Origin of the sequence: Pseudomonas sp. zfem002 (genome assembly GCF_032621685.1) — a bacterium.
Lineage (GTDB): Bacteria > Pseudomonadota > Gammaproteobacteria > Pseudomonadales > Pseudomonadaceae > Aquipseudomonas > Aquipseudomonas japonica.
In genome coordinates, this window is record NZ_JAVYJH010000023.1 from 57672 (window position 1) to 112659 (window position 54988).

Below are 54988 nucleotides of genomic sequence, written 5' to 3' on the forward strand. Positions count from 1 at the left end.
CCGCTGCCATCCGCCTGCTCGGCACGCGCCAGGCCATGCTGGTTATCGTGCTGGTCTGCGCCCTGCTCACCTACGGCGGCGTGTCGCTGTTCGTCGTGGTGTTCGCGGTCTATCCGTTCGCCGCCGAGATGTTCCGCCAGAGCAACATCCCCAAGCGCCTGATCCCGGCGACCATCGCCCTGGGCGCGTTTTCCTTCACCATGGACGCCCTGCCCGGCACCCCGCAGATCCAGAACATCATCCCCAGCACCTTCTTCAACACCACGGCCTGGGCGGCGCCGTGGCTGGGCTTGATCGGCACCCTGTTCGTCTTCTGCAGCGGCATGCTCTACCTGCAACGCCAGCGCAACAAGGCCCTGCGCGCGGGTGAAGGCTACGGCAGCGAACTGCGCAACGAGCCGGAAACCGCCGACGACCTGCAGTTGCCCAACCCGCTGCTGGCCCTGTCGCCGCTGCTGCTGGTGGGGATCATGAACCTGCTGTTCACCCGCTGGATCCCCGAGTGGTACGGCAAGAGCCACAGCCTGCAACTGCCGGGCATGAGCGCGCCGGTGCAGAGCGATATCGCCAAGCTGACCGCCATCTGGGCGGTGGAGGCGGCGTTGCTGCTGGGCATCCTGCTGGTACTGGTCAGCGGTTTCAAAGCCATCAGGAGTCGCCTCGCCGACGGCAGCCGGGCGGCAGTCGGCGGTGCCCTGCTGGCGGCGATGAACACCGCCTCGGAATACGGTTTCGGCGCGGTGATCGCCTCGCTGCCAGGCTTCCTGGTGCTGGCCGACGCCCTGCGCGCGATTCCCAATCCGCTGGTCAACGAAGCGATCACCGTGACCCTGCTGGCCGGCATCACCGGCTCCGCTTCCGGCGGCATGAGCATCGCCCTGGCGGCCATGTCCGACAGCTTCATTGCCGCCGCCAACGCGGCCAATATCCCGCTGGAAGTACTGCACCGGGTAGCCGCCATGGCCAGCGGCGGCATGGATACCCTGCCGCACAACGGCGCGGTGATCACCCTGCTGGCGGTCACCGGGCTGACCCACCGCGAGGCCTACAAGGACATTTTCGGCATTACCCTGATCAAGACCCTGGCGGTGTTCGTCGTGATCGCCACCTTCTACGCCACCGGCATCGTTTGAGGATCGACCCATGAAGCTCTCCGGAAAAACCGCACTGGTCACCGGCTCCACCAGCGGTATCGGCCTGGGCATCGCCCGGGTCCTCGCCGAAGCCGGCGCCGACGTCTTGCTCAATGGGTTCGGCGATCCGGCCGCAGCCCTGGCCGAGGTCGGCAGCCATGGCACCAGGGTCGCCCATCATCCCGCCGACCTCGGCGACGTGGCCCAGCTCGAAGCGCTGTTCGCCTATGCGCAGGAGCAGTTCGGCGGCGTCGATATCCTGGTCAACAATGCCGGCATCCAGCATGTCGCGCCGGTGGAGGAATTTCCGCCGCAGCGCTGGGACGCGATCATCGCGGTCAACCTGTCGGCGGTGTTCCACTGCACCCGCCTGGCCCTGCCGGGCATGCGCGCGCGCGGCTGGGGGCGGATCGTCAACGTTGCCTCGGTGCATGGCCAGGTGGGCTCGCTGGGCAAGGCGGCGTATGTCGCGGCCAAGCATGGGGTGATCGGGCTGACCAAGGTGGTCGGGCTGGAGACCGCCACCAGCGCGATCACCTGCAACGCCATCTGCCCGGGCTGGGTGCTGACGCCGCTGGTGCAGAAGCAGATCGACGATCGCGCGGCCAGTGGGGTCGATCCGCAGCAGGCGCAGCACGACCTGCTGGCGGAGAAGCAGCCGTCGCTGGCGTTCGTCACGCCGGAGCATCTGGGGCAGTTGACCCTGTTCCTGTGCAGCGAGGCGGGCAGCCAGGTGCGCGGGGCGGCGTGGAATGTGGATGGTGGTTGGCTGGCCCAGTAGGAGCTGGCTTGCCTGCGAAGGACCGGTTCCCGATTCGAGGTCAGCCCCAGCGGCCGCTGCGCGCCCGTTCGCGGGCAAGCCACGCTCCTACACGGTGATATCGCCCATGGTCCGCGCAAGACCGCGGAGGAGCGGGAGGCTAGACTCACCTCATTGACAGACCAAAAGAGAAAATCGGCATGAACGATGTGCTCTGGCGCCCCGACGCGGCGCGTATTCAGGCCAGCCGGATGGACCGCTTCCGGCGCGAAATCAATCAACGCCACGGCCTCGACCTGGCCGACTACAGCGACCTGCACCGTTGGAGCATCGAGCAGCGCCCGGCCTTCTGGCAGGCTGTGGCCGAGGCCTTCGATGTGCGCTGGCAGCAGCCCGCCCGCGCGGTGCTGGAAGAAGGCCCGCGGATGCCCGACGCCCGCTGGTTTCCCGGCGCCACGCTGAACTTCGCCGAGCACCTGCTGCGCCGGCGCGATGACGCCACCGCCCTGGTGTCCATTCGCGAAGACGGCCAGCGCACCACCCTCACCTTCGCCGAACTCGCCGCCCAGGTCGCCGGCCTGCAACGCGCGTTCACAGCCGCCGGCATCGGCGTCGGTGACCGCGTCGCCGCGTGCATGCCCAATACCTGGCAGACCGTGGTGGCGATGCTCGCCTGCACCAGCCTCGGTGCGATCTGGTCCAGTTCCTCGCCAGAATTCGGCACCCAGGGCATCGTCGAGCGCTTCGGCCAGATCGAACCGAAACTGCTGCTGGTCTGCGCCGGCTACCAGTACGCCGGCAAGTCCCTGTCCCAGGTGGACAAGCTCAACGAAGTACTGGCCGCCCTGCCCGCCCTCGAACAACTGCTGGTGGTGCCCTACAGCCAGGCGGACATCCGCCTGGACGCCTTCCACACCCAGGCGCGTGTCAGCCTCTGGGACGACTTCCACGACAAACAGGGCGAACCGCATTTCGTCGCCCTGCCCTTCGATCACCCGCTGTACATCCTCTATTCCAGCGGCACCACCGGCGTGCCCAAGTGCATCGTCCACAGCGCCGGCGGCGTGCTCCTGCAGCACCTCAAGGAACACGGCCTGCACAACGACCTCAACGACCGCGACTGCCTGTTCTACTACACCACCTGCGGCTGGATGATGTGGAATTGGCTGGTCAGCGGCCTGGCCCTGGGCGCGACCCTGGTGCTGTACGACGGCTCGCCGTTCCATCCCGGCCCCGAGCGCCTGCTGGACCTGATCGACGCCGAGGGCATCAGTGTGTTCGGCACCAGCGCCAAGTATCTCGCGGCGCTGGAACAGGCCGGCCTGCAGCCGCGCCACAGCCATCGCCTGGAGCACCTGCGCCTGCTGCTGTCCACCGGCTCGCCGCTGTCGCCGCACAGCTACGACTATGTCTATCGCGATGTGAAGAGCGATATCGGCCTGGCCTCGATGTCCGGCGGCACCGATATCGTTTCCTGCTTCGTCCTCGGCAGCCCGACCCTGCCGGTGCGCCGCGGCGAGATCCAGTGCAAGGGTCTGGGCATGGCCGTGGAAGTCTGGAACGACCAGGGCCAGGCGGTGCTGGAGGAAAAAGGCGAGCTGGTCTGCGCCCGGCATTTCCCGGCGATCCCCCTGGGCTTCTGGCACGACCCCGACGGCGAGCGCTTCAGGGCCGCCTACTTCAGCCAGTTTCCCGGGGTCTGGTGCCAGGGCGACTACGCCGAGGAATTCCGTGACGGCGGCCTGGCCATCCACGGCCGTTCCGATGCCGTGCTCAACCCCGGCGGCGTGCGCATCGGCACCGCGGAAATCTACCGCCAGGTGGAAAAGATCGAGCAGGTGCTGGACAGCGTTGCCATCGGCCAGCAATGGCAGCACGACGTGCGTGTGGTGCTGTTCGTCCGCCTGGCCGACGGCGTGCAACTGGACGACGCCCTGCAGGCACGGATCCGCAAGGTCATCCGCGACAACACCAGCGCCCGCCATGTACCGGCGGTGATCGTCCAGGTCGCGGACATCCCGCGGACCATCAGCGGCAAGATCGTCGAGCTGGCGGTGCGCAACGTGGTGCATGGCCTGCCGGTGAAAAACACCGATGCCCTGGCCAATCCGCAGGCGCTGGAGCATTTTCGTGACCGCATCGAGCTGCGCGATCAGGCATAATCGCCGGTTTTTACCGGCATCCCCGAGGCACCCGCATCATGAAAGCACAGGCCCGTCACATCCTGGTCAAGACTGCCGAAGAGGCCGAACAGCTCAAGCAGCGCATCGCCAAGGGCGAGGCCTTCGACGTCCTGGCGAAGAAACACTCGATCTGCCCGTCGGGCAAACGCGGTGGCGACCTGGGCGAGATACGGCCGGGGCAGATGGTCGGCGCGATCGACCAGGTGATCTTCAAGAAACCGCTGCGCACGGTACATGGGCCGATCAAGAGCAAGTTCGGCTATCACCTGGTGCAGACGTTCTATCGGGACTGAGGCGTTCCGCTAGCTGGCATCGCGCAGCGGCACCACCATCTGCTTGTCCAGCAGGTCGCAGCGCATGCGGCTCACCAGGCTGGCGATGGCGCGGCTGCTGTCCAGTTGTTCCGGGCGAATGCCGGTGACCTGCAGGTCGTAGTGAGGGGAGCCGCGATTGAACAACTGCACGGTCAGTGAATGATCCGCCGCCAGGGTGCAGCGGCAGCGAACGGGCAAGAAACTCTTCTCGATGATATCGCGCAGTTCCAGCGTGGATAGCATTTCCATGTCTCCCGGCAGTTGAAGGACCGCAGCTCCGTGCTTGCAGTGCGTTGTCAATCGTAGGCTAACGGATTGGATCCGGTCAGATTATTTCCCGATAAGGCGGCGGGATAACTGCATCGATGGTTTATCATCGGGGCCCGAAGACTTTCGGCCTGGGCAGCCTTGGTGGAGCCCTTCAACAACACGATCCAGATGCTCCCCGGATCGCTGGTCAACGGGATGCTGAACAAGAAGAGCGCGATCGTGCCGTTCTCGGATTCGCAGGCTTTGCGGAGTAAGAAAATGGTCTGCGGAGCGCTTCGCCTGGTTGTTGAACCAGGCGAAGCAAGCAGACTCAGGCCCGCCGCGCCGCCAGCATCCCCAGCCCCGCCAGGCTCAACAACCCCGCGCTGACCCGATTGAACAACCGCCGCGGCCCAGGCTGGTCGAACCAGCGCTGCAGATATGCCCCCAGCCACGCATAGATGGCGATGGCAAACCACTCCAGCAGCAGGAACATCACCCCCAGCCAGAGGAACTGCTCGCCGACCGGCACGGCGCTGTTCATCACCACGAACTGCGGCAGGAACGCGGTGAAGATCAGGATGGCCTTGGGATTGCCCGCCGCGACGAAGAACTCCTGCCGCGCCAGGCGCAGCACCCCGCCCTTGCGCTCGCCAACCACCCCGCCCTGCCCGACCGGCGCACGCCACAGTTGCCAGGCGATATAGAACAGGTAGAACGCACCCAGCACCTTGATCGCCAGGAACAGGTATTCGCTGGTATGCAGCACCACGGCCAGGCCAAGGGCGGCGAGGACGATCATCCCGGCGAAGGCGAACAGGCGGCCGATGCCGGCGACGCAGGCGGTGCGCAGGCCATAGCGGCTGGCGTTGTTCAACGACAGCAGATTGTTCGGACCGGGGGCCATGTTGAGGGCGAAACAGGCGGGGATGAACAGCGCGAGGGTGGACAGGTCCATGGCGGGCTCCTTGGATAAGGGCACCAGCTTCGGCGCTGCCGGCCGCTGGCGTCAAGCGCCAGGCTGCAGGGTTCGTGATCGAATGATCAGGGTGACGCTTCAGATTTCAGGTATCACGCTTCAGCCAGGGAGGCAGAGGATCGAAGCGCGCCTCGATCCACTGCTTGAACGCCAATACCGTCGCGGCGGGAAAGCGTGCCGAAGGCCGCACCAGGTACACCCCGCCGGTGGGGTCCAACTGCCATTCCGGCAGCACCCGGACCAGGCGTCCGGCGGCCAGGTCGCGGCTCATCAGCCACTCCCCGGCGCCGAGGATGCCAGCATCGGCGCGGGCGGCAGCGAGCAGCGATTCACTGTCGTTGGCGGTGAGGCTGCCCCGGGGCGTGACGCTGACCTGCTGCTCGCCGGCGTACATGCGCCATTGCGGAAAGGACGCCAGGCCGCTGAAACGCAGGCAGTTGTGCTCGCTCAATTGCTGGGGTGTGCGCGGTACGCCATGACGCTGCAGATAGGCGGGCGAAGCGCAGAGGATGCGCCGGTGATCGCAGAGCTTTTTCGCGATCAGGCGATTGTCGTCCAGTTCGCCGATGCGAATGGCGATATCGAAGCCCTCCTCGATGATGTCCACCAGGCGCTCGCTGTAGTCGGCGACGATGGACACCTGCGGATGGGCTTCGAGAAACGCCGGCAGCAGAGGGCCGATGCACAACCGCCCCATCGCCGCCGGCAGGGCCAGGCGCAACACCCCGCGCACCTCGGCCGCACCGGAAATGGCCTGCTGTTCGGCCTCGGCGATCATCCCCAGGGCCGCGCGCAGGCGCTGCTCCAGCTTCTCGCCCACCGGGGTGACGCGCACCTGGCGGGTCGAGCGTTCGATCAGGCGCACGCCAAGGCGTTTTTCCATCGCCGCGACGCGCTTGGAAATCACCGTGGGGTGCCGCTCCAGCAGGCGCCCGGCGGCGACGAAGGAGCCCTGCGCGGCGACGGCGAGGAACGCGGCGATTTCGTCGCTGTGGGGGTTGTCCAGCACATCGAGGTTCATGGCGTGAGAATGATCGCTCCCGAGGATCGTCCGGATTCCAGGTCGGCATGCGCCTGGGCAGCATCGGCCAGGGCGTAGCGGCCCCAGATGCGCGCGCTGATGATACTCGCGTCGAGCGCCGCCAGCACGTCGGCGGCACGCGCCTGGTATTCCTCGGCGGTGGCGGTGTGCGCGGCCAGCGACGGCCGGGTGACGAACAGCGAACCCTTGCTGTTCAGCGTGGCCATTTCCACCGGCGCCGGCGCGCCGCTGGAGGCGCCGAAGGACACCATCACCCCGCGCGGGCGCAGGCTGTCCAGGGAGGCTCCGAAGGACACCCGGCCGATCGGGTCATACACGACATCCACCTTGCGCCCATCGGTTAGGCGGGAAACCTCCGCCGCCAGGGTCTGCGGGTCGAACACCAGCACCTCGTCGCAACCCAGTGCGCGGGCCTTGTCCACGCTGGCCTGGCGCGACACCACGCCGATCACTCGCGCCCCCAGGTGCCGGGCCCACGGCGCCATGAGCGAACCCAGCCCACCGGCCACGCCGTACAGCAATACCGTCGTCCCCTGGCCCACCGGGTAGGTGGACTTGAGCAGGTACTGCGCGGTAATACCCTTGAACAGCACCGCCGCCGCATCCTGCACCGACACCGAATCCGGCAGCCTGACCAGGCGCTCGGCGGGGAACAACCGGGCGCTGGCATAGCCGCCCAGCGGACCGGTGGCATAGGCCACCCGGTCACCCACCGCGACATTGCCGACGCCAGCGCCAATCCGCACCACCCTCCCCGCGCCTTCCAGCCCCAGGCCACCGGGCAACGGCACCGGTACGGCGCCCTTGCGCTGGGAGACATCGAGGAAATTCACGCCGATGGCCTCCTGCTCCAGCCAGACCTCGCCCGGGCCCGGTTCGAGGGTGTCCACCGCCTGCAGCTGCAGGACCTCGGGAGCACCCGCCTGGCTGAACCGTATCGCACTCGTCATCACTGCTCTCCTCGCCGTTCGGGCGTGTCGTTGGGTAGATGGCGGCGAGTATGTGAATTCGATCTATGAGCAACAAGACGGTGAATGTGCAGTTCATTACTGCAGCTGATGCAGCAATGTAAATGGCACTGTAGTACTTCTTGCCGTTGCACTTGGGAAAAGGTTTTGTTACTTGTCAGGCACTTGATCGCGTATTGGAGATGTTATGTCGTCATCGCCTGTCCACACGGAAGTTGCCTTCGTCGCTACGCCCTGGGGCCGGCTGTTTGCCCGGCGCTGGTTTCCCGAGCGGGCCGACCCGCGCAAGCCGGTGATCGTGCTGCTCCACGATTCCCTCGGCAGCGTCGAATTGTGGCGCGAGTTTCCCGCGCAGCTGTGCCAGCGCAGCGGCCTGGAGGTGGTGGCGTACGACCGGCTCGGCTTCGGCCAGTCGCAGGCCTGTGCGCAGGGGCTGCCGCTGAGCTTCATCAGTGACGAAGCGCAGCAGGTCTTCCCGTTGCTGCGCGAAGCGCTGGGCATCGAGCGCTTCATCGCCTTCGGCCACAGCGTCGGTGGCAGCATGGCCAGCGCCTGCGCGGCCCATCACGCCGAGGACTGCGTCGCCCTGATCACCGAGGCGGCTCAAGCGTTCGTCGAAGCGCGCACCCTGGACGGCATACGCCTGGCCAAAGCGCAGTTCCAGGAACCCGGACAGATGCAGCGTCTGGAGAAGTACCACGGCGACAAGGCGCAGTGGGTGCTGGAGGCCTGGACCGAAACCTGGCTGGCGCCGCGCTTCGCCGACTGGACCCTGGAGCGCTGCGCGGGCCCGGTGCACTGCCCGACCCTGGTCCTGCACGGCGACCTCGACGAGTACGGCTCGCTGGCCCAGCCGGTACGGGTCGTCGCACTGGCGGCGGACAACGGCCGGACGGTGATTCTCGATGGCTGTCATCACGTGCCGCACCGCGAAGATCCGCAACGGGTGCTGGACGAGGTCTGCGGGTTCCTGGCGACGGTGGTCTAGGCGATTTCCAGGGTAGCCAGGTCAAGCAAGGTGAAATGCCCCCTGGACCAGCCACCAGTGTCGATGTGCCAGACATTGCCCAGCACCCGCACCTCGTGCAGCGGGGTATGCCCGACCAGCAGCGCGCGCAGCCCCTCGACCCCGCGGTCGTTCTCTTCCTTCAGACGCAGTCGCGACCACTGGCAGACTTCGCGAATCTTCTCCGGCACCGGTGACGCCTGCAGCAACGGCAACAGGTCGCCCCAGCGCAGCAGCGGACAATCGGCGTGCAGCAGGCCGACCGCGCCCTGCGCCGTCTCCACCTCGAGGGCCAGCGGCATCTGCGCGAAGCCCTCGGCGAAACGGGCCTGGCGCTGCTCGTCCAGATCGAGAAACCAGCCGCCACCGGCGGCGCGGTACATGGCGTAGTCCAGCCATTCGCCACGGACATGGGACACCGCCAGCGCTTCGTGATTGCCCTGCACCGCGTGGAACCAGGGCTGGGCCAGCCAGTCCAGCACCTCCTCGCATTCCGGACCGCGATCGACCAGGTCGCCGACGCTGAACAGACGGTCACGCCCGGGATCGAAACGCACTCGCTGCAAGGCCTCGCGCAGGCGGGAAAAATGCCCATGGACATCGCCGACCGCAAGGTCCCGACCCAGGGTGTTGCGCGTCACGTGGACGACACTGCTCATGACCTTGCTCCTGCTCTGCATCGCCGCTTCACGGGCGTACAATGAACCTGGTTCCCCCTGTATCGGCGGAGGTCCATCATGCGCTCGATCCTGACGCTCGCCACCTTGTGTCTGCTGGCCTCTACCAGCATGGCACAGGCCGCGACCACGAATGTCCAGGTCAACTTCATCCACCCGGAAAAATTCCGCGATGCCAGTCTGCGCGGCGATGGTTACCAACGGGGTGCCGACGAGCAGGTGATGAAGCAACTACGGGTCTACCTGGAAACCCTCGGCAACCGCTACCTGGGTACCGGCCAGAGCCTGCGCGTCGATATTCGCGACATCGACCTGGCCGGGCACTACGAGCCCTGGCAGCGCAACGCCAGCTCGGTGCGTTTCATGCGTGATATCACCTGGCCAAGCATCGATCTGCACTACAGCCTGCAGGAACACGGACAGGTGGTGAAGCAGGCCGACACGCGGGTCGACGACAAGTTCTACCTGCAGCGCCCGGGACGCCTGGGCAACAGCGACTCGCTATGGTCGGAAAAGGCCATGCTCAACGACTGGTTCCGCGACCTGATGAAGCAGTGAACGCCGTCTCGACAGCCCGACGGCTGGCACGCGGCCAGTTCGTCGGGTCGCTGCTACACTGAAATCGCTTACAGGAGGAACGAGTCATGTCCGACAAAGACATCCAAACCCTGCTCACCCTCATCAACCATCGCCAGGAGAACCTGGCCAGCGCCTGCAAGGACATCGCCGACTGGATCGACAGCCAGGGCGACCTGCCCGTGGCCGGCAGGATCCGCGAAAGCCTGCGCGCCGTGGAAGCCGATGAAGTGCTGGTGAAACGCACCCTCACCACGCTGTCGCTGGACCGACCGCTGCCACGCTTCCGACACTGAGCGGGACGACGACTCACCAGTCTTCGTGGTCCTCGTCGTCCAGCACATCCAGGCCGTACTCCTCGTCTTCTTCGTCCTCGACGTCGTCGAACATCGGGTCGGCATGCTGTTCACCTTCCTCGTCGTCGTGAAACTCACGGTCGAGCAGATGATCGTGCTCGGGTTCGTGGAGATCGTCTTCGTCGTGCATGGTTGTTTCCTGCGGGCTGATGCGAAATGACGGCGCCTGTATAGGCCGTTGCGCCTGCGCCGTCAACGCCTACAGCGCCTGGCGCATCTGCACCAGCGCTACCCGCCTGCCGGCGTGGTCCTGGCGTTCGACGATACCGAACGGCAGGAAACCCAGTTGCGGATACAGCAACAGGCCCGCGGTGTTGTGATTGAAGCAGGACACGTTCATTTCCCGCGCCTGATGCCGTTGCCGGGCGACCTCGATCATCTGCTCCACCAGAAAACGTGCCACGCCCCGCCCACGGGCGGCGGGCGATACCAGCACATTGCCCAGCGAGCAGACACCGCCCTGCTCCCATTGGTAGAAATTGGCGAACGCCAGCACTTCGTCACCTTCGACCACCACCGAGGAATCGCTGCGCTGGGCGATGGCCGCGGCCAATTGTTCCGGGGTCACCGGCCAGGTGCCCTTGGGAAAGAAGAAGAACGCCTCGTCGGCAGACTGGGCGAAGCCGCAGATGGCAGGGATATCAGCGGTCTGGACGGGCCGGAAACTCAGGGTCACGGTCATTCACCTCAGGGCTTGTGGCCACTGGCCACGGCCGAACAGTTAACTACACTGGGTCCAGGCTGTAAACGCACCCGGTTTTGCCCTGCAAACGCTCTGGCACAGGCTGCGCCAAGGTAAAGCCAGACTTTGTGCGGATGTCCTTGCCAGCCCATCGATGATAATGTTTCGCATTTGACGGATTCCGCCCCAGGGAAGGGACATGCAGGACAAGTACGAAATCCACTATGTGAAGAATGGCCTGAAGAAAGTCTTCGTCACCGACCGCAACGGCATGAGCTGGCTGGAGGCCTGGAAAGCCGCGCTGCTGATCGACGGCACCTGCGCCGGGACCACGGTGGGCCTGCGCTGCATCGACGAGGCCATGGCCCGCGCCGCCGACAGCGGCATCAGCAAGGTGCGCTGGAACAAGGCCAGCCACACCGCCTCGTGGAGCGAACGGGCGCGCTGGAACGAGAGCCAGCTGCTGGTCAAGCAACTGGATTGAGCAGCAGCCGTTCGCGTTGCGCCATTGCCTTGTGACATCCCCGCCGCCCCCCAGCCGGGACTTCGCTCAGGATCGCTGATCCAGCCCCCGGACGGGGCTGGCGCTCGAGCCGGTACAAAGCCAATAGGTGAGGATCACGGCGCCAACGTCGCCGATCGCCTGCGCACGTAACCACTGGCCGGAACCTCGGTGATCTGCACGGAGAGATCGACTTTCTGCTGCAGCAGGACAGGTTCGAAGATGTCGACCATCACGCCAAGCAAGGCGCTGCTGATGGTGTGGCGCTTCTCGTCGTCGCCCGCCTTGCCCGTCACCGTGGAGACGTTCAGGTGGATGAACTGCTGGTGATCCTCGCAATCGCCAACGAAATAGCCGTCGTAACGAACGAGACGAGTCTTGACCAGATCCAGGCGCAATCCGGACACCTCTACCAGTGCCTGGTGCAGTCGCTGGCAGGCGTCCTTGAAATCGACGGTGTCACCCACCCCTGCGGTGTACTCAAGATAGACATGTGGCATGTTCGACTCCCATGGCGCAATCGAGAGCCGACCGGCAAGCGCCGGCCGGCGGACGGGCCTCGATCAGCGGGTTGAAATGACGGGGAACTTGGGGTGCTCCATGGGCATGTCGAGGGTCAGCCCCAGCGGATCGGTGCGATGGTTCGAGGCCCCGGTGTAGCGCGCGGAAACCGGCAGCCACAGTGTCGAATAGACCCAGCGCGGGGTATTGGAGCTGTTGGCGGGCGCGGCATGGATGACGTTCATGTCATGCACGGTGGCATCGCCGGCCTTGAGGGAAATCGGCGGCGACATCTCGAACTCATCCAGCACCCATGGATGCTCATCGATCAGGGAAACGTTGTCGCGGCGATTGAAGTACCGCCCCAGCATGCCCGCCCGATGGCTGCGGTTGAGAAACTGCATGGTGCCCATTTCCGGGGTCAGGTCGACCAGCGCGATCCAGATATTCAGCGCGCCCTGGCGGTCCAGCGGGTGATGGGGAAAATCCTGGTGCCAGGGGGTGTCACCCCCGGCTTCGGTTTCCGGATTCTTGGCGAACACATGGTCGGAATAGAACCGCACGTCCTCGCCCACCAGTTGCGAAGCGATGCTCGCCAACTGCGGTGAATGACTCAGCGCCTTGATCTGCGGACAGGTGTTTGAAACCTCGTCCCAGCGCGCATACCAGCGATAGGCATTGTCGATCTGCTTGCCGGGGTCGTTGCGGTCCACCGTGCGCGCCACCTCGCCCATCCGGGTCCTGGCCTCGTTGAGCAGCAGCTGCACCGTTTCGGCATTGATCACGTTTTCCAGCTTCATCCAGCCGTTGGCCCGATAATCCCGGATTTGCCGGGCATCCAGCGAGTACGGTGCGTAGGCGGAATTGGCGTCGGTCTTCATGACTGCTTGCATGTTCAATCTCCATTGTTTCCAGGGTTTATTGAGCACTGCTTCAGGTGGCCGATTGCGCGGCCAGGGGTTGCTTGCGCAACAACAGGAGCGTCAACGCCCAGCCCACCGCCAACAGCAGCGAGGACAGGACGATCACTTCGGTGAAACCGTGGCCGAACTGGGCAGCATCGGCCACGTTGATCAACAGGCTGAAGATCGCCACCCCCACCAGCCCGCCGACCTGGCGCGAGGCATTGACGATGGCCGAGGCAACCCCGGACTTGTCGCTGCTGACGTGGTTGACCGCGGTGGTGGTCAAGGTCGGCACGGTCAGGGATATGCCGAAGCCGATCACGAACATCTGCACGGCGATATGGGCGTAGGGGGCGCCGCCGACGAAGGGGATCAAGGCAACGACGCCCAGCAAGGCGATGAGCAACCCCAGCGCCAGCAGGCGCCGCTCACCCAGTGCAGGTAGCCAGCGGGCGGCCAGTTGATTGCCGAAGAACAGCACGCCGGTCATGGGAATGAAGGCCAGCCCCGTGTTGATCACGCTGTAGTGATTGACCTGCTGCAGGAAAATGCTGAACACGAAGATCAGCCCGTAGAACACGAAGTTCACGATCACCCCCAGTATCGAGGCCAGGCTGAATGCGGCATTGCCGAATACCGCCAGCGGCACCATCGGCCGGGCGCTGCGCGACTCGACCCAGAGAAACCCCAGCAGCCCGCCGACAAAGCACGCGGCATGCAGCGCCACACGCAGGTCGACACCGCTGGCGCGGCCCAGCTCGATGACCGCATAGGTCAGGTTGGCCAGGGTGAACAAGGCCAGCAACTGTCCCCACAGATCGAAGCCGCCGTTGCGGTTGGCCGGGATGCGTGGCGCATTGGCCAGGCACAGGACGATCCCGATCAGGCCAATGGGCAGGTTGATGAAGAAGATGCTGCGCCAACCGAAAACCCCGATCAGCAGCCCGCCCACCACCGGGCCGGCCGCCAGGGCAATGCCCGCCACGCCCGCCCACAGGGCAATGGCCTTGCTGCGCTCGGCCGGCACGTCGAAGGTAATGCGCACCAGCGCCAGGGAGGTCGGCACCAGGAGCGCGGCACCGATGCCTTGCAGCGAGCGAAAGCCGATCAGCCAGGGCAGGCTGTCCGCCAGGCCGCAGCCGAGGGAGGCCAGGGTAAATACCGCATAGCCCCAGAGGAAAACCTTCTTGTGGCCGAAGCGATCCCCCAGCGCGCCGCCAGTGAGCAGGAACGAGGCGAACAGCAAGGTGTAGGCGTTGACGATCCACTGCAACTGGAGCACGTCGGTGGCGAACTCGACCTTGAAACTTTCGAGGGCCACGTTGACCACGCTCACATCGAGCAACACCACCACGAAGCCGAGGCAGGTCGCGAGTAGCGTCAGTTTTTTATTGCTGGAAGCATCCATTCTTGAATTCCTCATGGGGTGTTGAGCACAACCGGCAGTGCGTCGAGCGTCGCCTCGATCCGCGCCTTGAACGCGAGCGCCGTCGAGCGCTCGACGTTCAGCGAGCTGAAGGCCAGCGCCGCATGCCAGGTGCCGTTGAGCCGGCCCAGGTGCAGGACGAAGTGGTAGTTGCCGCCGGAGCGATTGACGAGCGTTGAAAAACCCAGGACAGCCGTAGCCGGCCGGGTCAGAAAACGATCCAGCGGCCCCGTGTTGGTAAAGGCCAGGGCGGGTCGCGGGGTGTCGTCGCCAACCGCAGGCTCATGCAGGCTCAAGCGCGCCTTGTCTGCGACCACGACCTGCGCATAGCGCTCGATGCATTCCACAAGGCCGGAGTCCTTGCCACTCAGGGTCGCCTTGCGCACGTCGATCTGGCAGGCCTTGGTCACTGGCTGGCCGTCGCTGTCCGGCTCACGCAGTGAATAGGCGGTGAACAGGTCGAACGCCGGCACGTCCGCATGCCTGAGATAGCTGTGGGCCAGAACCCCGCCCCAGATGGCATTGGTGGTGAACCCCGACGTCGCGCGCAACTGCTCGATGCGTTGCGTCGCCTGGGCGCTGACCTGCAGCCTGACGAAATCGGCGTAACTGGCCCGGCCCGCATCGACCGGGGAGGCCCGCCAGTGCGCCAGGCGGATATGAAACGCACGCGAAGCCCGCCTATCGACAACAGCGGGATTCACCCCGAGATGACCGACCAGGCTGTCGACCAGCCTGGCGGTACTGTAGCCGTCGGAAATGGCGTGATTGCGCGTCAGCAGGATATGCGTCTGCTTGATGGCCGCATCGACAACCAGCAGCGCGCGCCAGCCCTCCTCGTCTCCCAGCAGGCGGTTCAGTTCCAGCTTGAGCAACGCATCGACCTGCAGTGATGCCGGTGTCGCGCAGGCGCTCGCCTGCACATGCTCCTGTACCGGGACGAACCCATACCGGTCGCCGCCGCAAGGCACGATCTTCTGCCGCAGGAACGGGAAGTCGGCGACCAGTCGGGCGAACGCCTTGCGCGCCCGCAAGGCGCTCACGCAACCAGGTACCGTGAGCAGCGTGGTCACCTGCGTATTGCCATTGCGATCGAGAAAGTTGCGGTGGAACCGCTGTTCGGTTTCGTCCAGCAAACGGTGCAATTGCATACCCTGCCTCCCTGCCGTGCCTAGCGATCGATGAACTGCATCATTCGCTGTTCATAACGCTCGCCGGCGACCGCCCACTGCCCCAGCAGCGCCTCGATTGCCTGGAGCTGCTCGCCATCGAGCACACAGGCATCGGCGCCCACGTTTTCTTCCAGGTAGCTGACGCGCTTGGTCCCGGGGATGACCGCCAGGTGCTGGCTGCGGGTCAGCAGCCAGGCCAGAGCCAACTGGGCGGGCGTCATCGACCAGGACGCCGCCAGCGCCAGGATCGATTCGGTCAGCAAGGTATTGGCGGCGAAATTCTCTTCGCGAAAGCGCGGATCCTGCTGGCGGAAATCATTGGCGTCGTAATGGCGGGCACTGGCCGCCTTGCCGGTCAAAAAACCGCGGCCCAAGGGGCAGAACGCGACGTAGCCGATACCCAGGTTGTGCAGCAGCGGCAGGATGTCCTCTTCGACATTGCGCTCCCACAGCGAGTACTCGCCCTGGATCACCGAAAGCGGATGGACTGCATGGGCACGCTCGATGGTGCGCGTACCCACTTCGCAGAGCCCGAGGTATTTCACTTTGCCCTGCTCGACCAGGCGCGCCATGGCGCCCACCACGTCTTCGATGGGAATGTTCGGATCGAGCCGGTGCTGGTACAGCACATCGATGTAGTCCGTCCCCAGCCGCTTGAGGGACGCCTCGACGACTTTCTGCAGGTTGGTTTCAGAGCTGTCGACGCCGACGATCTGGCCATCGACGATGCGGAAACCGAACTTGGTGGCGATCACCACCTCCTCCCGGCGCCCGGCGAAGGCGCGCTGCAACAGCTGCTCGTTGGTGAACGGCCCATACGCCTCGGCGCTGTCGAAGAAATCCACGCCCAACTCCAGTGCGCGATGCAGGGTGCGCACCGACTCGGCGTCATCCGTCGCCCCGTACCACTGACTCATCCCCATGCAGCCCAGTCCGATGCGACCGACACGCAGCCCCTGAGTACCCAACGTGATCCTGGAAACCATGGAATCGCCCTCCTTGTGATACTGATCGTTCTACATCTTTTTCAAATCCTCGCTCATCCGTCAATCACTGTTTCATGAAAATTTTTTATATTTTTCGTCGTGAATGAGATTTTTCCGTCAGAAAAACACAATAAATACCATTTAAAACAATGAATTAACTGATACATACGAAAAACCATTGCTCCGTCAAATCTCAGCAAATAATTGGATCCAATAACCTGAAACACCTTGACACATAAATTCTGGAGGGATAAACACCGTCAACAGAGACATAACAGTCTCTCTTTGACTCCCTGAAGATCGAGGACGAACGCATGGGCAAGATGGACTCTTGGATCGGCCACTGGCAGCGAAGGGTGCCGACCTTCAAAGCGGAATGCGCCCAGGCGCAAGCGAGCTATCTGGAAAGGCTCGACAAACCTCTCCGGACGCAGGAGCACGTCCTGGAGGACATCATTCATGTGTGCCACAAGTCGCTGTTCTGGAAGGAAAATGGCTTCCGGGTCAGCCACTGCAACGGCAGGATCACCCACACCAACATCCCGGTGATGACCTATGAGGACTTCCGCGAAATCCTCGTGCGCGAAGGTCAGCAGAAAGGCGGGATACTCAGTTGCAGCCCGGTCGTGCGCTGGCTCAAGACCAGCGGCACCACCGGGCAATCCAAGCGCATCCCCTACACCCTGCACTGGATCCGCCAGTACCGGGTCCCGGCGATCCAGGCGATGTGGGGGTTCTTCGGCCATGACTACCCCGCCCTGCACGCCAACCCCTGGGCCACGCTGGACACCCAGACCGTGCGCGACCCGAGTACCGAGTACGTCGAAGGGCTGCCCTACCAGGCCATCAGCAACCGGCACCCGCAGGTCGGCACAGGTGACTGGAACCCGCCCTGGTATGAAGCCCCCTGGTTCACCCCGACTGCCGACGCCAGCCATGAACAGAAGATGTATGCGCGACTGCTGTGGACCCTTGGCGAGGATGTGAGGCTGCTGACCTCGATCAACCCCAGCACCCTGCTCTCCCTGCATCACTGCCTGCTGGAAAACCGCGAACGCCTGCTGCGCGATCTGCATGACGGCGCCTTTACCGGCGCCAACCTGCGCGCGGCCGACCCCGTTGCCGCGCGCAGGCTCGAGGCCGTGCTGTCTCGCGACGGCGTTTCGCTGACCGATGTATGGCCGGGCCTGGAGCGCTTCAGCTGCTGGACGGCGGCCTCCGCCAAGCTCTACAAGCCCCAGCTGGAGCGCATCCTGGGGCCGGCCAGGGTGCTGCCCTTCATGTCCTGCGGTACCGAGGGCGTGGTGACCCTTCCGGTGGACGATGACCAGGACAGCCAGCCACTGGCGGTGGACCAGGCCTTCTTCGAATTCATCCCGGTGACGGTGGACATGGATGCGCTGGTACGCGACCGGCTGCAGCCGGAAACCGTTGCCCTGGACCAGCTCAAGGAAGGCGAGGAATACCACCTGGTCATGTGGCAGGGCAACGGCATGATTCGCATGTATACCGGCGATATCTACCGCGTGCACGGCTACTACCGTGGCGTGCCGCGCATCAGCTTCAGCCGGCGCAACGGCGTCATGCATTCATTCACCGGCGAGAAGATCACCGAGACCCAGCTGCACGAAGCCGTGCAGATGTGCGGCATCCCCAATGCCGGGCTGTATCTGTGTGCCCCGGTCTGGCACGAAACGCCCTACTACGCCGTCGCCATCGAAGCGGGCGACACGCCGAGCGGCGAGTCGGAGACCCTCAGCCAGTTGCTCGACGGGCACCTGCAGACAATCAACATCGAGTACGAGTCCAAGCGCAGCAGCAAGCGCCTGGGACAGATCAAGGTCATCACGGTACCGGGCAACGCGATCTCGCAGGCCATCGAGCAGGAGAAAGCGGCCAGGAAAACCCTTCAGATCAAATACAAGCCATTCCAACCGGACCTGTCCCTTCTGGGCATCCAGCAACCTTGATCCTGAGAGGCACTCATGAATATGCATCTGTTTCAGCACAGCATCGCCCGTGAGGTTCATTACCTGGCCGGGGCAGACCGGCGGATCGCGCTGCATTCCTGGCGCCCGCATCGGCCGCAAGGCGCCATCCTGTATTTTCATGGACTGCAGAGCCATGCCGGGTGGTTGTGGTCGGTCGGCAATGCCTTCGCCAACCTGGGTATCGCGTTCTACGCCCTGGACCGTGAGGGATGCGGCATCAGCAGCGGCCAGCGGCACAGGTTCCCGGACGTGCGCACGCTGCACGACGATGCCGCGGCGGCCATCGAGCACATTCGCCACGAAGTGCCCGACGACGTTCAACTCTGCCTGTTCGGCCACTGCCTGGGGGGCTCGGTGCTCGCGGCCATTGCCAGCTGGCCCCAGGGCCAGTTGGCCTACGACAACCTGGTCATCTGTTCGGCCTGGCTGGGCAAGATGCACGACCGCCTCAGCGAACAGGAGCGCGCCAGCATCGCCCTCGACGACAGGCCGCAGCTGTGGGATTCCGGGCTCGATGCCGATGACTTTACCGCCAACCCCCATCTGGCCGAGTTCATCCGCAACGATGCGCTGGCCACCACCCACCTGCAGCACCGCGAGCGCAAGAAGCTGCTGGCGCTGGAACAGGTCTACCTGGCGGGCGATGCCTTGGCCATCGACGCCCCCAGCCTGTTCATCTGCGCCGACAAGGACCCGCTGGTGGAGGTCGGCAGCAGCGTCGGCCACTTCCAGCGGCTGTGTCGCAACAGCTCGACCCTGCTGGTGAACCAGGACAAGCACTACCTGTTCTTCACTCCCGCGATGGGCCAGGTGGTGCAGTTCACCGCCGATTTCGTCAAAGCCAACGGACAGTACACCTATGACGCAGCCTGAGGTGTACCTCGTGCGCCAGCCCATGGCCAACCCGTTCGTTCACGGCGCCCACCGACGACAGACGTCGGACAGCGTGGTGCTCAGCTGGAGCCGCGGCGGCTTTACCGGCATCGGCGAATGCGCCCCACGCCGCTACGTCACCGCGGAAGACTGCGAATCGGTGCTGGCGGAGCTGCGCCGCATCGACTTCGCGCAGCTGGCGCGGGCGTTGGCCAGCGGCGATCCGGTCGACCGCGGTCGCGATCTCTATGAGCAGGGCTTGCCGTCGCTGTCCGGGCAGGCGGTTGGCAACAACACCCGCTGCCTGGTGGAGATGGCGATCCTCGACACCCTGGCCCAGCAGGCCGACCTGCCGCTGGCCGACTTCCTCCTGCGCATTGCCGCGCCAGCCCGGGCGGCACGCCGGACCCTGCCCACCCGGGTCAACATCACCCAGGTGCTTGACCTGTCGCAACCGGTGCAGGCGTTCCTCGAACAGCGCAAGCCACGGGGTTCGCTCAAGCTCAAGCTGGCCGGCGAGGCACAGGCCAGTCGACAGCGCCTGCACAGCATCAGGGCGCTGGCACCGGACCTGGCGCTGTACGTGGACCCGAACATGAGCTGGTCGCCGCAGCAACTGCACGACAGCGCCCGGCCGTTTGCCGAGCTGGGCGTGACCTTGTTCGAGGAACCCTTGCCCAGAGGCAGCCTGGAGGATTACCGCCAGGCGCGTCTCGAGCATGGCGCGAGGATCATGCTGGACGAGTCGGTCAGCTCGCCGGCCAGCCTCGAGCAGGCCTGGCAGCAGCAGGCGCTGGATGCGGTGAACCTGCGCATCGCCAAATGCGGCGGTCTGCTCACTACCGCGAGGATGATCGAGCAGTGCCAGCAATGGGGCCTGCCCGTCTATCTGGGCGTACAGGTTGCCGAAGTCGGTCCGTTGATCGCGGCGCACCGTGCGCTGCTGACGGCCTGTGACGGCTTCATCGGCGTGGAAGCCGGACAGCACGACCGTTTCTTCGACGGCCACCTGCTCGAGCCGATGCCCGCCATCGATCGACTGCACAACGCGATCGAGCTGCCCGTCCCGACGCAAGCGGGCCTTGGCTGCCGGCTGACACCCCGTGTCCTGCCCTACCGCACTGCCATCGATGCCGAGCGATACCCCAACGAATCCCTTCACATGGAGCGTGCGCAGTGAAGTATTTTTCCGATTTGCTTGTCGACCTTCTGATCGCCCACGACATCGAGTATGTCTGCTTCAACCCCGGCGCCTCGTTCCGCGGCATTCACGATTCGCTGGTGCATCACCCCGACCCGGCGGTACCGGCCATCCTCATGTGCTGCCATGAAGAGATCTCCGTGGCCATGGCCCATGGTTACTACAAGGCCAGCGGCAAGCACATGGCCGTGCTGGTGCATGCCAACATCGGCCTGCAGCACGCGAGCATGGCCATCTTCAATGCCTGGTGCGACCGGGTTCCGCTGCTGGTACTGGGCGGCAACGGCCCCATCGACGCGGCGCTGCGCCGCCCCTGGATCGACTGGATCCATACCTCCCAGGGCATCGACAAGTTGCTCTCCGGCTATACCAAATGGACCGACATGCCGGTGTCCCAGGGCGCGACCCTGGAGTCGGTGCAGCGCGCGTTGAAACTCTGCGCCGCCGAGCCCCATGCCCCGTGCTATGTCGCTATCGACAGCGCCGTCCAGGAGGAACCCCTGGCGGACCATCTGGCCCTGCCAAGCGGCCCGATACGCCCGGAACGCCTGTCGGCACTGGACGACCAGCAACTGGCCGAGCTGATGGCCCGGTTGCTGAACGCCGAGCACCCGGTGCTCACCGTCGACTACGCCGCACTGAACGACGAACAGGCCGCGCAGCTGCTGGAAATCGCCACCCTCACGGGGGCCGCGGTGATTTCCCGCAACGGCCGCTACAACGTGCCCAACACCCATCCCCTGGTCTTCCAGGACCACGACGCGCACCTGCTGGGCGACTGCGACTTTCTGCTGGCCCTGGAAGTCCAGGACCTGCATGGCCTGCTCGCCCACTCCGGTCAGCAGCCCCACCCGGGGTTGTATATCGCGACCCTGGGCACCCACTCGCTGCTGATCAGCAGCTGGGTCGCCGACAGCCAGAAACTGGTGTGCGCGGACCTGGTACTGCACGCCAACGTCACCGCCTCCATCGCGCGTATCGCCCAGGCGACCCGGGCCTCCAGCGCGTCGCGCGAGCGCTCGGCACAGGCCCGGATCGACGCACGCCTCGAACGCATCGCCGCACACAAACAGGCCCGTCACCAGGCGCTGCTCGCACAGGTCACGCAACCTGCCGACGGCCTGACCATCGCCCAGGCGCTGATTGCCATTCATGAAGCCATCGGCCACCAACGCTGGGTGCTGACCAACACCGGCAGCGTGACCATCGACACCCTGGTGCGCGAGCTCTGGCCGATCGAGCGCAGCGAGGCCTACATCGGCATGAGCGGTGGCGCCGGGCTCGGTTACGGACTGGGCGCGGCCATCGGCGCGGCGGTTGCCCACCAGGGCGCTGACCGCCTGTGCATCAACCTGCAATCGGATGGCGACCTGCTCTATACCCCGAGCGCCCTGTGGACCCTGTCGGCCTATGACATTCCGTTGCTGGTGCTGGTGATCAACAACCGGCTCTACCTCAACTCCAAGCAGCACGCCGAACGGATCGCCGACCTGCGCCAGCGGCCCATCGACCTGTCCAACCTGGCGACCAGCTTCCATGACAACGAGGTGGATTTCGTCGCCCTGGCCAAGACCTTCAACCTCTACAGCCCGGGCAGCGCCGACAACCCCGCGGCGATCCAGGAAAAGATCAGCGACTGCCTGGCCTACATGCAGACCCACGGCAAACCCGCCCTGCTGGAAATCAAGACGCTTTAGGAGCTGTCCAATGTCGATCATTTTTGAATGCGCGCGCGACGGCCAGCGCTACGTGGCCAGCCCCGGCGGCGCCGGGCAATTCACCCTGTATCCGGTACCCAGCCTGCACGCCTTGCTGCGTGACACCGCCGCGGGCAAGTACCCGGGTGGCCCCCTGGAGTTCCTGCGCGAACATATCCCGGCACCCTTGACCGTCACCGACCTGGCGGGTTTCGAGCTGCTGCCCTGCCTGCTGCCGGCGGACCCGCGCCAGGGCGTGGTCTGCGGCTTCGGCCTGACCCACCAGAGCAAGATCGCGACACCGCCGCAAGACGACGAGCGACCGGCCTTTTTCATCAAGGGTTTTGCCGACACCCTCAAGCGCAGCGGCGAGGTGCTGCGCATGAGTCGCGGTGCCCTGTCGGCGTGCGAGGAAGCGGAGGTGGTGGCGCTGTTTCTGGTGGACGCCAACGGCCAGCCTGGCTACCTGGGCTACACCTTCGGCAACGACCTGACCGATATCGAGCTGGCCCGATCCAAGCGCAATTACCTGGCCTACGCCAAGCTGCAGCCCAGCGCCATTTCCCACCTGTTCTACTGGCAGCCCCTGCCCGAGCTGATCAAGGGCAGGACCTCCATCTACCGCGCTGGCGATCTGCACTGGCAACAGGATTTCAACACCGGCCTGTCCTGCCTCAGCTACGACGCCAACGCTCTGTTCGACACCCTCTGGCAGCACCCCTCGCTGCGCCTGCCCGGCACGCTGATCTACCTCTATATGGGCGCCGATCGCAACAGCGCCGACGCCGGCATTCACCTCAGCCATGGTGACACCGTGGTCTGTGATTTCGACGGCGGTCCACGCCTGAGCAACCTGATCGAATGGGAGAACCGCCATGTATAAACGCATCGTCTTGCTGAAAAGCCCCGACGCCGCCGCCTTGTCGACGCTGCTGCAGGAACTCCACGCTTTTCCGGCACAGGTGCCCGGACTGGTCTCGGTGGAGATCATCGCCGACAGCGGCGACCGTTCGCTGGGCTATGACCAGGGCTTCATCCTGACATTCACCGATGCATCAGTGCTCCCGGACTGGCGCGAACACCCCCTGCACGCCGCATTCCGCCCGCGCCTGCGCGCGCTGTGCGAGATGCTGATCTTCGACTATCCGCACCCCACTCCCCGGCCACAGGAGCAAGACCGTCATGCCAGCGTTTGAACCCACCACCCAGGTTCTGGTCATCGGCGGCTCCGCCGGCATCGGTTTCGCCATTGCCAGGCTGTTTCACCAGCAAGGTGCCAGCGTCACCCTGGCCGGCCGAAGCGCCGAGCGCCTGAGCCTGGCGGCACGGGATATCGACCCGGCCGTTGCCACCGAGCCACTGGACGTCACCCGTCCGGAGCAACTGGAGCGCTTCTTTGCCCGCCCCACGCGCTGGGACCACATCGTCGTCACTGCCGCCTCGCTGACCTTCGGCCCGCTGCACAGCGTTTCCCTGGTGGATGCGCAACGCATCTTCGACAGCAAGTTCTGGGCGGCCTACCACATCGCCCGGCTGGCCTCGTTCAACGAACAGGGCTCATTGACCCTGGTCTCGGGCCGCTTCGCCCAGCGCGCCGGCCCGCAGACCGCCTTGATCAGTGCCGTGAACGCCTGCATCGAGGGCTTTGCCCGGGGCCTGGCCAGTGAACTGTCGCCGGTACGGGTCAATGTGCTGTCTCCCGGGTTTGTCGATACCGGCCTGCACGCCGAAGCACTCGTCGAGAAAATGCGCCAGCGCAGCCAGTTGCTCCCGGTCAAGCGCATTGCCCGACCGGAGGACATCGCCTCGGCCGCCCTGCTGCTGGCCAGCAACCCGATGATCAGCGGCACGGTGCTGGCCGTGGACGGCGGCGATACCGTCACACTCACGTAATTGCGACAAGAACCGGGCGAAACACCGCACAGCGACTGAGATAGACTGGTCTACCTCAAAATGTTACGGTTTTCGCCCATTCACTTCCCGAATCTGGAGTTCCGAGTTGTCGGTATCGAAGAAGCAGCATGTCGTCGACACTGCCACCAGCCTGTTTTCCCAACACGGCTTTCGTCCCGTGGGCGTCGACTGGATCATTGAAGCGTCGGGTGTCGCCAGGATGACCATGTACCGTAATTTCAGCGGCAAGGAAGACCTGGTGAAAACAGTGCTCAGGCAGCGTTCCGACCACTTGATCCAGCAGTTGAAGACGCGCATGGAAGAAAAGCCCAGCCTGGATGAAAAGATCATCTCGCTCTTCGACTGGCGCGGTCAGTGGTTCTGTTCCACCAACTTCGCCGGCTGCCTGTTCGGTCGCGCGGTCGCCGAGTTTCCGGACCATTCGGACATTCGCGAGATTGCCCTCGACTACAAGCGCAAGATGCACGGGCTTATAGAAGAAGTGATTGCCCGTCACCACACCCAGGAAACCGCCAATACCCTCGCGACCTACATCATGATGCTGCTGGACGGAGCCACGGTGAACGCACAGGCGTTTGGCGAGAGTCACTTCGCGGGGGACGCATGCGATGCGGCGTTGATGCTGCTGCGGTTCAATATTGGTAAACAGATTCGTTGAGCGGTTTAAAGCCATTGGGGTTGCCTGGGACCGTTCGATGATGAAGGCGGCCTCGCTACTTACATGCGGGTAAATTCCTTCGTGTGGGTGCCCATGAAGTTGCCACACCTGGCGACTGCGGAGTTCTGCCCCGTCAAATTGAAGCGACAGCTGTTGCGACCAAACATCCCCATCACCCAGGAAAACACCAGCGTATCGCCTTCGAATCGCTCTTCATCCGCCGAGCCCTGAGTATTGGTGCTGACCCTGTCGAACTGATAAATCACCGCCGGACTTGCCTGCGCATTGCTGATGGTCAGGACATACAGGTCAGTACGCCAACTACCGTTGTATCGCTCGCGTCCTTGAGCCGAAGCATCAGGCTTGACGCCGGCGGCTCCCTGCGACCCCGCGCCGGCTTGAGATGCCTGGCCCTGGCACACTTCGCATTTCACACCTGAAAAGCTCTTCATGCTGATCGGCTCAGTGCCAAAGGTACTTTCATCCGTTTTGTTCGTTCCGGCCAATACATTGAAATAGGGAGTGCCATCGATAAAGTAGGAAACCTTCGAGCAACTTGCAGTGCTGGAGGTAATCGTATAGTTGGCCATGAATGACGGTTTTGAACCGGAGACCGACTTCAAGTTTATCGACGCCGTACACTGACCAACGATCTTGCTGCAATCGCATAGAGGCTCTGCTTGCACCGTTGCTGTAGCCAGCCCAATGCATCCACACACAAAGGCGACCCGGATCTGGTTCATTTCATGTGCTCCTGCTTGGCAACCCGCCCATAGGCATTCTAGCTGCGTTCTCACCCCCCTCTTTTCGCACGAGGATTAAATTCCCGTGCCCATGGCCGCATCCACTGGTCGGTTTAGGCGCGTATACCGGGGAAACAGGCGTCTACTGGTGGTTATGCCGTCAGATTCGACGAAGAAGACGCCATCGAGGTGTGCCCCCCATGAGACGCATCCAGAAGATCACGCAGCAGCGTCGGCGGCAGTTGCACGTTCATATTGCGCCAAGCGGATTGCAGGAGATGCCGCATGGCGAGGGATCAACGAGAGCGGGACGCCCGTCGACGGAAAAAAGCAGCGCTGCTCGGGGAGAAGGTTCTTCGCCTAAAAATCACTACCGCCCAAGACAGCCGGCTTTCTGATTTGATGACCTAGACCGAGATTAAAAAAGCGGTGAAACGCTAGCCCTGATGGTTCAGCAAGCACACGTAATAGAAAACTGTACGGTCCCGGTCCGCGCTTTCAATCGATCCGCAGCGACTTACACCGGGTCAAGCTGGCGTAATCGACGATGCTCGACCCGATGGCAGTTGGCGCATAGACACCGGAGGTCATCGAGAGAGGTGGAATGGCCCTTCTCCATCTGTGCGACTTGAGTTTTATAGTGATGGACCTCTATGCATGCCGTGCCGTGTTCCCCATAGGTATGCGCAGGATCGAGCTGACAACTCTCGCAGTACAAGCGTCCGTACTGCCTGATGAATGCAGCCTTTTTTGCCTTTGCTAGACCCGGCGAGCGCTCTTTACGAAGATGTGTGACAAGTCTTGGATTACCCTCGGCCCATTGCAACTCTTCCGCTTCAATTGATAAATCCGGCACTGGCACACATTCGTCTTTTGGAACAATTCGATAGCCGGCCTCCTCAAGCAACTCAAAGCAAACTGTATCGCGACCAGCAGTGAAATGAGCCGGTGTGATATGAAGCCCAAGAGCTGATGTGGCGGCGAGACCGAAGACCTGCTTTGGGGCCAGCCGAACTCCGCCATCAACGATCAAATCGTAATCAGTCGATGGAGCGAATCCTTCTGCAGTTGCTCCTTCCAATAAGGCTTGCACGGCACTCCAAATGTGCTCAGACGTAATCTTGCGAAGCTCGAGAGCAGGAAGGCGGCCGACAGGTGATTCATTGAGGCGCTGAAAGATGGCCACCCCCCGCTCTCTGTCCGCCGATATGCACTTCCAGCCGGCTGCCGCCCACTGATGGGCCCAGGTATGCGAATCCCCAAGACTAGAGTTAGCCCACCAAGCGCCATGATTCCATGCACTGGCAGGTAATCCGTTGACGAGAGCAGCGAGCTCAGCAAATGTTATTTCAATGGCATCCGCTGTCTGGCTGCGTAAAAAATCTGCGAAGGGTGCATATTTGCTCATCTGATATCTGCAGGTTTGGACGTATTGGGAGATAAGAATGGACGCCCTATCATCAATGCCAAGGCAAGGCGCTGAAGGTTGGCTGACTGGATTACCTACCGGCAGCCAGTGCTGCCTATCCGTAAATTGCAGTAGGCGACGTGATCAGTGATGCTGGGTTGGTAACCCTGTTTAGCTCCAGCCATGGCCTGGTCCGCTCGACATCCAAGCGATGGCGATTGATCGCCAGCTCGCCAGTAAGAGTTCCGGATATTCGGTAATGGCCCCCACAGCACAACTCCGTACAGTCACCAAGCGCAGGGAGACATCTCGCGTCACTCCTGCAAATGAAAAACTCCATGAAACACCCCTCCTTGTAGTGGTCGGTTGACTCCAGCCCATCCAGTTATGGGCCCTCATGACAAAAATCGACCTGCTCGCCGGTCTCAGCGATTGGGACACTGGTGATTCAGGCAGGAAAGTTAGTCTTTTTGGAGCTTATCAACAATAGAATCAAACTCGATAATCTGAACGAACGGAGCGAGTTCGCTACTAATGGAACTGGAGTTGCCGACAAGTGTTACATGCACACCTTCATTTTCGACCAAGTGCTGAACAACCTCATGAAAGTCACCATCTCCGGCCACTAGATAGAGTCGATCCCACTTAACTTTGCTGAATGACCTCATCAGGTGAAACGCGAGCCCGACATCAACTGCTTTTTGAGCCTTGGTCACATACTGCTCACCGGTTTCAGGGTGAACAATAGCTCCGCCTCCCATATGGCTAGGCCACTCATGGTGCTTGGTTTGAAGCCAGTAGAGCTTCACGCGCATCCCAGCGCCTCGCGGGGGGGCAGAACGGAGGAAATTGTGAAAGCCGTTCTGTGCAGCGTTTGGTGGGTCGTTATCGCAGTTAAAGTAATAAGCATCCCCAAGTTTCTCACCAGCTTCATCTTCGATGAACGTTCGAAATTTGAGGTAATCCATCTTGGCGCCGCCAGCGACACTGCCCCAAGCCTTGATAGCGTAGCCACCGTCGACAAATAAAGCTGCACCCATGATGAGCACTCCTTATGTGATGAGTCCAAATACGAAAGATATCAAAACGACATCATCACTGTCCATACAGGCGCATTTCAACCTCACGAGGCCCCGAAAACCATACCGGAGCTCCGCAGTGCTCATCGGCAACTACGTCTGGGTATATCCATACTCTTTCTACTATTAACCTCTCTACCCTCTACTTCAAGGCTGCGAAACCAGCCGCAACACCGGGTCCCTCTTCGGTAATTCATCGGCACGACCAACACCCCATGACAGCGCTCTGGTCATGGACTCACCTCGTCGAGAGTCGAATACCTCTTCATGCCCAGTCATCCCCGATGACGAATACACACCGATGAACATCTGCGTGTTGCCTGTTCGCGACAGTCGCACCTGGACATCAACGCAGGGTCCGTTAGCCAGGTTTTCCTCATGAGACCGGTGTTGAAACGCCGGGTCAGCCCAAGTCCAGAAGATATCGCCGCGGATCCTCATATAGTTCTCCTGCTACTTTGGTGGATGTGCAAAATCCGGCAATCGAAGCAGCGTGTTTTGAGAACTGAATCAAACTGCCGGAGTCCAAGTCCTGTAGCACCTACCACCAACGTGCAAGTCAGGTCGCGATACAGAGACTCAACTGTCCGCGGCGTTCATCCAATCGAAGAACAAGCCCTCATGCCAATCTGGCGACCATTGATACGCGCATGACGTCCAGGTGGATCTACGTGGTCAGCCCTTTTGTGCTCAAAGATGGGCTGTGGATCAACGAGCCAGGTGTTACAATCCGCCCCTTCAAACCGGCGCTCTAGGCGCTGAACATCCGTGAACGCCGTCAGTACGACACCCGCCACACCTACGCAAGCATGTGCCTGAGGCCTGGGATGAACCCCGCGTTCATCGCGCACCAGTCTGGCCATCGCGTCGAGATGTTGCTCTCTACCTACGCGAAATGGATCAGCTCCTCCTCGGACTGGAGGGAGCTGGAGAAGCTGCCGCCCCGCGTCGAACTGGCCCGAAATGGGTCCGACGAGAGGGCCTAAATACACCTCTGGAACCCCCGCAGGACAAGCACTTTGATCTCCACCGCTAACATCACCATGCAGTTCGGCGCCAAACCGCTGTTCGAAAACGTCTCGGTCAAGTTCAACAACGGCAACCGCTACGGCCTGATCGGCGCCAACGGCTGCGGCAAGTCCACTTTCATGAAGATCCTCGGCGGCGACCTGGAGCCGAGCGCCGGCCAGGTCATGCTCGAGCCCAATACCCGTCTCGGCAAGCTGCGCCAGGACCAGTTCGCCTACGAGCAATTCACCGTGATCGACACGGTGATCATGGGCCACGAGGAGCTGTGGAAGGTCAAGGCCGAGCGCGATCGCATCTATTCGCTGCCGGAAATGACCGAGGAAGACGGCATGGCCGTCGCCGAGCTGGAAACCGAGTTCGCCGAGATGGACGGCTACACCGCCGAATCCCGCGCCGGCGAGCTGCTGCTCGGCCTGGGTATCCCGCTGGAACAGCACTTCGGCCCGATGAGCGAAGTGGCACCCGGCTGGAAACTCCGCGTGCTGCTGGCCCAGGCGCTGTTCTCCGATCCGGAAGTGCTGCTCCTCGACGAGCCAACCAACCACCTGGACATCAACACCATCCGCTGGCTGGAAAACATTCTCACGGCGCGTAACAGCACCATGATCATCATTTCCCACGACCGGCACTTCCTGAACTCGGTCTGCACCCACATGGCCGACCTGGACTACGGCGAGCTGCGCCTGTTCCCGGGCAACTACGACGAGTACATGACCGCGGCGACCCAGTCCCGCGAGCAACTGCTGGCCGACAACGCCAAGAAGAAGGCACAGATCGCCGAACTGCAGACCTTCGTCAGCCGGTTCTCGGCCAACGCCTCGAAAGCCAAGCAGGCGACCTCCCGTGCCAAGCAGATCGACAAGATCCAGCTGGCCGAGGTCAAGCCGTCGAGCCGGGTCAGCCCGTTCATCCGCTTCGAACAGACCAAGAAGCTGCACCGCCAGGCGGTGACCGTGGAGAAAGTCTCCAAGGGCTTCGAGGACAAGCAACTGTTCAAGAACTTCAGCTTCACCGTCGAAGCCGGCGAGCGTGTCGCGGTGATCGGCCCCAACGGTATCGGCAAGACCACCCTGCTGCGCCTGCTGGTAGGCGAAATGGCGGCGGACGCCGGCAACGTGAAATGGACCGAGAGCGCGGAAGTGGGCTACTACGCCCAGGACCATGCCCACGATTTCGAGGATGACGTCAGCCTGTTCGACTGGATGGGCCAGTGGACCCAGGGCGAGCAGGTGATCCGCGGCACCCTCGGCCGCATGCTGTTCTCCAACGACGAGATCCTCAAGTCGGTCAAGGTGATTTCCGGTGGTGAACAGGGCCGTATGCTGTTCGGCAAGCTGATCCTGCAGAAGCCCAACGTGCTGGTGATGGACGAACCGACCAACCACCTGGACATGGAATCCATCGAGGCCCTCAACCTGGCGCTGGAGAACTACCCGGGCACGCTGGTCTTCGTCAGCCACGACCGCGAGTTCGTCTCGTCCCTGGCTACCCGCATCATCGAGCTGAGCCCGGATGGCGTGGTGGACTTCAGCGGCACCTACGACGACTACCTGCGCAGCCAGGGCGTGGTGGTCTGATCCCCTGCGCACGGACCGTCCCAGAGACTGGGCACGGTCCGTGCGCGGTTCCGAATAATTCGTTAGCCTGCTTTCTTTTCTTCCCGCGCGCCGCCATGATGTGAGCCTTCAACCGCTTGCCTGCGAACGAAACCCCATGTCTGCCGCACCCTCCGCAAACCCTTCGTCGTTCTCCGTCACCCTGCGGATCCTGTCGATCGTTTTCTATACCTTCATCGCCTTCCTCTGCATCGGCCTGCCGATCGCGGTACTGCCCAGCCATGTCCACGATGTGCTCGGCTACAGCGCGGTGGTGGCGGGCCTGGTGATCGGTATCCAGTACCTGTCCACCCTGCTCAGCCGGCCCATGGCCGGGCGCCTGGCGGACAGCCTCGGTACGCGGCGCAGCATCGCCTACGGCCTGTTCGGTATCGCTGTCGCCGGAGTGCTGACCTGGGCCTCGGCGCTGGTCGTCGATGTGTCGCTGTTGAGCCTGCTGCTGTTGCTCGCTGGACGGATCCTGCTGGGCATCGCCCAGGGCCTGATCGGCGTCGGCACCCTGAGCTGGGGCATCGGCCAGGTGGGCGCCGAGCACACCGCGCGGGTGATCAGCTGGAACGGTATCGCGTCCTACGGCGCCATCGCCATCGGCGCGCCACTGGGGGTGATCCTGGCTGGCGAGAGCGGTTTCTGGAGCATCGGCCCGGCCCTGACCGCGCTGGCCGTGCTCGCCCTGCTGGTGATCCGCAGCCAGCCCTCGCTGCCGGTGGTACGCGGCGAACGCCTGCCGTTCTGGGCCGCCTTCGGCCGCGTGGCGCCCTGCGGCCTGGCGCTGACCCTGGGCTCCATCGGCTACGGCACCCTGACCACCTTCGTCACCCTCTTCTATCTGGAACGCGGCTGGAGCGGCGCGGCCTGGTGCCTCAGCGCCTTCGGGGTCTGCTTCATCGTCTCGCGCCTGCTGTTCGTCAACGCGGTCAACCAGTGGGGTGGCTACCGCGTGGCCATCGCCTGCATGGCCGTGGAAACCCTGGGCCTGACCCTGCTCTGGCTGGCGCCCTCGCCGCTACTGGCGCTGGTCGGCGCCGGGCTGACCGGTTTCGGCCTGTCGCTGGTCTATCCGGCGCTGGGGGTGGAGGCGATCAAGCAGGTGCCGCCCACCAGCCGCGGCGCGGGTCTGGGGGCCTATGCGGTGTTCTTCGACCTGGCCCTGGCGATCGCCGGGCCGGTGATGGGTTTCATCGCCGCCCACCTCGGCTATGCCTGGATCTTCTGCGCCGCCGCCCTGCTCTCGTTGCTCGGCGTCGGCCTGGTGCTGACCCTGCTGCGCCGTTCCGCCACTCACTGATCGGCGGTGTGCAAGCCGGCGCGACTGGAAACGCCCAGGGCACGGTTGAAGAAGCGCGTGGCCTCCGACTGCAACGACAGATGAATGCCGAGCCGGTCGACGCCGTCGGGATCGTTGCACAGCGCCGGCATGCGCGCACGCTGGTTGCTGTCGCAGGGCGACATGAAGACGAAATGCCCCGCGCCTTCCAGGCGCCGGTAATTGGGGGTCACCGGCAGCTTGCGCGCCAGGGCCTCGGCATTCTTGTCCACCGCCAGCAACTGGTCGTGGTCGCCGCTGTAGATCAATGACGGCACCCGCACCTGCGCCAGCGCCTGGCGCCCGAAACTCAGGCTCAAGGGCGCCATCAGCAGCATGGCGCGTACTCGCGGATCGGCCTCGGGCAGCAGGTCATCGCGGTCGGCGATCAGCTCGCCATGGCGGGTACAGGCGTCGGCATCCAGGGGGCGTTCCGCGCAGTAACGGCGCAGGCGCTGCAGGTCAGGGCGTGCGCCAGAGAGGATCAACGCGGTTTCCGCCCCCGCCGAGTAGCCGATCATGCCCACCTGGTCACCACTGACGTAGGGCGCCAGCAACGGATCCGCGAGAACAGCACTGATCGCCGCGCTGATCTGCAGGGGACGGCCGTAGAGGTTGCTCAGGGTGCCGAGGCGGCTGTGGTCCTTGTTGTTGTCACCGGGGTGCACTGCGGCGACCACCACGAAACCACGCCGGGCCAGGGCGCTGGCCAGGTCGTGCAGAGCCATTGGCGTGCCAGTGTTACCGTGGGACAGCGCCAGCAGCGGGAAACGCCCCATCACCACCGGCGCTTCGGCGGCGACATACAGGCGATAACCGTCGATTCGCCGGACATGCGGCTGGCCGCTGGAGGGATAGAAGGCCAGCACCTGCATCGGCTGGCCGTCCAGCGGGTCGGGAATGCTCATGCGGTGCAGGCCGACGTTCCAGTGCTGCGCCGGCTCCGCCTGCACCAGCAGGCTGCAGCCCAGCGCACACAGCAGCAGAAACGCGCGTACATGAGACATTTTGTTTCAACCTCACCCAAACGGCGATGACCCGCCCCATGCCAAGCATAGAGCGGGCCAGATCGGCACGTATGAAAGCTGGATGAAACTGCTGACAGCGGGATCAGGCGGCGACGAACAGCTCGTTGGCGATCTGCGCCTGGGCCGCCTGCAGGGCGTTGCTGCGGGGTTCTTCGCCGTAGGCCAGGCCATGGGCGCGAACGAATTCGATGTCGGTGATCCCGATGAAACCGAGGAACACCTTGAGGAAATCTTCATGACCGACGCCGGTCGGCTGACCGACGTGCAGGCCACCGGCAGTGGACACCACGATCACCTTCTTGTCGCCGCACAGGCCTTCAGGGCCGGCTTCGGTGTAGCGGAAGGTCTTGCCGGCCACCGCGATCCGGTCGATCCAGGCCTTGAGCTGGCTGGCGATGCTGAAGTTGTACATCGGTGCACCGATGACCACCGCGTCGGCGTCGAGGAACTCCTCCAGGGTTTGCGCGCTGAGGCTGGCTTCGTGGGCCAGGGCGGCGTCGCGCAGTTCCTGCGGGGTGCCGGCGGCCAGCAGGGTCGCCGAGGAGAAGTGGCTGATGGCATCGGCGGCCAGGTCACGGTAGACCACCTCGACCGACGAATCGGCGGCCTTCCAGGCCTGGACCACGCTCTGGCTCAGCTGGCGCGAAGCCGAGTTGTCGCCGAGGATGCTGGAATCGATGTGCAACAGTTTCATGGGTGCTCTCCTTGAATGAGGACCGCTGGTCGGCGATCGCGATGGGGAGAATCCTAACGGCATTACCAATAGCTGATAAGATCGCAAGATTGCGTTAGTTCGTCCTACCTATGGAACAATCATGCAAGACCTCAATGACCTGTTCTACTTCGCCCGCGTCGTCGAGGCCGGCGGATTCGCCGCCGCCGGACGCCAGTTGGGCATTCCCAAGTCGCGCCTGTCACGGCGCGTCGCCGAGCTGGAAGAACGCCTCGGCACTCGCCTGTTGCAGCGCACCACCCGGCAACTGAAGCTGACGGCCGTGGGTGAGCGCTACCTGCGCCACTGCCAGGCCATGTTGCTGGAGGCGGAGATGGCCGACGAGGCAGTGGCCAGCATGACCAGCGAACCGCGCGGACGCCTGCGCGTCTCCAGCCCGGTGGGGCTGGCCCATGCCTTTCTGCCGCTGGTGATCACGCGCTTTCTGGAGCTTTATCCGCAGGTGCAACTGGAGATGGTCCTGGTCAATCGGCGGGTCGACCTGATCACCGAGGGCATCGACGTCGCCCTGCGCGTGCGCGATCTGGGCGACGAGGACCCGGCCCTGGTCACCCGCCGCCTGAACCCGGCGCAGATGCAACTGGTGGCCTCACCCGACTTCGCTCGCCAGCACCCGCTGCAGCATCCGTCCGAGCTGGCCGGGCTACCGGTGCTGGGCGCGGTGGAAGCGGACCGCCTGGTGCACCTGCGCCTGTCCAATGCCGCGGGCGAACGCGAGGACATCGCCCTGGAGGCGCGCCTGGGCATCGACGATTTCGTCGTGCGCAAGGCCGCCGCCCTCGCCGGCCTGGGCTTCACCGCCCTGCCCCTGCTGCACTGCGGGGAGGAACTGGCCAGTGGCGAACTGGTACGGCTGCTGCCGGAGTGGTCGATGCCCAGCGGTTTTCTGCAAGCGGTCTACCCTCATCGACGCGGCGTACTGCCGGCGGTGCGGGCGTGGATCGATCATCTGGTGGCGTCGTTCGAGGAATGTGGAGAGCGGTATGTCTGAGAAAGGTTTGTCGGAGGACCAGGTCGCGGTGTTCTGCCTGGGCCTGCCGGGCGCGCAGGAAGACTACAAGTGGGGTGGCGTGCGGGTGTTTTCCGTGGCCGGCAACAAGATGTTCGCGGTGATGGACCTGGCCGGGGCGGGCTTGTCGTTCAAGGTCGACAAGGAGCTGTTTCTTGGCTACGTGGACATGCCGGGGGTGCGGCCGGCGCCGTACCTGGCGCGGGCGCACTGGGTCAGCGTGGCGAGGCCGTATGCGCTGGGGCGCGAGGCACTGGAAGAGCTGCTGAAGCGGTCGCATCAGCTGGTGGTGGGGAAACTGCCCAAGCGGGTGCAGGTGGGATTGCTGCTCGACTGAAGGCCTCATCGCGGGCAACGCCCACTCCTACAGGTTTCGCGGTGCACGCGGTCCTTGTGTGTGCGGGCGTTGCCCGCGATGAGGCCCGAAAGAACACGGCAGCATCAGAAGATATGCCGCCATTGCCCCAGGAACAGCCAGTCCAGCCACACCACCTGGTGCACCAGGACGATCAGCCAGAACGGCAGCTGATAGGACAGCTTGCGCGTCTTGTGTCGCCACAGCTGCTGCGCCAGCAGCGCGCCCGGCCAGCCGCCGAGCAGCTCGGCGACATGCAGCAGGCGTTCCGGGATGCGCCGCCCGACCTGCACGGCCTGGCGCTTGTCATGCCGGTAGAGCCCGGCACAGACCAGGCTCATCACCCCGTAGGCCAGCGCCGGCAGCCAGAACTGCGCGGCGAGCCCCACTTGCAGCGCGCCGCCCAGCGGCAGCAGGCAAAGCGCGGCGAACGCCAGCAGCTTGAGGCGCGGATAACGCATCAGCCGTGCGCCACCGACCAGTCGACCACGCCGGACAGCCAGGTAGCGAGGATGATCAGGCCGAAGCCGATGCGGTACCAGGCGAACACCGCGTAGCTGTGGCTGGCGATGAACTTGAGCAGGCCACGCACGGCGATCATGGCGAAGATGAACGACACCACGAAGCCGATGGCGAAGACCATGAAGTCCTCAGGCTGGAACAGGTCGCGGTACTTGTAGCCCGAGTACACCGCGGCACCGACCATGGTCGGCATGGCCAGGAAGAACGAGAACTCGGTGGCCGCCTTGCGCGACAGGCCGAACAGCAGGCCGCCGATGATGGTCGAACCGGAGCGCGAGGTCCCCGGGATCATGGCCAGGCACTGGGCGAGGCCGATCTTCAGGGCATCGCTCCAGCGCATGTCGTCCACTTCCTCGACGCGGATCACGTGTTCGCGGCGCTCGGCCCAGAGCATGACCACGCCGCCCACCACCAGGGCAGCGGCCACGGTGATCGGGTTGAACAGGTATTCATGGATCAGGTCGGCGAAGGCCACGCCCAGCACCACGGCGGGGAAGAAGGCGATCATCAGGTTGACCGTGAAACGCTGTGCCTGGCGCTGGCGTGGCAGCCCCACTACCACATCGAGGATCTTGCGTCGGAATTCCCACACCACCGCCAGGATCGCGCCCAGCTGGATGATGATGTTGAAGGCCATGGCCCGCTCACCGCCGAAGTTGATCAGGTCGGCCACGACGATCTGGTGGCCGGTACTGGAAATCGGCAAAAACTCTGTCAAACCCTCGACGATGCCGAGAATCACTGCCTGCATGGCGGTCCAAAAGTCCATCATTCCCCCGTGAGGCGATGCGCGTGGCATGCCCCGTTGTAGTTTTGATTACGTGATTGCAAAGCCCAGGCAAATTGCGCGCAAACGAGAAAAAAACCGACGCGCCCTTCAGGTTTGGCCCGGGAAGGCCGAAATCCTATCAGACCCGTCAGTAAAAGGCTGCCCGGTCGCGCGCAACGGACTTGCCGAATCAACGACTTAGCCATTGGTCGAGTAGGTTGGTGCGGCGAAGCATGCTTGGATGCTCGTGACAATAACAAGAACTCGAGAAGACCTTCATGAAGACTTTACGCAGTATGTCGATCAGCCGGCGCCTGTGGCTCATCCTGGTGCTGGCGGTAGCGATGCTGGTGACCCTCGGGTTGCTCATGCTCAATCAGATCCACAACGACCTGTACAAGGCCAAGGCGGAGAAAACCCGCCATGTGGTCGAGACCGCCGCTGGCCTGCTGGCCTACTACCAGGGCCTCGAGGCCGCCGGCAGCCTGAGCCGCGAAGCCGCCCAGCAGCAGGCCATCGCCGCGGTGCGCGGTTTGCGCTACGCCAGCAACGATTACTTCTGGATCAACGACCTGGGTCCGAAGATGATCATGCACCCGGTCAACGCCAAGCTCGAAGGCCAGGACCTCTCGGCGATCCGCGATCCCGACGGCTTCGCCCTGTTCAACGAAATGGTCGCGCTGGCCAAGGCCAAGGGCGCCGGCAGCATCGACTACCGCTGGCCCAAGCCCGGCGCCAGCGAGCCGGTGGAAAAGACCTCGTATATCCAGCTGTTCCAGCCCTGGGGCTGGATCATCGGCTCGGGCATCTACATCGACGACATGCAGGCCGAGTTCTACCGCCAGTTGCGCGACGCCTCGCTGATCGGCACGGGCATCGCGGTGATCCTCGCCCTGCTGGTGATCATGATCGCCCGCAGTATCCTCCTGCCGCTGCGCGAAGCCGAGGAGGCCATGGCCACCATCGCCAGCGGCGAGGCCGACCTGACCCGGCGCCTGGACACCCACGGCAACGACGAGATCACCCGCCTCGGCCAGCACTTCAACCGCTTCACCGGGCAACTGCAGGAGGTGGTCGTGCGCCTGCGCGAGGCCGCCCGCGAACTGGACGGTTCCGCCGCCAGCGTCGGCAGCAGCGCCGAGCAGGCACAGCAGCGCAGCGAGCAGCAGTCGCTGCAGATGGAACAGGTGGCCACGGCGATCAACGAAGTGTCCTACGCCGTGCAGGACGTGGCGAAGAACGCCGAACAGGCCTCCAGCGAAATGAGCGAAGCCCAGGGCTGCGCCCGCCAGGGCCAGCAGAGCATCCATGGCAGCCTGCGCAAGATCGGCGAACTGTCGACCACCATCGACGAAGCGGTCCAGGTGATCCAGGCCCTGGCCAGCCAGAGCACACGGATCGGCAGCGTCCTCGAAGTGATCCGCTCGATCGCCGAACAGACCAACCTGCTCGCCCTCAATGCCGCCATCGAGGCAGCCCGGGCCGGGGAACAGGGCCGCGGTTTCGCCGTAGTTGCCGACGAGGTGCGCCTGCTGGCGCAACGTACCCAGCAGTCCACCGCCGAGATCCAGGCGATGATCGAGCACCTGCAGGGCCAGTCGGAAGCCGCGGTCAAGGCCATCGACGCCAGCAGCCAGGCGTCCCGCGAAACCGTCGAACAGGCCAGCGAAGCCGGGGCCAGCCTGGATGCCATCAGCCAGGTCCTGCACAACCTCACCTCGCTGAATGCCTCCATCGCCAGCGCGACGTTGCAGCAGTCCCATGTGGTCGAGGAAATCAACCGCAACGTCACCGACACCGCCGACCTGTCGCGCCAGACCGCTCTCGCCGCCCAGCACTCCAGCGAATCGGGGCGCGCCCTGAATCGCCTGAGCGCGCACCTGGAGCAGGTGCTCAAGCAGTTCCACGCCTGAAAGAAAAACTGCCGATATCCGCAGGGATATCGGCAGTTCAAGGGCCTCAGCCAATCACTTGAAGTTGCACTGCGCCGCCTCGGCCTGGGCGGCGCTGACGCCGTTCGGCCGCTTGGACTCGATGTTCCAGGTGGACTTGTCGCGGTACAGCTTCATCAGGCAGACGGTCTGGCGACGCATCGAGTCGTCCTTGGCGCCCCAGAACTCCGCGCCTTTAGGGTCAGCTGCGAGGGCCTTCTTCTTGATCTCGGCCATCATCTTCTCGGTCTGGTCCGGGCCGATGTTGCGACCACATTCGGTCGGGGTCACTTCGAGCGACATGATGTCCTGGTCGCCGTATTCAGCAAACCTGCGCTTTACCCATTTCACCGAATCGACGTATTGCGTGCATTGCGCGGAGCCATTGGCGCCCCAGCCGCCCACGGTCTGGTCGTCGGTCAGCGGCGTGTTGCACTTGTCCACCAGGGATTGCTCGTGGGTCACGTACTTCCTGATCGGCTCCAGGTTGAACTCTTCCTTGTACTTGACCGGCAGCGGATTGCCGTTGGCGTCCTTCTCCACCAGGACCAGGTGGCAGACGAACTGCCGGCGCAGGGTGTCATCCCTGCTGTTCCATTTGACGACCCCGCCCGGCAAGGCCTTGGCCTTGGCCTGCATCTCGGCGAACGCGGCATCGGTCTGATCCGCGCCGATTTCCCGACCGCACGCCGACGGCCGTACCGAGACCGAATCGACATGACGTTGCAGGTAGGAGTCCCAGCGATTCAGCCAGGTGACCGAGTCGAAGTAGCGCGAGCACTGCTTCGGATCGCTGCCCGTGCCCCACCCACCCGCGGCCAGGTCGGCGGCCGTGGTATCGGGAGCAGGTTCGGGGACAGGCGCCGGGGCCGGTTTCGCCTCGCAGGAGAAGGTCGCGACACCGTCCTTGTCTTTCGGATAGGTGATCTGCACGACCGGCACTTCCTTGCCCGTGTCCTGCAGGTACTCGGCCTGGTTCTTCAGCGCATCCTCCCGACCTTCATCGTCCGTGTGGAAGAACGCCAGGATCGGCGGCTGGTTGTTGGGCGTATTGGTGTAACGCACCTCGGTGTAGGAGTTGAACGCGACGTCCTGGTTCGGCAGGTCCTGGAAAGCCTTGCGGGCATCGAGGAAGTCCTTGAAGGCGGCCGTGCTCTTGCTGGCGTCCATGGTGCGCATGTCATTGGTGCAGGAGTTGCCGCCGATCAGTTCCGTGTCCTTGTACAGGTTCGGTACGGCATATTGATTCGCCCAGTCAGTCCCCTTGATGCCAAGCTCCTGGCAGGACTTCTCGACCCCGGGCGTCTTGCGGTTGTCGCCGCAGCCCTGGTCGTCGCGCTCGTCCGCCCACATGTCCACGGGTGTCGCACAGGCCAGGTAGGCCGCCGGCTCGCCTTCAGGCACAAGATGCGGCGGGGTGACCAGGAAGCCGTTGTTGTAGTTGCGCCAGCCATCCTTGTAGACGATGACGTCCCTGTACTTGATGTCCTTGCGCAGGTAAGTGGCGGCGACCGTCCCTTTCTCCACCGCACTGGGGCTGGCCTTCCAGACCCGATAGTCCCCGGCCTGTCCGCCGGAGTGCTCGGGCCGCTGCGTGCCCCTGGCAATCAGTCCGGAGCAGTCCGAGGCAGGCACGGCCTGGCCCTCCGGTCCCGTGCAGTTGTCCACGGTGTTGTTGTACAACTGCTCGATCACCGGCAACGTTTCCTCGCAGGTCGCTGCACCAGCGAGCGTCGCCTGTGTCACGAACGGCAAGGCCATCAGCAGTGACCATTTATCGATACGTCTGCTCATTGTTTATCTCCCGCAATCGCCGAGATAGTTTCTGGTTCGACGTGACACCGACTGGACAGCCACTACCCGACGTCGCAGCCACAATCTGCGCGTAAACCGTTCGTGACGAAACTGACAAAAATGACAGTTCCGCCTGTCCATCCGACTGGAGGTAGCCTGCGCCGCGCTTTCACCCGGGCAGGCGCAAGCCTGCCAGCAGCGGCGCCGCTGGCAGGCCCTTGCCGTCATTTCCGCGCGGGCGGATTGCACGCGGACGGCAGGCTCAGCGAGGTGTTGTGGTCGACGTACTGGCGTACCGGTTCCAGGTTCCACTCCGGCTTGTCCCTGACCAGGGCCAGGTGGCAGACCAGTTGCCGCCGCATCGAACCGTAGTTCTTCGCGTATTCGGCCCACTGCGGATCCTTGCCATGCTTGTTGAACAGCTCCGCGTACATCTGGTCGGTCTGGTCCGGACCGATCCTGCGCCCGCACTCGGTCGGGACGATCGACAGCGACCAGGTCGGGCCGATGCCAGGCTCGTCACGCTGGATCCACTTGGCACTCTGGATGTACTGCCGGCATTGGCTGGCCGCGGCTTGTGCCGCCTGGGCCGCTGCCGCCGCGACCGCGGCCTGGCCTTGCGCCGCTTGCGCGGCCTGGGCCGCCTGGGCTGCCTGCGCCGCCTGACCGGCCTGGGCTGCCGCCTGCGCTGCCTGGGCCGATTGAGCCGCGGCGGCGGCCGCAGCCTGGGCCGTTTGCGCGGCTTGCGCCGCCTGCGCGGCCTGGGCCGACTGATAAGGCAGGTCGTAGCTGCCGATCGGCGGTTTGCCACCGGCTGCCTGCGCGGCTTGCAAGGCCTGCGCCGCCTGGGCTGCCGCTTGTGCAGCCTGCGCTGCCTGGGTCGCGGCCTGGGCAGTCTGCGCCGCCTGGCTGGCCTGCTGCGCGGGATTGCCCAGCGGCGTCGAGCCGAAGCCCGGGCTGGAGGCCCTGCCAGTGCTGCAGAAGCCCGGCGTCGAGACGCTGGCTGGCGGCCTCATCTGGTTCGGCGAGCAGGAAAATTGCGCCACATCGCCGGGGTACCTGGGCAACACGACGTCGATGATGGGGCGGTACTGCCCGGTCTTGGCCAGGTAGTCCCGCTGGTTGGCCAGGGCTTCGGCCCTGCCGGCGGCATTGACGGAAAAGAACGCCAGGACCGGCATCGCATCCGGCGGATTGGGGTTGGACAGGCGCACTTCGTTGTACATCCCGTGTTCACGGGCCGGAGCCATGCGCCGGGCCTCCAGGAAGGTCTTGAAGGCCGCCGCGCGCCCACCCTTGCCACGGCCCTGGGCCAGATCGAAGGCGCACTGTTTCTGGTAGGGCTCGGCGGTCCAGGCGCCGTTGGCCGGCTGGTTGGCGCTGAACTGGGCATTCCAGGCCGCGCCCGTGGTGATCCCGGCGTCCTGGCAATAGCGCTCCACCTGGGGCGTTTCGGTGTTGTCGCCACAGCCCCGGTCGCCGCGGTACCAGCTCCAGCCATCGCCGACAAAGGCACATTGCAGGTACAAACCGCTCTGGCTCGCACACAGGTGTTCCCTTGGGGTAATGAAGAAGCCGTTGGTGGTTTTCATCGGCGAGTTGTCGAAGCCGATGTCCTTGCGCAGGTAGGACGCGGCGAAAGCCCTCTGCTCTATCGAGCTCGGGCTGGACTTCCAGACATCGAAACTCTCGCCTTTCGCCGGGTCGGCGCGGTTGGTGCCGCGGAAGGTGATGCCCGAGCAGTCCGCGGCCAGTTCGCCATTGGCACAGACATCCACGGTCTTGTTGTACAACTGCTGGACCAGCGCCAGCGTCGCCTCGCAGGTTTCCGCCCGGGCCTGCGACCAGGGCAGCAGCATGGACAGGGTGAGCAGGGTCAGGGTGCTCGAGGTAGTCGTTCGCATGACTGGCGTCTCCGTAACGTATCGAGTTACCGCTCGCGGGCGTAAGGACGACTGCGCTCTGGCCAACGCCGTGAAAGGCAAGCCTGACAGAAAGGAACGAACGAAATAACTGACAGAAATGCCAGGTTCCCGCGATGACGCGAAGCTATCCGGATGAATGCATCGGGACGCGCCGCAGCCCCCCTACCGGGATGCGATCGGGACGTGGCAGAAACGCAGCGGGCAGGTACAATCCGCCACCCCTCGCCCTCTCGCTCAAGGAAAAGCGCCGATGTCCGGCCTCGAATGGCTCGCTGTCCTGCTCAGCGCCCTCTCCGTCTGGCTCACCGTCAAGCAGAAGATCTGGTGCTGGCCGGTCGGCCTGGTCGCCGTGCTCCTGCTCGGCTGGGTATTGCGCGACGCGCACCTGTATTCGCAGATGGCCCTGCAAGGGATCTACGCCGTGCTGCAGGTCTACGGCTGGTGGCAATGGACACGTCCTGACGACACCCGCGAGGCGCGCAAGGTCAGCCTGCTCAATCCGTCCCAGGTCAGCGCGGGCCTGCTGGTCGGCCTGCTGGTCAGTGTCGCCCTCGGCGGCGCCATGAGCACCTGGACCGATGGCGAACAGCCCTGGCTGGATGCGGCGATCACCGGTTTCAGCCTGGTGGCGCAAGGGTGGATGGCGCAGAAGCGCGTGCAGTGCTGGCCGCTGTGGATCGTCATCGACGTGGTCTGCGTTGGTCTGTTTCTCTGGCAGGGCCTGTACCTCACCGCCGGCCTCTATGCCCTCTTCACCCTGCTGGCGATCCAGGGCCTGCGCGAATGGCGGCGCGATCCTGCCTTGAGCAGCCCATGAAGGTCCTGGTGCTGGCAGGTCCCGAGTCCAGTGGCAAGAGCTGGCTCGGCGCGGAAATCCAGGCGCACTTCGGGGGCGAACTGGTGGGCGAATACGTGCGCGACTTCATCGACCAGCAGCAGCGCGACACCTGCTACGCCGATATTCCCTCCATCGCCCGTGGCCAACTGGCCCGCGAAGACGCCGCGCGCCTGCGTCGCCCGGCGCTGCTGATCCTCGACACCCACCTGCTGAGCAACATGCTCTGGAGCCGCACCCTGTTCGGCGCCTGCCCGGACTGGCTGGAACCGGCGCTGCTGGCCCGCCACTACGACCTGCACCTGCTGCTCAGTCCGGAAAACGTGCCCTGGATCGGCGACGGCCAGCGCTGCCAGCCAGAGCTGGCGCAACGCCAGGCCTTCTTCAATGCCAGCCGCGACTGGCTGCAACGGCACCGCCAGCCGATGCGCATCATCGACGGCGACTGGGCCAGCCGCCGGGCCACGGTGCTGACCACGGTACAGCGCCTGCTCGACGGCAAGGCGGCGGACTGCGCCACCGAGTGTTAACCCGCTGATACACCCCGTCCCACGGCAACCCTCGATACAGAGCCTGCGGCACGGCACGCCGCGGGACTGTTACAGCGTTGATACAACGGCGCCAGAAAGCCCATGGGCAGGCCTTTCGCCGCTGTTTCCCACGGTGCCATCACTTCACTGTCTCAACACTTTTACAGTCAGCGCGACGTATTCTCGTCACATTCGCGCAAGCCTCTGATTTTCAATAAAAAACAAAAAGCGGCACAGCTCCTGCTCTTTCTCTCGCAACGCTGAACGGGCCAGCGCTCAGAAGAAGGAACCGCCGCCGTGGGGATTCATAATAAAAACCTGATTCACCTCATGCTTGTCGGATGCACCCTCGGTGCTTCCCTCCTCGCCGCCCAGGCCCAGGCCCAGCCCGAAGGCAATGGCGTGGTGGTCCTGACCCGCGACGTCAAGGTCCGGCCCGCCATCCGCAGCAACCATCCCGACCCCTATCCGCTGACCGTCAACACCAACGCCTCCGCCCGCATCACCGCGCAAACCAGCAATGAGCTGAGCGACGGCGACTTCGCCAGTGTCGCCAGCGGCGCCACGGTGAACCGGGTACTGCTGCCGGATGCCAGCAACGGTGTGCGCGGGGTCAACGCCGTACCGAGCACCCTGCCCGGTATGGGCAACATCGGTGGCGGCGGCACCGGAGGCGGCGCTGGCGCCGGCGCCGGCATCTCCAACCGGGTGGGTTCGGCCATCGGCGCCGGCCTCGCTCCGCTGCAGATCCTCACGGGAAACAAATGAGATGAAAGCCAGCCTGCTGTTCCTCGCCATGTTCTGCAGTGCCACCGCCCTCGCCGCTCCGGTGCAGGACAACGCCAACGTCGACAACAGCGCCCGGCGCTACCAGGGCAACCTGTCGATCAACCAGGCTGCCGGCGACATGCAGCAACAGACCAACAGCCGGGCCATCGCCATTGGCCACGAGGCCAGCGCCACCACCCACATCATCCAGCGCATCGACACCCCGGCCAGCCGCGCCGTGGATGCCAGCGCCAACATCGGCGGCAACGCATTCAGCAACGGCAGCGGTGTACTGGGCATCAACCAGTCCGCCGGGGCCGGGACTCAACAGGCCAACGCGGTGCGCATCAGCATCAGCGCGGTACCGCAAAGCATCGATGACAGCGTCCTGCTCCAGCAGAACGTGGCGCTGTCCAACAGCTCCGATCCAACGGACAACATCCCCGGCAGTCGCCAGGTCAACACCAGTGACCAGGCCTTCACCGGCAGCCGGGGTGTCGTGCAGTTGAATCAGAGCGCCGGGGTGGGCAACCGAATGGCCAACACCCTGAGCGTCCGGGTCGCTGATTGACCCGAAACAGCAACACAACACTTAACCTAAAAAAGATAATGCGGAGAAACACCATGAAACCACAAATGGCACTCAAGCCTCTGGTATTCGCACTCGCAGCGGTCATGGCAGTTGCTGCACAAGCGGGTGGTCGTGACGACAACCGCGGTGGCCATCACGGCGGCGGCCATCACAACGACAACACCAACTACCTCCTGAGCCTGCTGGTCAACGCCGGCGCCGCAGCCACCGTGATCGACGTCCAGACCAACGCCGGCAACTTCGTGAAAAACGAAGCCACCCGCAACGATGCCAAAATGGACAGTTCGGCCAACGGCTCGCAAGGCAACCTGGGCGCCAACACCGCCGCCGGTGACGGCAACCAACAAGACAACGTGGCCGCCATCGCCACCGCCGATGAAAACTTCATCTTCGGTAGCGCCATGGCCGTGTCCAGCGCGACTCAGAACAACATCGCCAACACCGTCAAGAACTACTCCACCAAAAACACCGCTACCCTCAACAACTCGGGCAACGGCAGTGCCGGCAACATCGGCATCAACGTTACCGCCGGCGACTTCAACCAACAGAAAAACAACCTGGCCATCGCCGTATCCGGCGGTCGCGTAGCCGTGGCCTCGGCCGCAGCCAACCAGACCACCACTGGCCTGAAAGTCACCAACGAAGCCGACCGCACCTACGACACCAAAACCCTCCATGCCAGCTTCGCAGCCTACGGCCGCTACGAGGGCAACGGTTGGGGCTACGTGGAAGACGAAAGCAGCAATGGCGGTCATGGTGGTGGTCATCATGACAATGATCGTGGCGGCCGCACCGACAAGGATCCGCTGAAGTTCCACGAAGAAGGCGACTTCGCGCTGTTCGGCGTAGCCTCCTACCAAGTGCTGACCCCAAGCGGCTGGGTCAACCCTGTGACCAACACCGCTTCGCTGACCAACTCGCTGAACGGCGTGTCGGGCAACATCGGTGCCAACGTGTCCGCAGGCAGTGGCAACCAACAAAGCAACTCGCTGTCCATCGCCGCAGGTTGCAAAGCCTGCACCGGCCTGTAACAGCCTTGATCGGGGCCCTTCGGGGCCCCTTTCCTTGAATTCGTAAGGGTGGGGAAGCTCATGCGCGCATTGATGCTGACGCTGGCGGTAGTGCTGGGCATTCAGACCGGCGAAGCCGGTGCCGCGCAGATGGCGATCGCCGCCCTGCCCGGCGGCACAGTGATCTACAAACCGGTACAGAGCCTGCGCGAACGGCGCTTCGCCAACCTGGTACAACAGAAGACCGACTTCAGCTGCGGCGCTGCCGCCCTCGGCACCATCCTCAAGCAGGCCTACTGGCTGGACGTGGACGAAGCCCACATCATCGAGGGCATGCTCGCCCAGTCCGACCAGGACCAGGTCCGCGTCCAGGGTTTCTCCATGCTCGACATGAAACGCTACGTGGAAAGCCTGGGCATGCGTGCCCGCGGCTACCGGATCCCGGCGGAGAGCCTGCAGAGCGTGAGCATCCCGGTGGTGGTCCTGATGGATATCCGCGGCTACAAGCACTTCGTCGTGCTGCAACGCACGGAAAAGGACTGGGTGTACGTCGGCGACCCGGTACTGGGCAACAAACGCTACAAGTTCGACGACTTCGTAAAAGGCTGGAACGGCATCATCTTCGCCGTCATCGGTCCCGGCTACGACAAGGCCAACGCCCTGCTCATGCCGCCGGAGCCACTGACTGCCAAGCACCAGCTCAACGGCTTCAAACCCATCGACGATGCCCAGTTGATGGAGTTCGGTTTCATCCAGAGCGACTTCTTCTAAATCCAAGAACAGGTGAGCAGGAAGCTCCAGGGAGCATGCGATGAAGACTTCAAGCTGGGTAGTTGCCCTCTGCGTGGCTGCCAGCCTTCCAGCCCAGGCACAGTTCAAGCCCATCGAAGTGCACGACCAGGAACTGTCGCAGTTGCGCGGTCGCTACGTGATGCCCGGACGGATCATCAGCTTCGGCGTGGTCATGAGCAGCACCTGGCAGAACGCCAATGGTGACCGCATCGGCGCCACCGCGAGCCTGCAGGTGCAGCAATCCACCTTCAAACCGCAGTTCTACGTCTCCACCACCTCGGAAAACGGCAGCGGCACCTCCACCGCCCAGGGCTACGGCAGCGTGACCGGTGGCGCAGGCCTGGGCAGCGGCCAGGGCGTGACCCAGGTGACCCGAGCCGCCGGCGACTACAACAGCTCCTACAACAACGTGCAGATCAATGTGAAGGAAGCCGGCCAGGCGCCGCAGATGGATGCGCCACAAGGCCAGGCCCTGGCCAGCGGCACCGTCATCAGCGCCAGCAACAACGCCGGGGCCATCAGCATCGCCTCCAGCGCCAACGGCATCCAGATGGGCATCCAGGCCGCCAATGGCCAGGGCGCCAGCCTGCAGCGCCTGGCCGACGGCGGCATATTGCAGTCCACCACCCTCCTTGGCGGCAACAACGCCGTCAACAACCTGACCCAGCTCAATGTCGTGCTGCGCGACAACATGCCAACCGCAGGCGCCCTGAACTGCAATCTGGATCAACTCAAAGGCCTTCGCATTTCCGGATATTGATCTACGCTCTGTTTCAACTTATTGCGCAGTTGGAAGGGACGGCTAACCTATGCACCGCTCGTTGTCATTCAATGCAGTCGTTTGTCTGAGCACTCTAGTACCCTCGTCGCTGCTCTACGCAGCGCAGGACCCACAAGTCGATGCCCTCAAACAGGAGTTGCAGGCCCTCAAGCAACGCTACGAGCAGCAGCAACAGGCCCTGATGGTCCTGGAACAGCGGGTTCGCCAGGTCGAAGAGCAACCCGCGGCACAGCAGCCCAAGCGCCTGGTACGTTCGCCAGCGAGCAAACCCAGCCAGCCCCAGGGCTCGGGACAGACCGTCGCCGCGGCCGGCAGCTCCTACGGCGAGTCGCTCAAGGACGACTCGTCACCCGCCCAGAGCGTTTCCAACCTGTATGACGAGGCCAGCGGCTTCTTCGGCGGCGGCAAGTTCAGTTTCGAGACCGGCCTCACCTACGCCCGCTACGACACCAAGCAATTGCTGCTCAACGGTTTCCTCGCGCTGGACTCGATCTTCCTCGGCAACATCAACCTGGACCGGATCCGCTCCGACACCTGGACCATGGACCTGACCGGGCGCTACAACCTGAACCAGCGCTGGCAGTTCGACATCAACGTTCCCGTGGTCTACCGCGAAACCAAGTTCCAGTCCGGCGGTGCCGGTGGTACCCCGGACGACGCCGGCGGCGCGGGCAACTCGCTATCGGAAGAGAGCGTGACCCGCGATCCGACCATCGGCGACGTCAACGTCGGTATCGCCTACAAGTTCATGGATGAGTCCGAATACGCCCCGGATGCGGTGTTCAGCCTGCGGGTCAAGGCGCCCACCGGCAAGGACCCGTTCGGCATCAAGCTGCGCACCTCGCCGACCAACAGCAGCCTGAGCTACCCGGAAAGCCTGCCCACCGGCAACGGTGTCTGGTCGATCACCCCGGGTATCTCGCTGGTCAAGACCTTCGACCCGGCGGTGCTGTTCGGCAGCCTGTCGTACACCTACAACATGGAAGAATCGTTCAGCGACATCAGTTCCACCCCGAACCAGAAGGTCGGCGGCAAGGTCAAGCTGGGCGACAGCTTCCAGATCGGTGCCGGTATCGCCTTCGCCCTGAACGAGAAGATGAGTATGTCGTTCTCCTTCTCCGACCTGATCCAGCGTCGGTCGAAGATCAAGGAAGATGGCGCCGACTGGACCTCGGTGGTCAACAGCGACGCCAATGCCGCGTACTTCAACGTCGGCATGACCCTCGCGGCGACCGACAACCTGACCATCGTGCCCAACCTTTCCATCGGCCTGACCGACGATGCGCCGGACTTCACCTTCAGCCTGAAATTCCCGTACTACTTCTGATCCAGCACGCAGGGGACCTTGCGAGGTCCCCTTTTCTATCGCTCCCACCCGTCAGCGAATCTGATGCTTGTGCAGCAGCCGGTAGAAGGTCGGCCGCGACACCCCCAGGACCTTCGCCGCGATGCTCAGGTTGTCGCTGTGCCGGTTGAGCACATCGCACAACGCCTGGCGCTCGGCCTGGTGCTTGTAGTCTTCCAGGGTGCCCATGGGCGCCACCGGGTTGTGCTGCTCATGCAGCCCCAGGTCCTGCGCCTCGATCTGCCGGCCTTCGGCCAGCACCAGGCCGCGGCGCACCCGGTTGGCCAGCTCGCGCACATTGCCCGGCCAATCATGCCGGCCCATGGCACTCAGGGCTTCCTCGCTGAAGGTGCGTGGCCGCCGCCCGGTCTCCAGGCTGTAGAAGCGGGAAAAATGACTGGCGAGCATCGACAGGTCGCCATGCCGGTCGCGCAGCGGCGCGGTCACCACCTGCAGGACATTGAGCCGGTAATACAGGTCCTCGCGGAAGCGGCCGGTGAGAATGGCGCTTTCCAGGTCGACGTGGGTGGCCGCCAGGACCCGCACGTCCACCGCGATCGGCTGGCTGCCACCGACCCGTTCAATATGTTTTTCCTGAAGAAAACGCAGGAGATTGGCCTGCAACTCCAGGGGAAGATCGCCGATCTCGTCGAGAAACAGCGTGCCGCCGTTGGCCGCCTCGATGCGCCCCACCTTGCGCTGGTGAGCACCGGTGAACGCCCCCTTCTCATGGCCGAACAGCTCGGACTGGATCAGGTGTTCGGGAATCGCCCCGCAGTTGATCGCCACGAACGGCTTGTCGTGCCGTGATGACTGGCGATGCAGGGTGCGCGCCACCAGTTCCTTGCCGGTCCCGCTCTCGCCACGAATCAGCACCGGCGACTCGGTGGGCGCCAGTTTGCTCAACAGCTTGCGCAACTCGCGGATCGGCCGGCTCTCGCCGAGCAGTTCGTGCTCCGGCTCCTCGGCCTGGGTCGCGCCCTTGCCGCGCAGGCGCGCCATGCCGAAGGCGCGGCCGAGGGTGACCTGCACCCGCGACACGTCGAACGGCAAGGTGTGGAAGTCGAAAAACCACTCGCAGACGAAATCGCCGACCTTCTGCGAGCGCAGTTCCTGCGGGCTGAGCACCGCGATCCACTCGGCGCCGCTGCGGCTGATCAGGTCTTTCACCGCCTCCGGACGCTGCAGGTGCGCCGCCTGCAAACGCAGCAGGCCGACATCGCAGGCATGCTCCAGGGCACCGCCCAGGGTACAGCTGTGCACATCCCAGCCGACGCTGCGCAAACCGGGGAGGAGACGATGACAGTCGTCACAGGGATCGACGACCAGCAAGCGGCGGTTCGGAGCGGGCTCGAGCATGATCTTTCCTTGACGTCAATTAATGGAAAATCGAGTGGAAACAGCATGTTGGCAGACCTTTTCGTAACATTAGCAACGAACGCCAATAGCCCCAGTACCGTCTGTCCGCTGAAAACTTTCATTACATTTGCTTCATGGAATTTTCCTGTTAATTCAACGTCACAAGCGCCAGGAAAAAGAGAATGTTCGACGTCTGCATAAAAAATTTTCCGACCGGTGTGACTTACCCGGTTACTTCGGACATCAGTACAAGTAACCTGCCGCCGCGTTTGACGCCCGGCAACTTTCTTTCGCTGTTTGGGACCACTAGAGAGACCGCCCCCATGAACGCTCCGCTGCGTGTCAACGAAGCCCTGCTGATTGCCGACCACGCCTTCGAACCCTTCCAGTGCGTTGCCTGGGATGCGCCGAACGGCACTGGCGAGCTGAGCCTGGCTGTGATCGACCGGACCAGCACCCGCATTGGCAGCAAGCAAGTATCGAGCAGCACTTATTCCGACCCGGCGCAATGGGCCCACCTGATCGAGGAAGTCCGCGCCGAACTGCGGCAGAAAGGCTATGACCTGCAACCCTGGTCCATGCCTCGATAACTTCCGGCGCCGCGCCCGCAATTGAAAAGTGCACCCTCGGGTGCACTTTTTTATTAGTCGCAATGTTGTATTCAATTGTCGCTGCGACACTTCACCGCCGTTATTCCAGTGGCAATTCGTCGATATGCCGATAATCGGCCCGCAGCGCCTCGGCAAGCTGGCGGGCGCGTCCCAGACGAATCGGCGCACGCTCCATGTCGATCAGCAAGGTGTCACAGGGCAAGGCTTGCAATGCCCCGTCCAGGCGCAGTCGTCCGTCGGTGAACAGCAGGCAGCGCTGGCGCTCACCGGGCATTTGCCGCTGGCGTCGTGACAGCCACTGTCGCGCCTGCTCCACGGCCGCCAGCAACGGCGTGCCGCCCCCTGCCCCCAACTGCGCCAGCCACGGCTGCAAGGCCGCCGAGGCTTTCAGGCCATGGCGCTGCCAGTGCGGCGCCTCGCCGCTGGCGGTGAGCAGGGCCAGGCGAGCGCGGGTGCGATAGGCCTGGTCGAAGAGCGTCGCCAACACCCCCTTGGCCCGGCTCAAGGCCTGATGCCGGCGGGTCGAGGCCGAAGCGTCGACGATCACCAGCCACAGTTCGGGAGACTCGGCGCTGCGCTGCTTCCAGCGCAGATCGCCACGCAGCCGCGGACGCCCGCCAAGCAGGGTCGCCGGCCAATCGACCTTGCCCTGTGCCGCCGCACGCCCACGACCGCGCGGGCCGCGCAGCAGCCCGCCGGCCTTGGGCCTGGCATCCGCGCTGGCGCGGGCGCGGATGCTCAGGGCTTTTTTGGCCAGGCCGGTACCTCGCGCCGGGCCCCTGCCGCCACCGGTTGCGCCGGCATCTCGCCCCATTGCCCGGCTTGCGCCTGCCGGGCTTCGGCCTGCCCGCCAACGGGCGGCGCAACGGGCGCGGGCGGCGTGGCGGCGGGGTCGCGCGCCTGGCGCCGATGACGCAGGGCGAACTCCGCCACCGCCTCGATATCCACGTCCTCGATCGCCACACCGCCGCGCCAGGCCGCATGGGCGCGGGCGCCACGCCACCAGACCAGGTCGGCGCGCAGGCCATCGACCCCGGCGTCGAAGCAACGCGCGGTGATCAGCTCCAGCGAACGGTCGTCCAGCTCGATCGCCGCCAGGCGCTGACGCGCCTCCTGGCAACGCTGGCGCAATTGCCCCTGGGCCGCCGCCCATTCAGCGCAAAACACCGCCGGATCGCTGTCGAAGGCCAGACGGCGGCGCAGGATCTGTCCACGCGCCAGCGGCTCGGGCTGGCCATGCAGGGCGACGTTGAAGCCGAAGCGATCGAGCAGTTGCGGACGCAGTTCGCCCTCCTCCGGGTTCATCGTGCCGATCAGCACGAAACGCGCGCTGTGCCGGTGCGACAGGCCATCGCGCTCGATACGGTTGGTACCGCTGGCGGCGACATCCAGCAGCAGGTCGACCAGGTGGTCCGCCAGCAGGTTGACTTCATCGACGTAGAGCACGCCGCCGTCGGCCTTGGCCAGCACCCCGGGGGAAAACTGCGCGCGGCCCTGGCCCAGCGCGGCATCCAGGTCGAGGGTGCCGACCAGGCGCTCCTCGGTGGCCCCCAGCGGCAGGGTGACGAACGGCCCCTCGCCGAGCAGGTCGGCCAGGCCGCGGGCCAGGGTGCTCTTGGCCATGCCGCGCGGGCCCTCGATCAGCACGCCGCCGATCTTCGGGTCGATGGCGGTCAGGCACAGGGCCAGTTTCAGCTCCTCGGCGCCGACCACCGCGGCCAGGGGAAAATGCACGGGTTCAGTCATTTCAGCTGTCTTCCTCGCCGTCCAGCAACTGTTCTTCGAGGGCCTCGCGGTACTCGCCGGGCTCCTGCCAGAGGCCACGCTGCTGGGCCTCGAGCAGGCGCTCGGTGATATCCCGCAGCGCCTCGGGGTTGTGCTGGCGGATGAATTCGCGGGTCGCGGCGTCGAGCACATAGGCATCGGCCAGCGCCTGGTAGTGATAGTCGTCGATCAGGTGCGTGGTGGCGTCGAAGGCGAACAGGTTGTCCACCGTCGCCGCCAGCTCGAAGGCGCCCTTGTAGCCATGGCGCTTGACCCCGTCGATCCACTTGGGATTGAGCGCGCGGGCGCGGATCACCCGGTTCAGCTCTTCCTTCAGGGTGCGAATGCGCGGGCGCTCCGGCTGGCTGTGGTCACCGTGGTAGCTGGCCACCTTGGCGCCACCGAGGCTTTCCACGGCGGCAAGCATGCCGCCCTGGAACTGGTAGTAGTCGTTGGAGTCGAGCAGGTCGTGCTCGTGGTTGTCCTGGTTCTGCAGAACCGCCTGGACCTGGCTCAGGCGCCGGGCGAAATGACCGCGCGCCTCGGTACCCTCGTCGGCACCGCCGTAGGCGTAGCCACCGTGGTTCAGGTAGACCTCGGCGAGGTCCTCGCGGCTGTGCCAGAGGCGCCCGTCGATGGCGTTCTGCACCCCGGCACCGTAGGCACCGGGCTTGGCACCGAAGACCCGCCAGCCGGCCTGGCGCCGCGCCTGCTCGGCGTCCAGGCCGCTGGCCAGCAGCTCGGCCTGCTCGCTGCGCACCCGCGCGGCCAGCGGGTTGAGTTCGTCCGGCTCGTCCAGCGCCGCCACCGCCTGCACAGCGGCGTCGAACAGCTTGATCAGGTTGCCGAAGGCGTCGCGGAAGAAGCCCGAGACACGCAGGGTCACGTCCACCCGCGGTCGGTCCAGCAGGCTCAGGGGCAGTATCTCGAAATCGTCGACCCGATGGCTGCCCGCCGCCCACACCGGGCGCACGCCCATCAGGGCCATGGCCTGGGCGATGTCGTCGCCACCAGTGCGCATGGTCGCCGTGCCCCAGACCGACAGGCCGAGCTGGCGCAGGTGGTCGCCGTGGTCCTGCAGGTGACGTTCGAGAATCAGGTTGGCCGAGGCGAAACCCAGGCGCCAGGCGGTGGCGGTCGGCAGGTTGCGCACATCGACGGTATAGAAGTTGCGCCCGGTGGGCAGGACGTCCAGGCGCCCGCGACTCGGCGCGCCGCTCGGGCCGGCGGGAACGAAGCGGCCGTCGAGGGCGGCAAGCACGCCGTGCATTTCCGCGGCGCCGCAGCCATCCAGTTGCGGCGCCACCCGCTCGCGCAGGGCATCGAGCACGGCCTGCACCTCAGCCCACTGCCCGTCCCCTGGCAGGTCCAGGCTGCCTGCCAGGGTCTGCTCGATCAGGTGCGCCGCGAGGATTTCCAGGCGTTCGCGGGTATCACCGGCGGTACGCCAGGGGCCGCAGTCGAGGTCGGCCAGGCGCTGGGGACGCGGTCCCGGCCACGGCTCGCCGAGCTCGCAGTCGAGCGGGTCGAAGCCCAGCCCCAGGGCCCGGGCCAGCGCACGCGGCAGGCTGGCGTTGGCGCCCCGGCCATCGCCCCGGGCGACGCGCAGCAAGGCGGCCAGGGTGTCGATGCGCAGGCGTCCGCCCGGCGACTCGCCGAACACATGCAGGCCGTCGCGGATCTGCGATTCCTTGAGGTCGCACAGGTAGGTATCCAGGCGCGGCAGCCAGACCCCGGCGTCATCCAGCGCACCCTCCAGCTGCAGTTCGCGGTCGATATGGTGGTCGCGCACCAGTTGCAGGATCTCCTTCTGCAACTCCACGGCGCGCCGCGGGTCGAGCAGTTGCGCTTCGTAGTACTCGTCGGCCAGGCGCTCCAGGTTGCGCAGCGGGCCATAGGTTTCGGCGCGGGTCAGCGGCGGCATCAGGTGGTCGATGATCACCGCCTGGGTGCGGCGCTTGGCCTGGGCGCCCTCGCCCGGGTCGTTGACGATGAACGGGTAGATGTTCGGCAGCGGCCCGAGCAGCGCATCCGGCCAGCACTGCGCCGACAGGCCGACGCCCTTGCCCGGCAGCCATTCGAGGTTGCCGTGCTTGCCGACATGGATCAGCGCGTCGGCGGCCAGGCCATGGCGCAGCCAGAAATAGAAAGCCAGGTAGCCGTGGGGCGGGACCAGGTCGGGGTCGTGGTACACCGCGCTCTGGTCCAGCTGGTAACCCCGCGCCGGCTGGATGCCGACGAAGGTCAGGCCCAGGCGCAGGCCGGCGACCATCATCCGCCCGCCGCGGAACATCGGGTCCTGCTGCGGCTCGCCCCAGCGCTCGCGCACCGCCCGCTGGTTGGCTTCGGGCAGGCGCGCAAAGGCCGCCAGGTAGTCGTCCAGCGCCATGCTCTGCGCGCAGGGGCGCTGGTCGAGGCTGTCGAGATCGTTGCTGACGCCACCGAGCAGGTCGTGGATCAGTTGTGTGCCGCTGTCCGGCAGCTCGGCCACGGGGTAACCCTGCTCGCGCAAGGCACGCAGGATATTCAGCGCCGCCGCCGGGGTGTCGAGACCGACGCCATTGCCGATGCGGCCATCGCGGGTCGGGTAGTTGGCCAGCACC

At 64.3% G+C, this 54988-nt stretch carries 56 protein-coding genes and 2 pseudogenes (2 of these 58 only partly in view); 32 read left to right on the top strand and 26 right to left on the bottom strand.

All coding sequences use genetic code 11. From position 1 onward, the window contains the following. The 4 genes from RTI28_RS23145 to RTI28_RS23160 form a co-directional block, all read left to right on the top strand. Positions 1-1133, top strand: partial view of a GntP family permease gene (locus RTI28_RS23145; RefSeq protein WP_316922612.1) — the 3' portion only. 259 nt of this gene lie to the left of the window's left edge; only the last 1133 of its 1392 coding nucleotides appear in the window; the start codon falls outside the window, past its left edge; the stop codon is at positions 1131-1133. Between the two features lie 10 nt (positions 1134-1143). Then, positions 1144-1914, top strand: coding sequence for a 3-hydroxybutyrate dehydrogenase (gene hbdH, locus RTI28_RS23150; RefSeq protein WP_316922613.1), 771 nt, complete (start codon positions 1144-1146; stop codon positions 1912-1914). Between the two features lie 179 nt (positions 1915-2093). Beyond that, entirely contained in the window at positions 2094-4055 is a 1962-nt protein-coding gene (locus RTI28_RS23155) for an acetoacetate--CoA ligase (RefSeq protein ID WP_316922614.1), read from the top strand. A 38-nt stretch (positions 4056-4093) separates the two neighbouring features. Beyond that, positions 4094-4369, top strand: coding sequence for a peptidylprolyl isomerase (locus RTI28_RS23160; protein WP_316922615.1), 276 nt, complete (start codon positions 4094-4096; stop codon positions 4367-4369). Between the two features lie 9 nt (positions 4370-4378). On the opposite strand, the gene RTI28_RS23165 is transcribed toward RTI28_RS23160, so the two are convergent. From RTI28_RS23165 to RTI28_RS23180, 4 genes are all read right to left on the bottom strand, one after another. Further along, positions 4379-4633 (bottom strand): DUF1652 domain-containing protein, encoded by a 255-nt coding sequence (locus tag RTI28_RS23165; protein WP_316922616.1) that lies wholly within the window; start codon positions 4631-4633, stop codon positions 4379-4381. Positions 4634-4970: 337 nt separating this feature from the next. Further along, the gene (locus tag RTI28_RS23170) at positions 4971-5597 is read right to left on the bottom strand and encodes a LysE family translocator (RefSeq protein ID WP_316922617.1); all 627 of its coding nucleotides are present in this window, start codon (positions 5595-5597) and stop codon (positions 4971-4973) included. Positions 5598-5703: 106 nt separating this feature from the next. Continuing rightward, entirely contained in the window at positions 5704-6639 is a 936-nt protein-coding gene (locus RTI28_RS23175) for a LysR family transcriptional regulator (RefSeq protein WP_316922618.1), read from the bottom strand. Then, complete coding sequence (locus tag RTI28_RS23180) at positions 6636-7610, bottom strand: quinone oxidoreductase (protein WP_316922619.1); 975 nt, start codon at positions 7608-7610, stop codon at positions 6636-6638. The genes RTI28_RS23175 and RTI28_RS23180 overlap by 4 nt, the downstream gene beginning before the upstream one ends. 205 nt (positions 7611-7815) lie before the next feature. On the opposite strand from RTI28_RS23180, the gene RTI28_RS23185 reads away from it, so the two are divergent. Continuing rightward, positions 7816-8616, top strand: coding sequence for an alpha/beta hydrolase (locus RTI28_RS23185; protein ID WP_316922620.1), 801 nt, complete (start codon positions 7816-7818; stop codon positions 8614-8616). Here the strand turns inward: RTI28_RS23185 and RTI28_RS23190 are convergent. Next, a complete protein-coding gene (locus RTI28_RS23190; protein ID WP_316922621.1) occupies positions 8613-9293 on the bottom strand; it encodes a metallophosphoesterase in 681 nt (226 codons plus the stop codon). The genes RTI28_RS23185 and RTI28_RS23190 overlap by 4 nt on opposite strands. A gap of 78 nt (positions 9294-9371) precedes the next feature. On the opposite strand from RTI28_RS23190, the gene RTI28_RS23195 reads away from it, so the two are divergent. Together RTI28_RS23195 and RTI28_RS23200 are read left to right on the top strand one after the other, a co-directional pair. Further along, the gene (locus RTI28_RS23195) at positions 9372-9869 is read left to right on the top strand and encodes a DUF3016 domain-containing protein (protein WP_316922622.1); all 498 of its coding nucleotides are present in this window, start codon (positions 9372-9374) and stop codon (positions 9867-9869) included. Between the two features lie 86 nt (positions 9870-9955). Then, positions 9956-10183, top strand: coding sequence for a hypothetical protein (locus tag RTI28_RS23200; protein ID WP_316922623.1), 228 nt, complete (start codon positions 9956-9958; stop codon positions 10181-10183). Positions 10184-10196: 13 nt separating this feature from the next. Here the strand turns inward: RTI28_RS23200 and RTI28_RS23205 are convergent, their stop codons facing one another. Beyond that, complete coding sequence (locus tag RTI28_RS23205; protein WP_316922624.1) at positions 10197-10373, bottom strand: hypothetical protein; 177 nt, start codon at positions 10371-10373, stop codon at positions 10197-10199. Positions 10374-10442: 69 nt separating this feature from the next. Next, positions 10443-10919: a GNAT family N-acetyltransferase gene (locus RTI28_RS23210; protein WP_316922625.1), complete on the bottom strand. Its 477-nt coding sequence runs from the start codon at positions 10917-10919 to the stop codon at positions 10443-10445. A gap of 205 nt (positions 10920-11124) precedes the next feature. Here RTI28_RS23210 and RTI28_RS23215 point away from each other — a divergent pair, with 205 nt between their 5' ends. Continuing rightward, the gene (locus RTI28_RS23215) at positions 11125-11409 is read left to right on the top strand and encodes a hypothetical protein (RefSeq protein ID WP_316922626.1); all 285 of its coding nucleotides are present in this window, start codon (positions 11125-11127) and stop codon (positions 11407-11409) included. 134 nt (positions 11410-11543) lie between these two features. On the opposite strand, the gene RTI28_RS23220 is transcribed toward RTI28_RS23215, so the two are convergent. The 5 genes from RTI28_RS23220 to RTI28_RS23240 form a co-directional block, all read right to left on the bottom strand. After that, positions 11544-11927, bottom strand: coding sequence for a hypothetical protein (locus RTI28_RS23220; protein WP_316922627.1), 384 nt, complete (start codon positions 11925-11927; stop codon positions 11544-11546). A 63-nt stretch (positions 11928-11990) separates the two neighbouring features. Continuing rightward, entirely contained in the window at positions 11991-12821 is an 831-nt protein-coding gene (locus tag RTI28_RS23225; RefSeq protein WP_316922628.1) for a phytanoyl-CoA dioxygenase family protein, read from the bottom strand. A 40-nt stretch (positions 12822-12861) separates the two neighbouring features. Continuing rightward, on the bottom strand, positions 12862-14241 hold the full coding sequence (locus RTI28_RS23230; protein WP_316922629.1) for an MFS transporter: 1380 nt from the start codon (positions 14239-14241) through the stop codon (positions 12862-12864). Positions 14242-14252: 11 nt separating this feature from the next. Next, a complete protein-coding gene (locus tag RTI28_RS23235; RefSeq protein ID WP_316922630.1) occupies positions 14253-15410 on the bottom strand; it encodes a hypothetical protein in 1158 nt (385 codons plus the stop codon). A gap of 20 nt (positions 15411-15430) precedes the next feature. Continuing rightward, positions 15431-16417, bottom strand: coding sequence for an aldo/keto reductase (locus tag RTI28_RS23240; RefSeq protein ID WP_316922631.1), 987 nt, complete (start codon positions 16415-16417; stop codon positions 15431-15433). 314 nt (positions 16418-16731) lie between these two features. On the opposite strand from RTI28_RS23240, the gene RTI28_RS23245 reads away from it, so the two are divergent. From RTI28_RS23245 to RTI28_RS23280, 8 genes are all read left to right on the top strand, one after another. After that, positions 16732-18387 carry a GH3 auxin-responsive promoter family protein gene (locus RTI28_RS23245; RefSeq protein ID WP_316922632.1) on the top strand — a complete coding sequence of 552 codons (1656 nt, stop codon included), beginning with the start codon at positions 16732-16734 and terminating at the stop codon, positions 18385-18387. A 15-nt stretch (positions 18388-18402) separates the two neighbouring features. Then, a complete protein-coding gene (locus RTI28_RS23250; RefSeq protein WP_316922633.1) occupies positions 18403-19281 on the top strand; it encodes an alpha/beta hydrolase in 879 nt (292 codons plus the stop codon). Next, complete coding sequence (locus RTI28_RS23255) at positions 19268-20461, top strand: enolase C-terminal domain-like protein (protein ID WP_316922634.1); 1194 nt, start codon at positions 19268-19270, stop codon at positions 20459-20461. Before RTI28_RS23250 ends, RTI28_RS23255 begins: the two co-directional genes overlap by 14 nt. Then, positions 20458-22179: a thiamine pyrophosphate-binding protein gene (locus tag RTI28_RS23260; RefSeq protein WP_316922635.1), complete on the top strand. Its 1722-nt coding sequence runs from the start codon at positions 20458-20460 to the stop codon at positions 22177-22179. The genes RTI28_RS23255 and RTI28_RS23260 overlap by 4 nt, the downstream gene beginning before the upstream one ends. A 10-nt stretch (positions 22180-22189) precedes the next feature. Next, the gene (locus RTI28_RS23265) at positions 22190-23062 is read left to right on the top strand and encodes a sugar transporter (protein ID WP_316922636.1); all 873 of its coding nucleotides are present in this window, start codon (positions 22190-22192) and stop codon (positions 23060-23062) included. Next, positions 23055-23375: a Dabb family protein gene (locus tag RTI28_RS23270; RefSeq protein WP_316922637.1), complete on the top strand. Its 321-nt coding sequence runs from the start codon at positions 23055-23057 to the stop codon at positions 23373-23375. Before RTI28_RS23265 ends, RTI28_RS23270 begins: the two co-directional genes overlap by 8 nt. After that, complete coding sequence (locus tag RTI28_RS23275) at positions 23362-24072, top strand: SDR family oxidoreductase (protein ID WP_316922638.1); 711 nt, start codon at positions 23362-23364, stop codon at positions 24070-24072. The genes RTI28_RS23270 and RTI28_RS23275 overlap by 14 nt, the downstream gene beginning before the upstream one ends. A gap of 106 nt (positions 24073-24178) precedes the next feature. Further along, the gene (locus tag RTI28_RS23280) at positions 24179-24751 is read left to right on the top strand and encodes a TetR/AcrR family transcriptional regulator (RefSeq protein ID WP_316922639.1); all 573 of its coding nucleotides are present in this window, start codon (positions 24179-24181) and stop codon (positions 24749-24751) included. A gap of 59 nt (positions 24752-24810) precedes the next feature. Here the strand turns inward: RTI28_RS23280 and RTI28_RS23285 are convergent, their stop codons facing one another. The 4 genes from RTI28_RS23285 to RTI28_RS23300 form a co-directional block, all read right to left on the bottom strand. Continuing rightward, the gene (locus tag RTI28_RS23285) at positions 24811-25494 is read right to left on the bottom strand and encodes a hypothetical protein (protein ID WP_316922640.1); all 684 of its coding nucleotides are present in this window, start codon (positions 25492-25494) and stop codon (positions 24811-24813) included. 517 nt (positions 25495-26011) lie between these two features. Continuing rightward, positions 26012-26902, bottom strand: coding sequence for a hypothetical protein (locus RTI28_RS23290; RefSeq protein ID WP_316922641.1), 891 nt, complete (start codon positions 26900-26902; stop codon positions 26012-26014). Between the two features lie 461 nt (positions 26903-27363). Continuing rightward, entirely contained in the window at positions 27364-27942 is a 579-nt protein-coding gene (locus tag RTI28_RS23295; protein WP_316922642.1) for an NYN domain-containing protein, read from the bottom strand. Between the two features lie 186 nt (positions 27943-28128). Next, positions 28129-28422 carry a hypothetical protein gene (locus RTI28_RS23300; protein WP_316922643.1) on the bottom strand — a complete coding sequence of 98 codons (294 nt, stop codon included), beginning with the start codon at positions 28420-28422 and terminating at the stop codon, positions 28129-28131. A gap of 209 nt (positions 28423-28631) precedes the next feature. On the opposite strand from RTI28_RS23300, the pseudogene RTI28_RS30480 reads away from it, so the two are divergent. From RTI28_RS30480 to RTI28_RS23310, 3 genes and pseudogenes are all read left to right on the top strand, one after another. After that, positions 28632-28967: pseudogene (locus RTI28_RS30480) on the top strand (integrase). A 33-nt stretch (positions 28968-29000) separates the two neighbouring features. Next, the gene (locus tag RTI28_RS23305) at positions 29001-30587 is read left to right on the top strand and encodes an ABC-F family ATPase (RefSeq protein WP_316922644.1); all 1587 of its coding nucleotides are present in this window, start codon (positions 29001-29003) and stop codon (positions 30585-30587) included. Between the two features lie 136 nt (positions 30588-30723). Beyond that, positions 30724-31914, top strand: a complete 1191-nt coding sequence (locus RTI28_RS23310; protein WP_316922645.1) for an MFS transporter — start codon at positions 30724-30726, stop codon at positions 31912-31914. Here RTI28_RS23310 and RTI28_RS23315 read toward each other — a convergent pair. Both RTI28_RS23315 and RTI28_RS23320 read right to left on the bottom strand, forming a co-directional pair. Then, a complete protein-coding gene (locus RTI28_RS23315; protein WP_316922646.1) occupies positions 31908-32939 on the bottom strand; it encodes a dienelactone hydrolase in 1032 nt (343 codons plus the stop codon). The genes RTI28_RS23310 and RTI28_RS23315 overlap by 7 nt on opposite strands. A gap of 103 nt (positions 32940-33042) precedes the next feature. Next, positions 33043-33654 (bottom strand): FMN-dependent NADH-azoreductase, encoded by a 612-nt coding sequence (locus tag RTI28_RS23320; RefSeq protein WP_316922647.1) that lies wholly within the window; start codon positions 33652-33654, stop codon positions 33043-33045. A 121-nt stretch (positions 33655-33775) separates the two neighbouring features. On the opposite strand from RTI28_RS23320, the gene RTI28_RS23325 reads away from it, so the two are divergent. Next, a complete protein-coding gene (locus tag RTI28_RS23325; RefSeq protein ID WP_316922648.1) occupies positions 33776-34684 on the top strand; it encodes a LysR substrate-binding domain-containing protein in 909 nt (302 codons plus the stop codon). Beyond that, positions 34677-35039: an MmcQ/YjbR family DNA-binding protein gene (locus RTI28_RS23330; protein WP_316922649.1), complete on the top strand. Its 363-nt coding sequence runs from the start codon at positions 34677-34679 to the stop codon at positions 35037-35039. Before RTI28_RS23325 ends, RTI28_RS23330 begins: the two co-directional genes overlap by 8 nt. 104 nt (positions 35040-35143) lie before the next feature. Here the strand turns inward: RTI28_RS23330 and RTI28_RS23335 are convergent, their stop codons facing one another. Both RTI28_RS23335 and RTI28_RS23340 read right to left on the bottom strand, forming a co-directional pair. Then, positions 35144-35518, bottom strand: a complete 375-nt coding sequence (locus RTI28_RS23335; RefSeq protein WP_316922650.1) for a DUF1294 domain-containing protein — start codon at positions 35516-35518, stop codon at positions 35144-35146. Then, positions 35518-36348 (bottom strand): undecaprenyl-diphosphate phosphatase, encoded by an 831-nt coding sequence (locus tag RTI28_RS23340; protein ID WP_316922651.1) that lies wholly within the window; start codon positions 36346-36348, stop codon positions 35518-35520. The genes RTI28_RS23335 and RTI28_RS23340 overlap by 1 nt, the downstream gene beginning before the upstream one ends. A gap of 368 nt (positions 36349-36716) precedes the next feature. Here RTI28_RS23340 and RTI28_RS30485 point away from each other — a divergent pair. Continuing rightward, positions 36717-37406 (top strand): annotated as a pseudogene (locus tag RTI28_RS30485) (cache domain-containing protein); the annotation flags it as partial. 120 nt (positions 37407-37526) lie between these two features. Further along, positions 37527-38261 carry a methyl-accepting chemotaxis protein gene (locus RTI28_RS30490; RefSeq protein WP_377697375.1) on the top strand — a complete coding sequence of 245 codons (735 nt, stop codon included), beginning with the start codon at positions 37527-37529 and terminating at the stop codon, positions 38259-38261. A 54-nt stretch (positions 38262-38315) separates the two neighbouring features. On the opposite strand, the gene RTI28_RS23350 is transcribed toward RTI28_RS30490, so the two are convergent. Next, a complete protein-coding gene (locus RTI28_RS23350) occupies positions 38316-40073 on the bottom strand; it encodes a DUF2599 domain-containing protein (protein WP_316922653.1) in 1758 nt (585 codons plus the stop codon). Positions 40074-40297: 224 nt separating this feature from the next. Further along, positions 40298-41977 (bottom strand): DUF2599 domain-containing protein, encoded by a 1680-nt coding sequence (locus RTI28_RS23355; RefSeq protein WP_316922654.1) that lies wholly within the window; start codon positions 41975-41977, stop codon positions 40298-40300. Between the two features lie 271 nt (positions 41978-42248). Here RTI28_RS23355 and pnuC point away from each other — a divergent pair, with 271 nt between their 5' ends. The 8 genes from pnuC to RTI28_RS23395 all read left to right on the top strand — a co-directional run bounded on the left by pnuC (position 42249) and on the right by RTI28_RS23395 (position 48633). After that, the gene (gene pnuC, locus RTI28_RS23360; protein ID WP_316922655.1) at positions 42249-42815 is read left to right on the top strand and encodes a nicotinamide riboside transporter PnuC; all 567 of its coding nucleotides are present in this window, start codon (positions 42249-42251) and stop codon (positions 42813-42815) included. Further along, positions 42812-43363 (top strand): AAA family ATPase, encoded by a 552-nt coding sequence (locus tag RTI28_RS23365; protein WP_316922656.1) that lies wholly within the window; start codon positions 42812-42814, stop codon positions 43361-43363. The genes pnuC and RTI28_RS23365 overlap by 4 nt, the downstream gene beginning before the upstream one ends. A gap of 330 nt (positions 43364-43693) precedes the next feature. Next, entirely contained in the window at positions 43694-44131 is a 438-nt protein-coding gene (locus RTI28_RS23370) for a hypothetical protein (protein ID WP_410479033.1), read from the top strand. A 1-nt stretch (position 44132) separates the two neighbouring features. Beyond that, positions 44133-44702 (top strand): adhesin, encoded by a 570-nt coding sequence (locus RTI28_RS23375; protein ID WP_316922658.1) that lies wholly within the window; start codon positions 44133-44135, stop codon positions 44700-44702. Between the two features lie 53 nt (positions 44703-44755). Continuing rightward, positions 44756-45754, top strand: coding sequence for a heme utilization protein (locus RTI28_RS23380; protein WP_316922659.1), 999 nt, complete (start codon positions 44756-44758; stop codon positions 45752-45754). A 60-nt stretch (positions 45755-45814) separates the two neighbouring features. Continuing rightward, complete coding sequence (locus RTI28_RS23385; protein ID WP_316922660.1) at positions 45815-46504, top strand: C39 family peptidase; 690 nt, start codon at positions 45815-45817, stop codon at positions 46502-46504. Positions 46505-46544: 40 nt separating this feature from the next. Beyond that, positions 46545-47285: a hypothetical protein gene (locus RTI28_RS23390; protein WP_316922661.1), complete on the top strand. Its 741-nt coding sequence runs from the start codon at positions 46545-46547 to the stop codon at positions 47283-47285. Positions 47286-47334: 49 nt separating this feature from the next. Continuing rightward, complete coding sequence (locus tag RTI28_RS23395) at positions 47335-48633, top strand: hypothetical protein (protein ID WP_316922662.1); 1299 nt, start codon at positions 47335-47337, stop codon at positions 48631-48633. Positions 48634-48684: 51 nt separating this feature from the next. Here the strand turns inward: RTI28_RS23395 and RTI28_RS23400 are convergent, their stop codons facing one another. Beyond that, entirely contained in the window at positions 48685-50010 is a 1326-nt protein-coding gene (locus tag RTI28_RS23400; RefSeq protein WP_316922663.1) for a sigma-54 dependent transcriptional regulator, read from the bottom strand. A 323-nt stretch (positions 50011-50333) separates the two neighbouring features. Here RTI28_RS23400 and RTI28_RS23405 point away from each other — a divergent pair, with 323 nt between their 5' ends. Continuing rightward, positions 50334-50600 (top strand): hypothetical protein, encoded by a 267-nt coding sequence (locus RTI28_RS23405; RefSeq protein WP_042130007.1) that lies wholly within the window; start codon positions 50334-50336, stop codon positions 50598-50600. 100 nt (positions 50601-50700) lie between these two features. On the opposite strand, the gene RTI28_RS23410 is transcribed toward RTI28_RS23405, so the two are convergent. The 3 genes in view from RTI28_RS23410 to cobN are tightly spaced (at most 1 nt apart) and all read right to left on the bottom strand, a layout consistent with a single transcriptional unit that may run on beyond the window. Continuing rightward, on the bottom strand, positions 50701-51435 hold the full coding sequence (locus RTI28_RS23410; RefSeq protein ID WP_316922664.1) for a vWA domain-containing protein: 735 nt from the start codon (positions 51433-51435) through the stop codon (positions 50701-50703). Beyond that, positions 51360-52367, bottom strand: coding sequence for an ATP-binding protein (locus RTI28_RS23415; RefSeq protein WP_316922665.1), 1008 nt, complete (start codon positions 52365-52367; stop codon positions 51360-51362). Before RTI28_RS23415 ends, RTI28_RS23410 begins: the two co-directional genes overlap by 76 nt. A 1-nt stretch (position 52368) precedes the next feature. Continuing rightward, positions 52369-54988 carry the 3' portion of a cobaltochelatase subunit CobN gene (gene cobN / locus RTI28_RS23420; protein WP_316922666.1) on the bottom strand. Its footprint extends 1142 nt past the window's final position, so the window shows 2620 of its 3762 coding nt (coding positions 1143-3762); the start codon falls outside the window, past its right edge; its stop codon occupies positions 52369-52371.

Bases quoted from the DNA above. Each gene is read 5' to 3' on its own strand.
- RTI28_RS30490 (WP_377697375.1), top strand. From the start codon at position 37,527: ATGGAACAGGTGGCCACGGCGATCAACGAAGTGTCCTACGCCGTGCAG.
- RTI28_RS23175 (WP_316922618.1), bottom strand. From the start codon at position 6,639: ATGAACCTCGATGTGCTGGACAACCCCCACAGCGACGAAATCGCCGCG.
- RTI28_RS23320 (WP_316922647.1), bottom strand. From the start codon at position 33,654: ATGAAACTGTTGCACATCGATTCCAGCATCCTCGGCGACAACTCGGCT.
- RTI28_RS23245 (WP_316922632.1), top strand. From the start codon at position 16,732: ATGGGCAAGATGGACTCTTGGATCGGCCACTGGCAGCGAAGGGTGCCG.
- RTI28_RS23250 (WP_316922633.1), top strand. From the start codon at position 18,403: ATGAATATGCATCTGTTTCAGCACAGCATCGCCCGTGAGGTTCATTAC.
- hbdH (WP_316922613.1), top strand. From the start codon at position 1,144: ATGAAGCTCTCCGGAAAAACCGCACTGGTCACCGGCTCCACCAGCGGT.
- RTI28_RS23270 (WP_316922637.1), top strand. From the start codon at position 23,055: ATGTATAAACGCATCGTCTTGCTGAAAAGCCCCGACGCCGCCGCCTTG.
- RTI28_RS23180 (WP_316922619.1), bottom strand. From the start codon at position 7,610: ATGACGAGTGCGATACGGTTCAGCCAGGCGGGTGCTCCCGAGGTCCTG.
- RTI28_RS23385 (WP_316922660.1), top strand. From the start codon at position 45,815: ATGCGCGCATTGATGCTGACGCTGGCGGTAGTGCTGGGCATTCAGACC.
- RTI28_RS23170 (WP_316922617.1), bottom strand. From the start codon at position 5,597: ATGGACCTGTCCACCCTCGCGCTGTTCATCCCCGCCTGTTTCGCCCTC.
- RTI28_RS23390 (WP_316922661.1), top strand. From the start codon at position 46,545: ATGAAGACTTCAAGCTGGGTAGTTGCCCTCTGCGTGGCTGCCAGCCTT.
- RTI28_RS23415 (WP_316922665.1), bottom strand. From the start codon at position 52,367: ATGACTGAACCCGTGCATTTTCCCCTGGCCGCGGTGGTCGGCGCCGAG.
- RTI28_RS23275 (WP_316922638.1), top strand. From the start codon at position 23,362: ATGCCAGCGTTTGAACCCACCACCCAGGTTCTGGTCATCGGCGGCTCC.
- RTI28_RS23310 (WP_316922645.1), top strand. From the start codon at position 30,724: ATGTCTGCCGCACCCTCCGCAAACCCTTCGTCGTTCTCCGTCACCCTG.
- RTI28_RS23325 (WP_316922648.1), top strand. From the start codon at position 33,776: ATGCAAGACCTCAATGACCTGTTCTACTTCGCCCGCGTCGTCGAGGCC.
- RTI28_RS23230 (WP_316922629.1), bottom strand. From the start codon at position 14,241: ATGGATGCTTCCAGCAATAAAAAACTGACGCTACTCGCGACCTGCCTC.
- RTI28_RS23215 (WP_316922626.1), top strand. From the start codon at position 11,125: ATGCAGGACAAGTACGAAATCCACTATGTGAAGAATGGCCTGAAGAAA.
- RTI28_RS23225 (WP_316922628.1), bottom strand. From the start codon at position 12,821: ATGCAAGCAGTCATGAAGACCGACGCCAATTCCGCCTACGCACCGTAC.
- pnuC (WP_316922655.1), top strand. From the start codon at position 42,249: ATGTCCGGCCTCGAATGGCTCGCTGTCCTGCTCAGCGCCCTCTCCGTC.
- RTI28_RS23365 (WP_316922656.1), top strand. From the start codon at position 42,812: ATGAAGGTCCTGGTGCTGGCAGGTCCCGAGTCCAGTGGCAAGAGCTGG.
- RTI28_RS23395 (WP_316922662.1), top strand. From the start codon at position 47,335: ATGCACCGCTCGTTGTCATTCAATGCAGTCGTTTGTCTGAGCACTCTA.
- RTI28_RS23355 (WP_316922654.1), bottom strand. From the start codon at position 41,977: ATGCGAACGACTACCTCGAGCACCCTGACCCTGCTCACCCTGTCCATG.
- RTI28_RS23295 (WP_316922642.1), bottom strand. From the start codon at position 27,942: ATGGGTGCAGCTTTATTTGTCGACGGTGGCTACGCTATCAAGGCTTGG.
- RTI28_RS23370 (WP_410479033.1), top strand. From the start codon at position 43,694: ATGCTTGTCGGATGCACCCTCGGTGCTTCCCTCCTCGCCGCCCAGGCC.
- RTI28_RS23240 (WP_316922631.1), bottom strand. From the start codon at position 16,417: ATGGTTTCCAGGATCACGTTGGGTACTCAGGGGCTGCGTGTCGGTCGC.
- RTI28_RS23400 (WP_316922663.1), bottom strand. From the start codon at position 50,010: ATGCTCGAGCCCGCTCCGAACCGCCGCTTGCTGGTCGTCGATCCCTGT.
- RTI28_RS23160 (WP_316922615.1), top strand. From the start codon at position 4,094: ATGAAAGCACAGGCCCGTCACATCCTGGTCAAGACTGCCGAAGAGGCC.
- RTI28_RS23300 (WP_316922643.1), bottom strand. From the start codon at position 28,422: ATGAGGATCCGCGGCGATATCTTCTGGACTTGGGCTGACCCGGCGTTT.
- RTI28_RS23290 (WP_316922641.1), bottom strand. From the start codon at position 26,902: ATGAGCAAATATGCACCCTTCGCAGATTTTTTACGCAGCCAGACAGCG.
- RTI28_RS23255 (WP_316922634.1), top strand. From the start codon at position 19,268: ATGACGCAGCCTGAGGTGTACCTCGTGCGCCAGCCCATGGCCAACCCG.
- RTI28_RS23375 (WP_316922658.1), top strand. From the start codon at position 44,133: ATGAAAGCCAGCCTGCTGTTCCTCGCCATGTTCTGCAGTGCCACCGCC.
- RTI28_RS23220 (WP_316922627.1), bottom strand. From the start codon at position 11,927: ATGCCACATGTCTATCTTGAGTACACCGCAGGGGTGGGTGACACCGTC.
- RTI28_RS23350 (WP_316922653.1), bottom strand. From the start codon at position 40,073: ATGAGCAGACGTATCGATAAATGGTCACTGCTGATGGCCTTGCCGTTC.
- RTI28_RS23405 (WP_042130007.1), top strand. From the start codon at position 50,334: ATGAACGCTCCGCTGCGTGTCAACGAAGCCCTGCTGATTGCCGACCAC.
- RTI28_RS23330 (WP_316922649.1), top strand. From the start codon at position 34,677: ATGTCTGAGAAAGGTTTGTCGGAGGACCAGGTCGCGGTGTTCTGCCTG.
- RTI28_RS23340 (WP_316922651.1), bottom strand. From the start codon at position 36,348: ATGGACTTTTGGACCGCCATGCAGGCAGTGATTCTCGGCATCGTCGAG.
- RTI28_RS23285 (WP_316922640.1), bottom strand. From the start codon at position 25,494: ATGAACCAGATCCGGGTCGCCTTTGTGTGTGGATGCATTGGGCTGGCT.
- RTI28_RS23380 (WP_316922659.1), top strand. From the start codon at position 44,756: ATGAAACCACAAATGGCACTCAAGCCTCTGGTATTCGCACTCGCAGCG.
- RTI28_RS23190 (WP_316922621.1), bottom strand. From the start codon at position 9,293: ATGAGCAGTGTCGTCCACGTGACGCGCAACACCCTGGGTCGGGACCTT.
- RTI28_RS23335 (WP_316922650.1), bottom strand. From the start codon at position 35,518: ATGCGTTATCCGCGCCTCAAGCTGCTGGCGTTCGCCGCGCTTTGCCTG.
- RTI28_RS23205 (WP_316922624.1), bottom strand. From the start codon at position 10,373: ATGCACGACGAAGACGATCTCCACGAACCCGAGCACGATCATCTGCTC.
- RTI28_RS23315 (WP_316922646.1), bottom strand. From the start codon at position 32,939: ATGTCTCATGTACGCGCGTTTCTGCTGCTGTGTGCGCTGGGCTGCAGC.
- RTI28_RS23185 (WP_316922620.1), top strand. From the start codon at position 7,816: ATGTCGTCATCGCCTGTCCACACGGAAGTTGCCTTCGTCGCTACGCCC.
- RTI28_RS23155 (WP_316922614.1), top strand. From the start codon at position 2,094: ATGAACGATGTGCTCTGGCGCCCCGACGCGGCGCGTATTCAGGCCAGC.
- RTI28_RS23165 (WP_316922616.1), bottom strand. From the start codon at position 4,633: ATGCTATCCACGCTGGAACTGCGCGATATCATCGAGAAGAGTTTCTTG.
- RTI28_RS23235 (WP_316922630.1), bottom strand. From the start codon at position 15,410: ATGCAATTGCACCGTTTGCTGGACGAAACCGAACAGCGGTTCCACCGC.
- RTI28_RS23265 (WP_316922636.1), top strand. From the start codon at position 22,190: ATGTCGATCATTTTTGAATGCGCGCGCGACGGCCAGCGCTACGTGGCC.
- RTI28_RS23195 (WP_316922622.1), top strand. From the start codon at position 9,372: ATGCGCTCGATCCTGACGCTCGCCACCTTGTGTCTGCTGGCCTCTACC.
- RTI28_RS23410 (WP_316922664.1), bottom strand. From the start codon at position 51,435: ATGGGGCGAGATGCCGGCGCAACCGGTGGCGGCAGGGGCCCGGCGCGA.
- RTI28_RS23200 (WP_316922623.1), top strand. From the start codon at position 9,956: ATGTCCGACAAAGACATCCAAACCCTGCTCACCCTCATCAACCATCGC.